The organism is Nocardia sp. NPDC003726 (genome assembly GCF_053586955.1).
The window spans coordinates 1-57,026 of the sequence record NZ_JBSFNF010000032.1; the positions used below are offsets into that span (position 1 = coordinate 1).

At 67.2% G+C, this 57,026-nt stretch carries 50 protein-coding genes, 1 tRNA gene and 1 pseudogene (1 of these 52 running past the window's edge); 26 read left to right on the top strand and 26 right to left on the bottom strand.

Annotated features, from left to right (window positions below):
• From ACWDMM_RS29755 to ACWDMM_RS29765, 3 genes are all read right to left on the bottom strand, one after another.
• Positions 1-1,572 (bottom strand): amino acid adenylation domain-containing protein (locus tag ACWDMM_RS29755; RefSeq protein ID WP_357111668.1); only part of this gene is annotated, 1,572 nt, incomplete at its 3' end.
• A gap of 293 nt (positions 1,573-1,865) precedes the next feature.
• The gene (locus ACWDMM_RS29760; RefSeq protein WP_195083196.1) at positions 1,866-2,849 is read right to left on the bottom strand and encodes a LuxR C-terminal-related transcriptional regulator; all 984 of its coding nucleotides are present in this window, start codon (positions 2,847-2,849) and stop codon (positions 1,866-1,868) included.
• 142 nt (positions 2,850-2,991) lie between these two features.
• Positions 2,992-3,867, bottom strand: coding sequence for a M23 family metallopeptidase (locus ACWDMM_RS29765; RefSeq protein WP_195083197.1), 876 nt, complete (start codon positions 3,865-3,867; stop codon positions 2,992-2,994).
• 196 nt (positions 3,868-4,063) lie between these two features.
• Between ACWDMM_RS29765 and ACWDMM_RS29770 the strand changes: the two genes are divergently transcribed.
• From ACWDMM_RS29770 to ACWDMM_RS29780, 3 genes are all read left to right on the top strand, one after another.
• Entirely contained in the window at positions 4,064-5,128 is a 1,065-nt protein-coding gene (locus ACWDMM_RS29770; RefSeq protein ID WP_449940608.1) for a nitronate monooxygenase, read from the top strand.
• 62 nt (positions 5,129-5,190) lie between these two features.
• Positions 5,191-5,583, top strand: a complete 393-nt coding sequence (locus tag ACWDMM_RS29775; protein ID WP_195083199.1) for an SCO5389 family protein — start codon at positions 5,191-5,193, stop codon at positions 5,581-5,583.
• Between the two features lie 124 nt (positions 5,584-5,707).
• Positions 5,708-6,256, top strand: coding sequence for an HD domain-containing protein (locus ACWDMM_RS29780; protein WP_449940612.1), 549 nt, complete (start codon positions 5,708-5,710; stop codon positions 6,254-6,256).
• A 15-nt stretch (positions 6,257-6,271) separates the two neighbouring features.
• Here the strand turns inward: ACWDMM_RS29780 and ACWDMM_RS29785 are convergent, their stop codons facing one another.
• From ACWDMM_RS29785 to ACWDMM_RS29795, 3 genes are all read right to left on the bottom strand, one after another.
• Complete coding sequence (locus ACWDMM_RS29785) at positions 6,272-7,909, bottom strand: long-chain fatty acid--CoA ligase (protein ID WP_357111663.1); 1,638 nt, start codon at positions 7,907-7,909, stop codon at positions 6,272-6,274.
• Between the two features lie 499 nt (positions 7,910-8,408).
• Positions 8,409-9,422: a cation diffusion facilitator family transporter gene (locus ACWDMM_RS29790; protein WP_195083202.1), complete on the bottom strand. Its 1,014-nt coding sequence runs from the start codon at positions 9,420-9,422 to the stop codon at positions 8,409-8,411.
• The gene (locus ACWDMM_RS29795) at positions 9,419-9,811 is read right to left on the bottom strand and encodes an ArsR/SmtB family transcription factor (protein ID WP_449940615.1); all 393 of its coding nucleotides are present in this window, start codon (positions 9,809-9,811) and stop codon (positions 9,419-9,421) included. The genes ACWDMM_RS29790 and ACWDMM_RS29795 overlap by 4 nt, the downstream gene beginning before the upstream one ends.
• 510 nt (positions 9,812-10,321) lie before the next feature.
• Between ACWDMM_RS29795 and ACWDMM_RS29800 the strand changes: the two genes are divergently transcribed.
• The 4 genes from ACWDMM_RS29800 (at position 10,322) to ACWDMM_RS29815 (ending at position 14,077) form a co-directional block, all read left to right on the top strand.
• A complete protein-coding gene (locus tag ACWDMM_RS29800) occupies positions 10,322-11,464 on the top strand; it encodes an acyl-CoA dehydrogenase family protein (protein ID WP_195083204.1) in 1,143 nt (380 codons plus the stop codon).
• A gap of 80 nt (positions 11,465-11,544) precedes the next feature.
• The gene (locus ACWDMM_RS29805; protein WP_195083205.1) at positions 11,545-13,014 is read left to right on the top strand and encodes a flavin-containing monooxygenase; all 1,470 of its coding nucleotides are present in this window, start codon (positions 11,545-11,547) and stop codon (positions 13,012-13,014) included.
• Positions 13,015-13,087: 73 nt separating this feature from the next.
• Positions 13,088-13,906 (top strand): DUF1542 domain-containing protein, encoded by an 819-nt coding sequence (locus ACWDMM_RS29810; RefSeq protein ID WP_449940618.1) that lies wholly within the window; start codon positions 13,088-13,090, stop codon positions 13,904-13,906.
• 95 nt (positions 13,907-14,001) lie between these two features.
• Positions 14,002-14,077, top strand: a tRNA-Arg gene (locus ACWDMM_RS29815).
• Positions 14,078-14,955: 878 nt separating this feature from the next.
• Here the strand turns inward: ACWDMM_RS29815 and ACWDMM_RS29820 are convergent.
• The 4 genes from ACWDMM_RS29820 to ACWDMM_RS29835 all read right to left on the bottom strand — a co-directional run bounded on the left by ACWDMM_RS29820 (position 14,956) and on the right by ACWDMM_RS29835 (position 17,375).
• Positions 14,956-15,309, bottom strand: coding sequence for a DUF6086 family protein (locus ACWDMM_RS29820; protein WP_357111649.1), 354 nt, complete (start codon positions 15,307-15,309; stop codon positions 14,956-14,958).
• Positions 15,309-16,730: a polymorphic toxin type 37 domain-containing protein gene (locus tag ACWDMM_RS29825; RefSeq protein WP_449940621.1), complete on the bottom strand. Its 1,422-nt coding sequence runs from the start codon at positions 16,728-16,730 to the stop codon at positions 15,309-15,311. The genes ACWDMM_RS29820 and ACWDMM_RS29825 overlap by 1 nt, the downstream gene beginning before the upstream one ends.
• 5 nt (positions 16,731-16,735) lie before the next feature.
• Entirely contained in the window at positions 16,736-16,963 is a 228-nt protein-coding gene (locus ACWDMM_RS29830; protein WP_357111672.1) for a WXG100 family type VII secretion target, read from the bottom strand.
• A gap of 73 nt (positions 16,964-17,036) precedes the next feature.
• Positions 17,037-17,375, bottom strand: coding sequence for a WXG100 family type VII secretion target (locus ACWDMM_RS29835; protein WP_195083209.1), 339 nt, complete (start codon positions 17,373-17,375; stop codon positions 17,037-17,039).
• A 668-nt stretch (positions 17,376-18,043) separates the two neighbouring features.
• Here ACWDMM_RS29835 and ACWDMM_RS29840 point away from each other — a divergent pair.
• A complete protein-coding gene (locus ACWDMM_RS29840; protein ID WP_357111642.1) occupies positions 18,044-19,057 on the top strand; it encodes a hypothetical protein in 1,014 nt (337 codons plus the stop codon).
• The gene (locus ACWDMM_RS29845) at positions 19,041-20,510 is read left to right on the top strand and encodes a hypothetical protein (protein WP_449940626.1); all 1,470 of its coding nucleotides are present in this window, start codon (positions 19,041-19,043) and stop codon (positions 20,508-20,510) included. Before ACWDMM_RS29840 ends, ACWDMM_RS29845 begins: the two co-directional genes overlap by 17 nt.
• A gap of 719 nt (positions 20,511-21,229) precedes the next feature.
• On the opposite strand, the gene ACWDMM_RS29850 is transcribed toward ACWDMM_RS29845, so the two are convergent.
• Positions 21,230-22,024 carry a helix-turn-helix transcriptional regulator gene (locus ACWDMM_RS29850; protein ID WP_357111636.1) on the bottom strand — a complete coding sequence of 265 codons (795 nt, stop codon included), beginning with the start codon at positions 22,022-22,024 and terminating at the stop codon, positions 21,230-21,232.
• Positions 22,025-22,145: 121 nt separating this feature from the next.
• Here ACWDMM_RS29850 and ACWDMM_RS29855 point away from each other — a divergent pair, with 121 nt between their 5' ends.
• The 6 genes from ACWDMM_RS29855 to ACWDMM_RS29880 all read left to right on the top strand — a co-directional run bounded on the left by ACWDMM_RS29855 (position 22,146) and on the right by ACWDMM_RS29880 (position 27,986).
• Positions 22,146-22,502, top strand: coding sequence for a VOC family protein (locus ACWDMM_RS29855; protein WP_281916523.1), 357 nt, complete (start codon positions 22,146-22,148; stop codon positions 22,500-22,502).
• Between the two features lie 13 nt (positions 22,503-22,515).
• Entirely contained in the window at positions 22,516-22,935 is a 420-nt protein-coding gene (locus tag ACWDMM_RS29860) for an SRPBCC family protein (protein ID WP_357111633.1), read from the top strand.
• 775 nt (positions 22,936-23,710) lie between these two features.
• Complete coding sequence (locus tag ACWDMM_RS29865) at positions 23,711-23,929, top strand: copper resistance CopC family protein (RefSeq protein ID WP_449940656.1); 219 nt, start codon at positions 23,711-23,713, stop codon at positions 23,927-23,929.
• A 1,209-nt stretch (positions 23,930-25,138) separates the two neighbouring features.
• Positions 25,139-26,080 (top strand): RNA polymerase sigma factor SigJ, encoded by a 942-nt coding sequence (sigJ, locus tag ACWDMM_RS29870; protein WP_357111630.1) that lies wholly within the window; start codon positions 25,139-25,141, stop codon positions 26,078-26,080.
• Positions 26,081-26,162: 82 nt separating this feature from the next.
• Positions 26,163-27,350 carry an NAD(P)/FAD-dependent oxidoreductase gene (locus ACWDMM_RS29875; RefSeq protein WP_357111627.1) on the top strand — a complete coding sequence of 396 codons (1,188 nt, stop codon included), beginning with the start codon at positions 26,163-26,165 and terminating at the stop codon, positions 27,348-27,350.
• A 492-nt stretch (positions 27,351-27,842) separates the two neighbouring features.
• Positions 27,843-27,986, top strand: a complete 144-nt coding sequence (locus ACWDMM_RS29880; RefSeq protein ID WP_357111624.1) for a hypothetical protein — start codon at positions 27,843-27,845, stop codon at positions 27,984-27,986.
• Between the two features lie 61 nt (positions 27,987-28,047).
• Here the strand turns inward: ACWDMM_RS29880 and ACWDMM_RS29885 are convergent, their stop codons facing one another.
• The 4 genes from ACWDMM_RS29885 to ACWDMM_RS29900 all read right to left on the bottom strand — a co-directional run bounded on the left by ACWDMM_RS29885 (position 28,048) and on the right by ACWDMM_RS29900 (position 37,628).
• The gene (locus ACWDMM_RS29885; RefSeq protein WP_357111621.1) at positions 28,048-28,557 is read right to left on the bottom strand and encodes a putative immunity protein; all 510 of its coding nucleotides are present in this window, start codon (positions 28,555-28,557) and stop codon (positions 28,048-28,050) included.
• Complete coding sequence (locus ACWDMM_RS29890) at positions 28,554-29,087, bottom strand: putative immunity protein (RefSeq protein ID WP_195083271.1); 534 nt, start codon at positions 29,085-29,087, stop codon at positions 28,554-28,556. The genes ACWDMM_RS29885 and ACWDMM_RS29890 overlap by 4 nt, the downstream gene beginning before the upstream one ends.
• A gap of 229 nt (positions 29,088-29,316) precedes the next feature.
• The gene (locus ACWDMM_RS29895; RefSeq protein WP_449940632.1) at positions 29,317-31,542 is read right to left on the bottom strand and encodes an MBL fold metallo-hydrolase; all 2,226 of its coding nucleotides are present in this window, start codon (positions 31,540-31,542) and stop codon (positions 29,317-29,319) included.
• A complete protein-coding gene (locus ACWDMM_RS29900; RefSeq protein WP_323124718.1) occupies positions 31,539-37,628 on the bottom strand; it encodes a hypothetical protein in 6,090 nt (2,029 codons plus the stop codon). Before ACWDMM_RS29900 ends, ACWDMM_RS29895 begins: the two co-directional genes overlap by 4 nt.
• 447 nt (positions 37,629-38,075) lie before the next feature.
• On the opposite strand from ACWDMM_RS29900, the gene ACWDMM_RS29905 reads away from it, so the two are divergent.
• Positions 38,076-38,729 carry a hypothetical protein gene (locus ACWDMM_RS29905; RefSeq protein ID WP_357209082.1) on the top strand — a complete coding sequence of 218 codons (654 nt, stop codon included), beginning with the start codon at positions 38,076-38,078 and terminating at the stop codon, positions 38,727-38,729.
• Positions 38,730-38,795: 66 nt separating this feature from the next.
• On the opposite strand, the gene tuf is transcribed toward ACWDMM_RS29905, so the two are convergent.
• The 7 genes from tuf to hppD form a co-directional block, all read right to left on the bottom strand.
• Entirely contained in the window at positions 38,796-39,986 is a 1,191-nt protein-coding gene (gene tuf / locus ACWDMM_RS29910; protein WP_039801922.1) for an elongation factor Tu, read from the bottom strand.
• 98 nt (positions 39,987-40,084) lie between these two features.
• Entirely contained in the window at positions 40,085-42,187 is a 2,103-nt protein-coding gene (gene fusA / locus ACWDMM_RS29915) for an elongation factor G (RefSeq protein ID WP_195083235.1), read from the bottom strand.
• 136 nt (positions 42,188-42,323) lie between these two features.
• Positions 42,324-42,794, bottom strand: a complete 471-nt coding sequence (rpsG, locus tag ACWDMM_RS29920; RefSeq protein ID WP_014353063.1) for a 30S ribosomal protein S7 — start codon at positions 42,792-42,794, stop codon at positions 42,324-42,326.
• Position 42,795: 1 nt separating this feature from the next.
• Complete coding sequence (gene rpsL, locus ACWDMM_RS29925) at positions 42,796-43,170, bottom strand: 30S ribosomal protein S12 (protein ID WP_039801925.1); 375 nt, start codon at positions 43,168-43,170, stop codon at positions 42,796-42,798.
• A gap of 340 nt (positions 43,171-43,510) precedes the next feature.
• Positions 43,511-44,068: a DUF3558 domain-containing protein gene (locus tag ACWDMM_RS29930; protein ID WP_195083236.1), complete on the bottom strand. Its 558-nt coding sequence runs from the start codon at positions 44,066-44,068 to the stop codon at positions 43,511-43,513.
• 10 nt (positions 44,069-44,078) lie between these two features.
• Positions 44,079-44,606: a DUF3558 domain-containing protein gene (locus tag ACWDMM_RS29935; RefSeq protein WP_195083237.1), complete on the bottom strand. Its 528-nt coding sequence runs from the start codon at positions 44,604-44,606 to the stop codon at positions 44,079-44,081.
• 93 nt (positions 44,607-44,699) lie between these two features.
• Positions 44,700-45,902, bottom strand: coding sequence for a 4-hydroxyphenylpyruvate dioxygenase (hppD, locus tag ACWDMM_RS29940; RefSeq protein ID WP_195083238.1), 1,203 nt, complete (start codon positions 45,900-45,902; stop codon positions 44,700-44,702).
• A gap of 159 nt (positions 45,903-46,061) precedes the next feature.
• Here hppD and ACWDMM_RS29945 point away from each other — a divergent pair, with 159 nt between their 5' ends.
• Complete coding sequence (locus ACWDMM_RS29945) at positions 46,062-46,586, top strand: Lrp/AsnC family transcriptional regulator (protein WP_195083239.1); 525 nt, start codon at positions 46,062-46,064, stop codon at positions 46,584-46,586.
• A 4-nt stretch (positions 46,587-46,590) separates the two neighbouring features.
• Here ACWDMM_RS29945 and ACWDMM_RS29950 read toward each other — a convergent pair whose 3' ends face one another.
• Complete coding sequence (locus ACWDMM_RS29950; protein ID WP_195083240.1) at positions 46,591-47,703, bottom strand: winged helix DNA-binding domain-containing protein; 1,113 nt, start codon at positions 47,701-47,703, stop codon at positions 46,591-46,593.
• Between the two features lie 21 nt (positions 47,704-47,724).
• Positions 47,725-48,699: an NADPH:quinone oxidoreductase family protein gene (locus ACWDMM_RS29955; RefSeq protein ID WP_195083241.1), complete on the bottom strand. Its 975-nt coding sequence runs from the start codon at positions 48,697-48,699 to the stop codon at positions 47,725-47,727.
• 145 nt (positions 48,700-48,844) lie between these two features.
• Between ACWDMM_RS29955 and ACWDMM_RS29960 the strand changes: the two genes are divergently transcribed.
• The 3 genes from ACWDMM_RS29960 to ACWDMM_RS29970 all read left to right on the top strand — a co-directional run bounded on the left by ACWDMM_RS29960 (position 48,845) and on the right by ACWDMM_RS29970 (position 51,314).
• Positions 48,845-49,174 carry a type VII secretion target gene (locus ACWDMM_RS29960; RefSeq protein ID WP_195083242.1) on the top strand — a complete coding sequence of 110 codons (330 nt, stop codon included), beginning with the start codon at positions 48,845-48,847 and terminating at the stop codon, positions 49,172-49,174.
• Positions 49,171-50,298 (top strand): transglycosylase SLT domain-containing protein, encoded by a 1,128-nt coding sequence (locus ACWDMM_RS29965; RefSeq protein ID WP_449940637.1) that lies wholly within the window; start codon positions 49,171-49,173, stop codon positions 50,296-50,298. The genes ACWDMM_RS29960 and ACWDMM_RS29965 overlap by 4 nt, the downstream gene beginning before the upstream one ends.
• 212 nt (positions 50,299-50,510) lie before the next feature.
• On the top strand, positions 50,511-51,314 hold the full coding sequence (locus tag ACWDMM_RS29970; RefSeq protein WP_195083244.1) for an acyl-[acyl-carrier-protein] thioesterase: 804 nt from the start codon (positions 50,511-50,513) through the stop codon (positions 51,312-51,314).
• A 314-nt stretch (positions 51,315-51,628) separates the two neighbouring features.
• On the opposite strand, the gene ACWDMM_RS29975 is transcribed toward ACWDMM_RS29970, so the two are convergent.
• On the bottom strand, positions 51,629-53,299 hold the full coding sequence (locus ACWDMM_RS29975; protein WP_357111610.1) for an FAD-dependent oxidoreductase: 1,671 nt from the start codon (positions 53,297-53,299) through the stop codon (positions 51,629-51,631).
• A gap of 181 nt (positions 53,300-53,480) precedes the next feature.
• Here ACWDMM_RS29975 and ACWDMM_RS29980 point away from each other — a divergent pair, with 181 nt between their 5' ends.
• Positions 53,481-53,972 carry a SixA phosphatase family protein gene (locus ACWDMM_RS29980; protein ID WP_195083246.1) on the top strand — a complete coding sequence of 164 codons (492 nt, stop codon included), beginning with the start codon at positions 53,481-53,483 and terminating at the stop codon, positions 53,970-53,972.
• Between the two features lie 12 nt (positions 53,973-53,984).
• On the opposite strand, the gene ACWDMM_RS29985 is transcribed toward ACWDMM_RS29980, so the two are convergent.
• The gene (locus ACWDMM_RS29985; RefSeq protein ID WP_195083247.1) at positions 53,985-54,188 is read right to left on the bottom strand and encodes a hypothetical protein; all 204 of its coding nucleotides are present in this window, start codon (positions 54,186-54,188) and stop codon (positions 53,985-53,987) included.
• 58 nt (positions 54,189-54,246) lie between these two features.
• Here ACWDMM_RS29985 and ACWDMM_RS29990 point away from each other — a divergent pair, with 58 nt between their 5' ends.
• From ACWDMM_RS29990 to ACWDMM_RS30010, 5 genes and pseudogenes are all read left to right on the top strand, one after another.
• Complete coding sequence (locus ACWDMM_RS29990; RefSeq protein ID WP_195083248.1) at positions 54,247-54,618, top strand: glyoxalase superfamily protein; 372 nt, start codon at positions 54,247-54,249, stop codon at positions 54,616-54,618.
• 245 nt (positions 54,619-54,863) lie between these two features.
• Positions 54,864-55,322 (top strand): MerR family transcriptional regulator, encoded by a 459-nt coding sequence (locus ACWDMM_RS29995; protein WP_195083249.1) that lies wholly within the window; start codon positions 54,864-54,866, stop codon positions 55,320-55,322.
• Positions 55,319-56,329: an aldo/keto reductase gene (locus tag ACWDMM_RS30000; protein WP_449940641.1), complete on the top strand. Its 1,011-nt coding sequence runs from the start codon at positions 55,319-55,321 to the stop codon at positions 56,327-56,329. Before ACWDMM_RS29995 ends, ACWDMM_RS30000 begins: the two co-directional genes overlap by 4 nt.
• A gap of 26 nt (positions 56,330-56,355) precedes the next feature.
• Positions 56,356-56,649 carry a putative quinol monooxygenase gene (locus ACWDMM_RS30005; protein WP_195083251.1) on the top strand — a complete coding sequence of 98 codons (294 nt, stop codon included), beginning with the start codon at positions 56,356-56,358 and terminating at the stop codon, positions 56,647-56,649.
• 153 nt (positions 56,650-56,802) lie between these two features.
• A pseudogene (locus ACWDMM_RS30010) lies at positions 56,803-57,026 on the top strand (carboxymuconolactone decarboxylase family protein); its annotated part runs 247 nt beyond the window's last position; the annotation flags it as partial.

Sequence of the window (57,026 nt, forward strand, 5' to 3'; positions counted from 1 at the left end):
CGCCGCCCGATCCAACTTCCCCACCGGCGTCAACGGAATCTCATCCAACACCATGATCGACGCCGGAATCATGTACGCGGGCAACGACTCGGCGAGGTGTTCCGCGAGCGCATCGGTGTCCACGTCGGCGCCGGGTCGCGGCAGCACGTAGGCCACCAGGGCGGTCGCGCCCGACGGCAGCGTCTTGCCCAGGGTGGCCGCGAAGTCGATGTCGGGATGGCTGGTGAGGGCGTTGTCGATCTCGCCCAATTCGATGCGGAAACCGCGGATCTTCACCTGGAAGTCCGAGCGGCCCAGATATTCGATGACGCCGCCGTCGTTGCCCCCGGTCTCGGTGCGTCGTACCAGGTCGCCGGTGCGATACAGGCGCGCGCCCGGGTTGCCGCTGTCGGCGCCGAACGGGCTGGCGACGAATCGCTCCGCGGTCAGGCCCGGACGGTTGAGGTAGCCCTGCGCCAGCGCGGGACCGGACAGATACAGCTCGCCGACCACCCCGGCCGGCACCGGACGCAACCGTGAGTCCAGCACGAACGCGCCGACTCCCGGGATGGCCGTGCCGATCGTGATGGGTTCGCCCGGCGTCATCGGCGGCGTGCTGGTGGCCAGGATCGTCGCCTCGGTGGGGCCGTAGCCGTTGTAGAACTCGCGCTCGGCCGCCCAGCGTCCGACCAGCTCGGGGCCGAACTTGTCACCGGCCACGACCACGGCCTGCAGGTCGTCCAGTCCGTCCGGGTCCACCGATTCCAGCGCGCCAGGCGTGATGAGCATGTGCGTGACGTGCTCGCGGCGCAGCAGATCCGCCAGCTCGAAACCGCCGAACACGGTCGGCGGCGCGATCACCAGCGTCGCGCCGGAGGAGAAGGCCAGCAGCAGTTCCAGCACCGAGACGTCGAAGTTCGGCGAGCAGACGTGCAGGACGCGGGAGTCCTCCGTCACGCCGTAGTGCTCGCGCTCCGCCGCGACCAGCCCGGCCAGGCCGCTGTGGGTGACCACGACGCCCTTCGGCTTGCCCGTGGACCCGGAGGTGTAGATGACATAGGCCGGATGCCGCTCGTCCAGCGGGCGCACCCGGTCGGTGTAGGAGATGGGATGTTCCGGGCGCGCGGCGATGCGCGCCGCCTGCACCGGGTCATCCAGCTCGATCCAGTACACGCCCGTGCCGAGCACGGGGCGGTGCGCCGAGGTGGTCAGGCCCACGGTGGCGCCGGAGTCGGCGACGATGTGGTTGATGCGGTCGGTGGGGTAGGTCGGATCCACCGGCACGTAGGCCGCGCCGGTCTTGGCGATCGCCCAGACGGCGAGCACCGACTCCACGCTGCGCGAGATTCCGATGGCGACCACGTCGCCGGGCCCGACACCGCGCTCGATCAGCTCCCTGGCCAGCCGCGAGGACGCCGCGTCCAGTTCGGCGTAGGTGAGCTCGCGATCGTCGGCCGGGTCCCCCGTCGGGTTGAACCGGATCGCGACTTCGGTGGCGGCGGACTCGACGGCGGCGGTGAGCAGCTGCGCGAAGAGCGGACTGCCCGACCTGCGGCGACGGCTACTGCGAGCAGAGCGACGGGCGGTTTCCATTCGAGTGCATTCACCTCTCGCATCGAGCCAGGACCCGGTGCTCTACCCTGCTCAGGGCTTGTTAACCGGGGCCAGCGCGGACCGAGCAATCATATAAGGGGCTGACCACTGAACCCGCGCGCTGTATTGGATTGCCGCGGGTGCCGTCGCTACGGCCCCGCGCCCCCTGGTTGTGTGCTGTCCTCTCGTCGCACACCATCCGCCCCCCTGGAATCGGTGTCTTGCCTGATTCCTGCCGTTATATCGGTACGGACGCCGTCGTGTTGCAGGACCACCCCGATCGGTGAGCTTGCTCACAGCCATCCGCGCCGCGTGGCCTGCACCCCCGCCTGGAATCTCGTACTCGCCCCGAGCCGCTCCAGCAGCCGTGCGGTCCGGCGGACCACCGTGCGCCGGGACATCCCGAGCCGCCGGGCGATGGTGTCGTCGGTCGCGCCGAGTCCCATCAGGGTCAGGATCGCGCGATCGCGTTCGTCCAGCGCCTCCGCGGTCGGATTCACCGAGATGGGCGCGGCCATCGTCCACAGCACGTCGAAGGTCTTGATCAGCAACTCGAGCGTGGGCGATCCGGTGATGCGCAAACCCATCGGGTCGGGCCTGCGGTCGTCGGCGTGCAGCACCAGGCTGGCCCGTTCGTCGTCGCTGATGATCAGTTTGAACGGCGGCTCTGGCAGGGTTCTGGCCTGCGCGCCGCCCGCGTTGGTGGACAGCGCGTGGCGCAGGCGCTCCGGGTCCTGATAGACGGTGTCCTGGTACAAGGTCTGGTAGCGGATGCCTTCGGCGAGCCTGGTCCGTTTGAGTTCGAACAGCTGGCGCTCGCGCTCGGGATCGCTGAGATAGGGCCCGCGCTCGACCAGCTTGACGCAGCTGCGCGCGCCGGTCTGCATCTCTTCGAAATCCGCCAGCATTTCCAGCCGCTCGTACACCGGCACCACCGCGCCGTTGCCGCGCGGCGAGCGGCGCACCGAGCGGAACGTCTCGCTCAATCGTGCTGCGGCAGCGTGCATCTGGTTGATCTCCTGCTGCCTTCGCCGTGCCTCGGCTTCGGACAGCGATTCCGGCGCGTGCGCGTCCCACAGCGGTTCGCCCTCGGGCGACTCGATGCGGATCGCGGCGTGCAGTTCACACAACACATCCAGCGATTCCGCGGCCAGGTCTTCCGAAACGCCCAGGTACTGCGCGATATCGGCGAGACTCGACCGCGGATGGTGCACCAGCACGGCGTACGCGCGGCCGTGCGGTGACCCAGGCTCGAAGATGTCGCCCAGCTCGATCACGGCCCGAGCCTAGCGACCGACCGGTGCCCATGGGTCAGCTCCGCGAGACCCGCGCGCGAACCGCCTCCCACGTCACCGGGACGCGGGAGGCTACGCGGCGCGCAACCATGCGCTGATCGGAATAGCAAGCCGGACAGGAGAATCAGTGCGCGGACGGGCCCCACTCCAAGGGCACGCCCTTGGCGGCGAGGTAGGGCATCGGGTCGATCTTGGTGCCCGACTGGTCCCAGATCTCCAGGTGCAGGTGCGGACCGGTGGACTGCCCCCGGTTGCCCACGGTGGCGATCACGTCGCCCGCGTTCACCCGCTGGCCCGCGTGCACGAACATCTCGTTCACGTGGCCGTAGACCGCGGTGGTGCCGTCGTCCTGCAGCACGCGCACCCACAGACCGAAACCGGAGGCGGGACCGGCCTCGATGACGGTGCCGTTGCTGACCGAGTGGATCGGCGCGCCCAGCGCGTCGGCGAAGTCGAGGCCGTAATGCATGGCGCCCCAACGGCTTCCGAAGCCGGAGCTGATCTCACCGGCCACCGGGCGCACCGCGGGCGCCGGGGCGACCTGCTGCTGCACGCCTTTGAGGGCCTGCTCGGCCTGCGCCAGGGGGGCGGCGAGTTCCGGAGGAAGATTGGGAATGCCGAACGGCGCGGCGACCGGGGCGGCGATCTGGCCCGCCACCGCGGCGGGCTCCGGCGCGGGCAGCGCCACCGGCTCGGCGGCGGCCTTCGCCTCGGCGACCGGGAGGATGCTCGTGCCCTTCACCGTGGCGGGCGCGGACTGCGCTTCCTCGTCGGTATCGTGCGAACCGGGGAGCAGCGGCGACGCGTAGGCGAGCGCGGGAGCGACCTGGCTGGCGGCGCCGATCAGGGCGCCTGCGGCGACCGCGGCGGTGGCGGCGGCCTTGACTCGCTCGGTGGCGGACGGTTCGGCGCGGTGCCGCGTCGGACGGCCCGTTTCGCCGCCGTCGCCGAGGAGGCTCTGGACGGTAATGGAACTGGGGCCTACACGGTGCTGCGACAAAGCTGAGTCCTCGGTCGTACAACAGGGTCCGGGATGCCGGGGCCCGAGCCGAACCGGTTCGATAACGTTCCGATGAAGCCGGGCAAATAACGGTTTGGCATCCGTTGTGACGGGAACTCTACCGCGTCGTGACCATTCCGCAACCTTCCGGCGGAAAAACGCTGGTGAGGCCTGGGTCACATGTCCAAATGAGCGCATGCGCGACAATCGGACCGTGATCATCGACGAGTTGGACGTTCCGATCGCGCTCGCCCCGATGGCGGGCGGCCCCTCCACCCCCGAGCTGACCGCCGCGGTGACCGAGGCGGGCGGTTTCGCCCAGCTCGCCGCCGGATATCTCAGCGCCGCCGACACCGCGGCGCGGATCGCGGCGACCCGCGCGGCCACCGGCAAGCCGTTCGGCGTGAACCTCTTCGTGCCAGGACCGCCGACTCCGGCCGCCGACCTCGCGGACTACTTGAACGAACTCGGCGCCGAACACGACCTCGGCGATCCGCGCTTCGACACCGACGACTGGGACGCCAAACTCGACCTGCTCGTCGCCGATCCGGTCGCAGCCGTGTCGTTCACCTTCGGCTGCCCGAGCCCAGCGGACATCGGACGGCTGCACGCCGCCGGCTCCGAAGTCTGGGTCACCGTCACCTCGGTGGCCGAGGCGCGCATCGCGGTCGAGGCGGGCGCCGACGTGCTCATCGCCCAGGGTGCGGAGGCGGGCGGCCACCGGGCGACGTTCACGGATCGTCGCGCCGACGACGCCACCGACCCGCTCGGCCTGCTGGCGCTGCTGCAATTGCTCGCCGCCGCCACCGATCGGCCGCTGGTGGCCTCCGGCGGCCTCGCGACGGGCGCGGGCATCGCCGCCGCGCTGGCGGCGGGCGCCGCGGCCGCGCAACTGGGCACGGCGTTCCTGCGCTGCCCCGAGGCGGGCACCAGCCAGGTGCACCGCGCCGCGCTGACCGCCGACACTCCGACGATGCTCACCCGCGCGTTCACCGGGCGCAGGGCACGCGGGTTGCGCAATCGATTCCTGGTGCGCCACACCGCAACAGCGCCGACCGGATACCCGGAGATCCACTACGCCACCGCCCCGCTGCGCGCCGCAGCACGGGCCGCGGGCAACCCCGACGAGGTCAACCTCTGGGCGGGTCAAACCCACGAGCTGGCACCGGAGCTACCCGCGGGCGAATTGGTCGCGACCCTGGCCGCCGACACGAAAGCCGCACTGGAAAAAGCTTTTTCACGCCGAATCCAGCATTATTGACAACGACTTTCGTTTAGACTTCAGTGGCATCGCATCGACGTCCAGCACTGGAGGAGAGCGCCATGTCCCTTGATGTCCCCACCGCACTACTCGAACGCGCCGAACGCGGCGAGGTCGACGACGCCGACTTCGTCGAGGTCGTGCGCAATTCGCTGCCATACGCCTGGGAGGTGGTCAGCCGCGTCGCCGGTGAACTGCGCTCCGGCACGGCCGAATTCGCCGACAACACGATCGCGCCGCCCGACGAGACGGCGCGTGGACAACTGCTGCGCGCCATGGCTTCCGACGCGATTCGCGGCGGACTGGAACGGCACTTCGGCGTGAAGCTCGCCTTCCAGAACTGCCACCGGGTCGCCGCGTTCCCGCTCTCCGCGGTCGGCGGCGATACCTACACCACGTTCATCGGCACCAGGGCCCAGCTGCTCAACCAGAGCCCGGAACTGCGCAACTGCTGATCCACGAACCGAACACCCGGCGCGGCAAACAGTTTCGCCCACGCCGGGTGTTCTCGTGTGTCCGGCGCCGCGCCCGCGCGTCGCCGCCGCCCGCCGCGGCGGTCTGCGCGTAGGGTGAACCGCCATGAGCAGCAACGATCTTCGCGATGAGGTCGAGGTCCGGCTCGCGCCGTGGCGCGAACAGCTCGGGGCGGACCGCGCCGCCTACACCAATCACGTGCTGCGCGTCCTGGCGCTGTGCGACCTCATGGCCGACGACCGGCGAACTCCGCCGAGCACCCGCGAGGAATTCCTGACCGCGGCCGTTCTGCACGACATCGGCATCTGGTCGGCGGGCACCTTCGACTACCTCGCCCCCTCCTGCGATCAGGCGCGCGCCTGGCTGGCGAGCATCGACCGCGACGACCTGACCGCACTGGTGGTGGCGATGATCGACCAGCATCACAAGCTCCGCCCGGCGGGCCGGCCGCACGATCCGGTCGAGATCTTCCGGCGCGCCGACGCGATCGACGTCGAACTCGGTTTGTTCGGCCGGTTCGGCGTCTCCCGCCGGACCTACCGCGAGCTGGCGAAACGCTATCCCGACCACGGCTTCCACCGCAGGCTCGTGACCCTCGCCGCCCGGCGGCTGCGCAGCCACCCCGCGTCACCACTGCCGATGCTGAAGTGGTGACGCGGGGCGGCGATATCAGGCGAGCGTGGTGACGTCCAGCTCACCGTCGGCGTACTGGCTGCGCAGCCGCTTCTTGTCGAACTTGCCCACGCTGGTCTTCGGCACCTCGGCGATGAAGGTCCAGCGTTCCGGCAGCTGCCATTTGGCGAACTTGTCGGCGAGAAAGTCGCGCAACTCCTCCGGCTTGGCCTCGGCTCCCTCGGCCAGCACCACCGCCACCAGCGGGCGCTCGTCCCACTTCTGGTCCGGCACGCCGATCACCGCCGCCTCGGCGACGGCGGGGTGCCCGATCACGGCGTTCTCCAGATCCACCGACGAGATCCACTCGCCACCGGACTTGATCACGTCCTTGGACCGGTCCACCAGGGTGAGATAGCCGTCGGGGCTGATCTTGCCGACATCGCCGGTGCGCAGCCAGCCGTCGTGGAACTTCTCCGGATCGACCGCAGCGCCGTCCGGCGAATAGTACGAGCCGGTGATCCACGGACCGCGCACTTCCAGCTCACCCAGCGACTCACCGTCGTTGGGCACCACGCCGTCGTCGCCGACCAGACGCGCTTGCACGCCGGCGGGGAAGCGGCCCTGGGTCACCCGGTAGGCCCACTTCTGCTCGTCGGTGACCGCCGTGGCGGGCGGATGCGCCACGCTGCCCAGCGGCGAGGTCTCGGTCATGCCCCACGCGTGCAGCACCCGCACGCCGTGGGAGTCCTCGAAGGTGCGCATCATCGACGGCGGGACCGCGGAGCCGCCGACCACCACCGCGCGCAGATGCGTGATGTCCTGCGGATTCGCCGCAAGCGCCGCCAGCACCCCGCCCCAGATGGTCGGCACCGCGGCGGCGAAGGACGGCTGCTGCGCGGCCATCATCTCCAGCAGCGGCCCCGGCTGCAGGAACCGGTCCGGCATCAGCAGATTCGCGCCGGACATCAGCGCCGCGTACGGCAGGCCCCAGGCGTTCGCGTGGAACAGCGGGACGATGGCCAGGATGTTGTCGGTTTCGAACAGGCCCATCCCGTTGTTCGCGGCGACCTGCATGGCGTGCAGCCAATTCGAGCGGTGCGAGTACACCACGCCCTTCGGGTCGCCCGTGGTGCCGGAGGTGTAGCACATCGCCGCGGCGGAGCGCTCGTCGATCACCGGGAAGTCGTAGGTGTCCGGCTGCCCGCCGAGCAACTCGGTGTAGGCGTGCACCTGCACACCCTCCGGCGCGGTGAGCGTGGCCGCGTCGCCGTTGACCACGATGACGTGGCGGACGGTCGTCAGGTGCGGCAGGATCTGGCCGAACAGCGGCACCAGCGTGCCGTCCACCAGCACCACCTGGTCTTCGGCGTGATTGGCCACGTACACGACCTGGTCGGGGAACAACCGGATGTTCAGCGCGTGCAGCACCGCGCCCATTGCGGGCACCGCGATGTAGGCGACCAAGTGCTCGTTGTTGTTCCACATGAACGTGCCGACCCGGTCGCCGACCCCGATGCCCAGCCCGCGCAGCGCGTTCGCCAACCGCGCCGACTCGGCGCCGACCTCGCGATAGGTCATGGTGCGCACGCCGGTGCCGGTCCACGTGGACACGGTGGAATCCCCGGCGAACGTCGATGCGTAGCGCAGCAACGTGGCCAACGACAACGGCTCGTCCTGCATAGTGCTCAACATCGGAACTCCTTTTTCTTCGGTGACTTCCCGTCAGAAAGCCAAGTCGGTTGCGGCCACCTTCGGGGGCTTCGATGCGCTCCCGTGCGGCAACCCCACCCCGCGGGTCACTTCGGGAGACAGAACGCGCGCGTGGCCCGGCGCCCGGTGGACAACGGCTCGCCCACGGGCCCGGAGGGCCGGCTGCGCAGTGATGCGGCGCTGCAATTCGCACTCGGCGTTCTCGCGGACGAAGCCGACAGCGGCCGGATGCGCCTCAGGGCCGATCGAGGCGCGGTCGCGATCTTCCGCGTCGTGACCGCGGAGAACCAGGTCGGGCAGGTCAGGGAAAGTCGGGATACGCGGCGGCATGGTTCAGCACGCATCGACCATGAGCCACATCACACGGGGGATGCTACCCAACGGTAGGCCGCCTCGGGCAGCAGTGGCGAGCCAAGACCCGCGCATCCATCCGAGGGCATACGCCATCAGTTTCCGCTGGTCAGCTCGACGCTCCGATCTCTCAGGTCCGAACGGTCCCGTCGACCACCACTTCGGTGTGCGCCGGGTAGGCGTGCACCACCGCCGTGTCCAGCTCGGGCACCACATGGGTCAGGGCGTGCTGGGCCTCGTGCGCGACGCGATGGGCTTGCGCCAGCGTGATCGTCGGGGCCACGTCGAGTTCCACATCGGCGTGCAACCGGTGACCGATCCAGCGCATCCGCAGGCTGCGCACGCTCTGCACGCCCGGCTCGGCGGCCAGCGCCCGCTCGGCCGCGGTGACCATCCCCGGCTCGACGGCGTCCATCAGACGACGCAGCACGTCGCGTGCCGCGGTTCGCAGCACGGCGAGGATCGCGACGGTGATGAGCAGCCCGACGATCGGGTCGGCGAGCGGGAAGCCGAGTGCCACTCCGCCCGCGCCGAACAGCACGGCCAGCGAGGTGAACCCGTCGGTGCGCGCGTGCAGGCCGTCGGCGACCAGCGCCGCCGAGCCGATCCGCCGGCCGACGCGGATCCGGTACAGCGCGACCGTCTCGTTGCCGATGAACCCGACCAACCCGGCCGCGGCAACCCAGCCAAGATGCTCGAGCGGCTGCGGATCGAGCAGCCTGCGCACCGCCTCGTATCCGGCGATCAACGCCGACAAGGCGATCATCGCGACGACGAAGAGACCGGCCAGGTCCTCCGCGCGGCCGAAGCCGTAGGTGTAGCGACGGGTCGCGGCCTTGCGGCCGAGCGCGAACGCGATCCACAGCGGGACCGCCGTCAGCGCGTCGCCGAAGTTGTGCACGGTGTCGGCGGCAAGGGCCACCGAGCCGGACGCGGCGACGATCACCAGTTGCAGCACCGCGGTGCACCCGAGCACGACCAGGCTGATCTCCACCGCCCTGATGCCGATCGCGCTGGATTCCAGCGCGTCGTCCATGCTGTCGGCGGCGTCATGGCTGTGCGGGACGAAGATCTCCCGCAGAACGCCGAACGGACCGGAACGATGCCGGTGATGTCCGTCGTGGTGGTGGTGCCGATGGGTCATGCGCTCGCCTCGTCTCGGCCGGGGACTTCGCGCAGCGCGCCGGCCCCACGATGATGCGCGGAAACACCGGGCCCCGCGTGCTCGGCGTTGTACACCGCGTCCACCACCAACTGGCGGACGTGCTCGTTCTCCAAGCGGTAGAAGATCGTCGTCCCCGCTCGGCGGGTGTTCACCAACCGCGCCATGCGCAGTTTGGCCAGGTGCTGCGACACCGAAGGCGCCGGCTTGCCGACCTGGCCGGCCAGGTCGTTCACCGACAGTTCGCGGTCGACCAGCGCCCAGAGCACTTGCACCCGAGTGGGATCGGCGAGCATCCGGAACACCTCGACAACCAGTCCGACCTGATCCTCCGCGAGACGCGGACGCAGTTCCTGGTTATCTGCATTCATACGCAGATACTAGAGCAGGACGGGGCACCGTTACCAGCGCTCCGGGCCGATGTGGCGGCGGCACCCCCTGCGTTGCCGCCGACACACCGGTCGACCCCGAAACCCGAACAGGTCTTCTGTCTTAGTCGACGGTCGCGTCGGTGCGCCAGGCGAGCGGACTGATATCACCTGAATGAGACAAACCGATCGGCACGACGTTCCCGCCATGTGGGCATACGTCCGGAGGGGTGGCGGTGACCAGTGTGAATGCCTCAGCGTCGCAGCGACGTTCACGCGCACCTGCGCGCACAGCTGCACGTGCAGTACGGCCGTTCCGGCGCTGCACCGCGCTCCGATCGGAACATTCCGCACCGATCCGTGGTATCCGGCGCGATCCGGCCCGAGCCGTGCGGCCCGGCCGCGACCCGTTCGACGGCCACCCGCCGACATGAACGAGCCGTCGGGCGCCCGACCACTACCCCGTTACTGTGAATCACGAGAGACGCACCGAGCGACCGTGGAGTAGACGACATGCCAGTGGACCGAATGCTGCCCACCCCCGAGGCCAGGGACCTGCTGGAACTGACCCGCGACATCGCCGACAAGGTGCTCGAACCTCGCGTGGCCGAGTGCGAGAAGACCGGGATCTTCCCCGACGGCGTCTTCCCCGCGCTGGGCGCGGCCGGGCTGCTCAGCCTGCCTTATCCCGAGGAATACGGCGGCGGCGCGCAGCCCTACGAGGTGTATCTCCAGGTGCTCGAGGAACTGGCCGCCCGCTGGGCCGCCGTCGCGGTCGCCGTCAGCGTGCACAGCCTGTCGTGCCATCCGCTGTTCACCTTCGGCACCGAGGAGCAGAAGCAACGCTGGCTGGCCGACATGCTCTCCGGCGAGACCATCGGCGCCTACAGCCTGTCCGAGCCGCACGCCGGGTCCGACGCGGCCGCGTTGCGCTGCCGCGCCACCCCGGTGGCGGACGGCTACCGGATCACCGGCGCCAAAGCCTGGATCACCAACGGTGGTCGCGCCGACTTCTACACCCTGTTCGCCCGCACCGGCGAAGGTTCCCGCGGCATCTCCTGCTTCCTGGTCCCCCGCGACACCGAAGGGCTCAGCTTCGGCAAACCGGAGGAGAAGATGGGCCTGCGCGCCGTGCCCACCACCACCGCCGCCTACGACGACGCGTTCCTGCCCGCCGAACGTCGCGTCGGCGCCGAGGGACAGGGACTCTCGATCGCCTTCAGCGCCTTGGACTCCGGCCGCCTCGGCATCGCCGCGGTCGCCACCGGACTGGCGCAGCGCGCCCTCGACGAGGCCGTCGCCTACGCCAAGGAGCGCGAGGCGTTCGGCCGCCACATCATCGACCATCAGGGGCTCGGCTTCGTCCTCGCCGACATGGCCGCCGCGGTGGATTCCGCTCGCGCCACCTACCTCGACGCCGCCCGCCGCCGCGACGCGGGCCTGCCGTACTCGCGCCAGGCCAGCGTGGCCAAGCTCGTCGCCACCGACGCCGCCATGAAGGTCACCACCGACGCGGTCCAAGTCTTCGGCGGCTACGGCTACACCCAGGACTTCCCGGTCGAGCGCTACATGCGCGAAGCCAAAGTGATGCAGATCTTCGAGGGCACCAACCAGATTCAGCGTCTGGTCATCGCGCGCCAGCTCGCCGGGAACTGATGCCACAGGTGGCCGTAAATGCCGATTGAATGACCGCGGATGTCTTCGGACCTGCGGATACCGGCTCGTACCCTGAGAAGATGACGACGCCGTCCATCATCATCATCGGGGCCGGATTCGGTGGGCTCGGCATCGCGCTGGAGCTGCGGCGGGCCGGGCTGGACAACTTCACCATCCTGGAGCGCGCCACCGACCTCGGCGGCGTCTGGCGCGAGAACACCTATCCCGGCGCAGCCTGCGACGTGCCTTCCCCGCTGTACTCCTGGTCCTACGAGCCGAAATCCGATTGGCCGCGGCGTTTCTCCGAACAGCGCGACATCCACGACTACATGCGTGGCGTCGCCGACCGGCACGGCCTGCGGCGCTTCATCCGCTTCGGCACCGAAGTGACCGACGCGGAGTTCGACGAGCGCACCGGCCAGTGGACCGTCCGCACCGCCGACGGGGCGCAACTGACCGCCGACATCCTCGTCCCCGCCGTCGGCCAGCTGTCGCGCCCAGCGCTGCCGAACATTCCCGGCATCGACACCTTCACCGGCCCCGCCTTCCACTCCGCCGAATGGGACCACGACGTCGACCTGACCGGCAAGCGCATCGCCTGCATCGGCACCGGGGCCAGCGCGATCCAGTACATCCCGCGCATCCAGCCGACCGCGGGCCACCTCACGCTGTTCCAGCGCTCCGCCGCCTGGGTGCTGCCGAAGGCCGACGTCGAGTACAGCGCTGTACACCATGCGCTGTTCAAATACTTCCCGCCCAGCCGGCTCGCCGAGCGCTTCGCCATCTGGTCGATCTTCGAATTGCTCGCCCTCGGCCTGACCGACATCCCGTCGATCAAGACTCCCGTGATCGCGTTGGCCGACCGGCACCGGGAAAAGCAGGTCCCCGACCCGGAACTGCGCGCGAAGCTGACCCCTGACTACGCGGCCGGGTGCAAGCGCGGACTGTTCTCCAACGAATATTTTCCCGCGCTGGCGCAGCCGAACGTCACCGTGGAGACCACCGCCATCGAGGCGATCACGCCGACCGGCGTCCGCACCGCCGACGGCGTCGAGCACGAAGTGGACGTCATCATCTTCGGCACCGGCTTCAAGGGCACCGAGTTCCTGGCGCCGATCAACATCTACGGCCTCGGCGGGCGCAAGCTGGCCGATGTCTGGGGCGACGAAGGCGCGCGCGCCTACCTCGGTCTCTCGGTGCCCCAGTTCCCCAACCTGTTCATGATGTACGGCCCGAACACCAACGTCGGCGCCGGCTCCATCATCTACATGCTCGAGTCCCAGGCCCGCTACATCCGCCAGGTCGTGCAGTACCTGGCCGATCGCCCCGGCCGCTACCTCGCCGCCCGCCCGGCCGCGGAGCAGCGCTGGGACGCCTGGTTGCAGAAGCGGTTGAAGGACACACCGTGGAACTTCTGCTCCAGCTGGTACCGCAACGCCTCAGGCCGCATCACCAACAACTGGCCCGGGGCCACCGTGCTCTACCGCTGGAAGACCAGGACTTTCGACCCCGCCGACTACGACGAGGCGCAGGCGCCCGCGAAGCCGTGACCGCACACTCAGCGAGACCTCAGCAAGCCGACAGTAAACTGGCATTGTCCGAGATCCCGCGGAAGAGGTGCCCATGTTGTGGCTGCTTATCGCCCTTGTCCTCGGCGCGCTGATCGTCCTCCTGATATGGCAGTCACAACAGGGCGAACAGCGTAGAGCCACCGAGCTGGCCGACGCGCTCGCCGACGCCAGGCAAGTGAACGAACGGCTGGGCGGCCAGGTCTACAGCCTCTCCGGCAGCAACGACGCCGCCACGCAGGCCCTCGCCGACGCCTCCGAACGGCATCTCGCGGCCGGCGCGCAAATCGACCAGGCCCGCACGCCCACCCAGGCACGGCTGGCGAAACAGACCGCGTTGGAAGGCCTCTACTACATCAGGGCCGCACGCACCGCGATGCACATGGACCCCGGCCCCGCGATCCCCGGCCTCGACGGCCAAGACACCGCCGGGCAGGTGACCGAGAAACGCGTAGTCGAGTACGAGGGCAGGCAGATCGCAGCCGCCCCCGACCCCTCGGCCTCGACCCCGAACTACTACCCCGGCGGCCGAGTGGCCGGACGCCCGGTACCCGCCGGGTGGTACTCCGAACCCTGGTGGAAGCCCGCGATGGTCGCGGGCGCCTGGGGCATCGGCTCCGCCCTCCTGTTCACCTCCCTGTTCTCCGGAATGTCCGGAGTCGGCTACGACGCCCACGGCTTCGAGAGCGGCTACGGCGAAGGCTTCCAAGACGGACTGGCCGCGGACGGCGGCGGGTACGACCAGGGTGGGGATTACTCCGGTGGGTACGACGGAGGCGACTACTCGGGTGGCGACTACTCCGGCGGCTACGACGGAGGCGGCTTCGACGGAGGCGGCGGCTTCGACGGAGGCGGCTTCGACGGCGGCTTCTGACCCCTCCACCAGCCCTCCCGACAGCGATGCGGACTCCGAGCCCGATACCCGGTAGACTGCGAACGTCCCGGGCGGGCCACAAACCCACCCACCCAGCCTTCGTAGCTCAGGGGATAGAGCACCGCTCTCCTAAAGCGGGTGTCGCAGGTTCGAATCCTGCCGAGGGCACCAACATCATGGGCAACTTTTTCAGTTGTTGCCCTACCTGCGACGGGCCGTGTGCTGGTTTGGTTTGATGCTGGCGGCGGTTCGGCGGCGGGTTCCGGGGGTGCGATAGCGGTCAGCGCGGCGGTGGCTTGTGCGGCGGCGGGGAGTGTTTCCGTGGTCAGTGTGGCGTGGATGGTGGCACGTTTGGTGTTGTGGTCGTAGACGATCTCGAGACCGAACGCCTCGTACAGGTCGCGTTGCAGGGCGTCGGGGGCGTTGGTGAGTTGCAGCGCGAGTCGGGGTAGGTCTTCGAGCAGGTCGGGCTCGTTCGGTGGTCGTCGGGCGGCCTGTTCGCGCAGTGCCTCCAGAGCGGTGTTCTGACTGCCCCGGACCGTGCGCGTCGCGGTGTTCGCCGATATCTTCGGCGACCTCAACCAGTTGATCGGCAGCGAGGTAGCGCCCCGAAGTGCAGCCTGGTTCAGAATCCGGGTACCGGATCTCGAAGTGCGGCAACGAGATAGGCGCATCTACTGCTTCGCCACTGCATGCCCTAGCTACCGATGAGAGTCAGAAGTGTTGGCCGAGAACCACTATCGAAAGATGACGATCCGCGAGGTGAGGATACGGTACTGGCGATTCGATAGACGGCGCCTGCTTCCTCCGGCCTGCAAGAGGAAACCGGCAGGGCTTGATCAGTCGTCGATGGATCGTGACCGCCGCTCCACCTCACGCTGTGCCGCACGATCGGCAGCAAGAGCAGCGCTTCCCGAAGTGATGTCGGGTCCTCATCTAGAGGGCCGAGCATCGACTCCCATTCGGCGAGGTGCTCATTGAGAAGCTCGCACCACAGTGGCACGCCCAGCAACTTTTCCGCAACGCGCGGGCGATCTGTGCGACCAGCACTATCTGGGCATACTGAGGCCATTTGCCCAGGAGATAAAAGCGCTTTCTTCATTGGACCTAGGGGTCAGTGGACGCTGGCAGTAGTTGAGGATATTAACCGCTGGGCCCAGCGTTGCGCCCAGCATTGCCTTGAAAGTGGCATTCTGGGACGAGGAGTACTCATTGAAGACTGTCAACGTCGCGCGTTCGAAGACTTCGATATCTATCTCGTACATATCGCTGGCGATCGCTGTCAAGCCGGTTGCAGTACCCAACACCGAGCAAGTGTCGGTATACATGCGTACGAACAGGTCGCCTACCCGCAACGACGGACTCCATACTGTCTGGTCACCAACCTCGAATGCGTAGCTCATCATGCCCACTCTACTAGAATCTGGACGCCAGGATTTTTGATCCGCATCTTCTCCACTGCAGCCTCTACCTGCGCCTGGAAATTGGGATCGGCGCCAGGGGTCGTGAACCGGAGTCCGATGGGAGCCTGCTCATAGCCATCGATATACTGTCGAGCCTCGATGTAGGACCCCAACTTCTTTTCCACCTGTTTCGCAATCCATTTGTCAACATCGGCGGCATCCGTGGCCGACTTCTCCTCCCATAGGACTCCATTCTCGACTTCATCAATATCGGTGATTGTCTTGGACGTATCATTCGGATTGTCGATCTGCACTTCTCGATCCCCGTCCTTCACATGATATTTTCCGTCGCTCCCCAGGTGTGGTCGGCGTGGATCAGTGAACGTGACATCCTTTTTTGGGTCCGATGTAGTGAGGAGTATCGGTAGTCCGACAATAGTGGGCAGCCCGCCCGTCGTCAGAGCAGCCACGGAAAAGGCGAAGCCGCCGAGCGCGGTGAGGAATGTGTTGGCAGGACCAGCCAAAGCTCCGGCAGCCTGGTTCAGGAAATCGATCTCTTCTTGGCGATCGGTGGGTGTTTTTTGCCCATTCGGTGTCTTTTGCTTTGTTGGTGGCTCTTTGACCTGCACCATCGAACGCCCGATCTGAATGGCGGTGACGACAACCACCATGGTGAACTGAGTGTTCATGTCCGAGCGCATCGTGGTCAAAGCAACCTTGTGGGCGTCGACTGCGGCTGCGATGTCGCGGGCAGCGGCTTCGATGTCGCCGACGCTGTCAGCGAGCGTGCGAAGGTGGCCTACGAGGTTCGGGATGTCTTTCGGGACGTTGGATCCGTAGCCACGCTCAAGCCCGGAGGCGACCACTAACAGTCGTCCCTTACCGGTGTACACGGGGTCTGAATGAGCGAAGGTCTTCCATGCGGTTGCGGCGCGCGCCAGCTTGTCGGTGTCCCCGTCAGGGACTTCGCCGCCAGAGACAAGCGCAGTGAGCTTGTCCTGCAGTTCGGTCCAGTCCGTCTCGAGTCCGCGGCTGTAAGTCCCCGATGACGCGACACCGTTAACTATGCCGGGGCCGTAAGGTAGTTCCGAGGGGAAACCGCTGGGCAACGATGGTGGGGCGCCCTTGTTGGGGTCGCGGTTGGCTTTGTACTCCGCGTACTTCCAGTTGTAGCCAGCCGCAGTCAAAACGTCCCCGAAGTGCTGCAATGCCCGCGCGAAGCTGGTCGCCACCAGCGTCACTGCGCCGGCGCGGTCATCATAGGCTTTCGACCACGTCTTGACCGCCTGGTAGCCACCGGCCATCGCGCTGGTTTCCAAAAGGACACGTTGCATCGCGTTGTAGACGGTTTGGAATTTCTCCGACAGGTCGTAGCATTCCTTGGCCGCGCTCTCATAGGACTGTGGGGAAATTGAGCCCACTGAGTTCAGCCGCCACTCATTCTCAAATTTATTTCCGCTGCCGCGCTGTAGGCGTCACGGGCAGTGACGGCGGCGGTGTACATCTCAGTGATTCCTTCAACCATTGCGGCAGCCCCGGTTGCCCATTCTCGGTAGGCTTCCTCCTGGGCGGTGGCAGCGGCTCCCTGCCAGTTTTGTTGGATGGTGGCGATTCGGTGGTTGAGTCTGTCGAGACTTTCGGTAAGGAACCCAATGAATCCAGGGCGCGGGTCACGAGCTGGTCCAACTCATCGATATCGAACGTGAAGTCCCGGAAGTCATCGGCCATCACATATTCAGCTCCGGTAGGTCTAGCGAATTAAAACTCGTTGCATTGGAAATATCGCTGCCAGCAATGGTCTTGCTTGCTACGCCAAGAAGTCCGCCCATGGCCGCGAGCGCATCCAGTACGGTGGCAGCGCCCTCCTTGGCTACCGTCCAGCCTTCACCGAATGCGTCTGCTGCCGACCCCTTCCAATTGTCGAGGACGCTCGAAACCTCGCGGTCGAGCGAATTCAACCCGTTCATCAGAGAACTAGCGACTTGCTCGACGTAGACGCCCGCATCGGTCACCTCGTCCGGAACAATCGCGAAATCTGTTCCGGGCGAACCCTGCTCGGTTGACACACGACCCCCCTCCTCCAGACATCAGGAAGACCTTAGCCACGACCGATCCCAAACGCAATGGCATCAACCCTGCCGGCAGTCAGTTGGACCTCGTGGTCGCGCGGATAGGCAACTCGCGTGCAGCCATGTGCCGAACGGCTTGGATAACGAGCCCGTCTGAACACATTCTCGACCGCCGTCATGGCTTATCCTCCTACGCGAAGTTTCCTGGTCAGCAGAACGCTCGAGACGGCCTCCCAGGAGCGCAGTCCAGCTTCTCGCTAGACGCGAGCGTCGGCACTGCACACCCTCGTCTCCGCGATCCTCTGCCCTGTCTCCGGAGCACAGAGCCTGCACGACGGTGGCTGTGGCTCGGTTCGCTGCTGAAAGTATCGACAGCTCAGAGGTTCGGGCTTGCTGGTGGTGGGGTCGCTGGGATCGTGGCGGGATTGTGGGTTGGGGTTCTGTTGTTGCGGCGGTGGGTATCTCGATTCGATCGTAGGGGCAGCCCGGCGGGGCCCGGCCCTACGAGGGCGAGAGCCGGAGAGCGGGTCGGCAAAGGCACTCGGTGAGTCAACCCGAGGGGCCGCCGCCCTGGGCGGATCGGAGTGTGCAAACCGTCCAATCAGTCACATGTGGTCGATAATCTCCGTAACGTTGTTGAGCCGCAATGGTGTTGGAGGGGTGCGATGGTAGAACAGCTCGACGTAGGCAACGCCAGGCTCAATGTAGGCAACGCCAAGGAGGGCATCGGCAGGACGGTCGACGGTATCGGCAAGGCGGCGCGGACCGCTTCATCGCAGCTCGCCGGGCAGGTCGGCAACGTCAAGGACGCTGCCAGAGGCAGGGTCGAGAAGCTGACTGCGAAAGGGCCGGACCCCTACGAAGTGGCCGTAGCGGAATACAACGTCGCCTTCACGACGATGGCCGACAGGGGCCTGTCTCTGTTGCGTCAGCGCGAACGTTCGACCGACCTGATCGAGCTGGTCGAGCAGTTGGTGAACAGCATCGCCAACACCCCGAAATCATTCGATACCGACTTCGACGAGATCGAGGTACATCGGAAACGGTTCTCGAGCGCGGAGGATTTCGCTCAGAAAGAGCTGGAAGCGGCGCGGTTGTCGGCTGCAGGCGCTGGCGCCGGGTTCGCGGCGGGCACCGCGGTAGCGGGCCTGGCTCCGTCGGCGGCGATGTGGGTCGCCACCACCTTCGGGACAGCGTCGACCGGCACCGCGATCTCGACCCTTTCCGGGGCGGCGGCCAGCCAGGCAGCACTGGCGTGGCTCGGTGGCGGCGCGCTGGCCGCTGGTGGCGGCGGCACTGCGGCAGGCACCACACTGCTCGCGCTTGCCGGCCCGATCGGCTGGACAATCGCGGGCGCAACCCTGCTCGCGTCGATCGCCCTGTTCGCGAAGAAGAAGTTCGAGAATCGAGAGGCGAAGCACGCAGCGCTGACTGCGATAAAGCGCAACACCGCCCTCGTCGAAGGCATGGACGCTCAGATCGAGGACCTCCTCCAGCGGACGACCTCGCTGCGCGAAGGGCTGGTGAAGAGTTACAGCGAAGCCTTGGTGCACTTCCGCGCCGATTTCCACGCGCTCGCCCCTACCGAGCGGTCGACACTCGCCACGTTGGTGAACAACACGAAGTCGTGCGCGAGCATGCTGAGCATGCGCATCGAACAGGATGCCGATAGTGCGTGACGCTGCCGAGTTCGTCACGGGCGCCCAAGAGCAGGCCGTTGCCTCCTGGGTGAGCTATCTCAACCAGCTCCGCATAGACAACCTTCTGAGCGCGCTCAGCCAGCAAGACGAGCACCTTCGGGACGCGCTCACCAGCGTCGATGAAGCCGTCAAGAAGATCGACCTCGAGGTGGTCGCCGCCAACCGCGGCGGACAGCATGGCATGCACGGCTTCATCGCCGAGATCGCCGAGGTCGGGATCGGCAACGCCCGAAACCAGATCCTCGGCCACGAGGCCGTCTACCAGTGGGTCAACGACAACGGGCCCGTCGACCTGATGCGCGGAAGTGTCCAGATCCAACAGAAATTCGTCGCAGCAGGTGGCCGCTTCTCACTGGGCGCGATCGCCGAGCACCTCCAGAAGTATCCCGAATACGTGCGCAACGGTGGGAAATACCAGATCCCCCGTGATCACTTCGAGGTGATCCAGCGGCTACATGCCTTGTCGCCCGAGGAAGCGAGCAAGCTACTGTCACGCAGCGGCGACGGACCTTCCCTCAGAGACTGGCAGCGGGTCCAGGCCTTCTTCCAAACCAGATCGGTCGGCTTCGAATCGCTCGAGCCCTCGACGCTCCAGTACGACGAAGTGCAGCGCGATGTCTACACCTCGACCATGGCGGCCGAAAAGGGCTCGCTCCACGCCACGGACCGGTCCCTGCGCGAGGCTGCCTACCAGCACAGCCGTCCGACGCTGCAACAAGGAGGCACAGCCGCATTCACGGCCGCCGCGACTGCGGGCGCGACCGCGTTCGTACTGGCCGTGGTCGCCAAGCGTCGGGAAGGCAAGCGGCTCAGTGAATTCAGCGAGCGCGACTGGATCGACCTCGCAGGCGAGACCGGCTCGGGTTTCGGCAAGGGCGGCGTCCGAGGACTGAGCATCTACGCGCTCACCAATTTCACGGCGACCTCCGCAGCCGTCGCCAGCTCGATCGTCACCACATCCTTCAGCATCGCAGAACAAGCGAACAAGCTGCGCCGAGGCCAGATCGACGAACTCGAGTTCATCGAGAACTCCGAACTCATCGCCTTGGAGGCCGCAGTACGCGCGCTGGCCTCTTGCGTCGGCCAGGCGACCATCCCCATCCCGGTCCTCGGCGCCGTCATCGGCACCACGGTCGGCACTGTGCTGTACAAGGCCGCCGCATCGTCGTTGACGAAGCGAGAGGCGGCGCTGATCCAGCGCTACCTCGACCAGCAACGCACACTCGACGAACAACTCGCCGCGGAATACCAGGCCACACTGGAAAAGCTGGACCAGAGCATGTCGAACTATCTCGGGCTGCTCGAACGAGCCTTCTCACCCGACGTGCAAGTCGCGCTCACCGGATCGGTCGAACTAGCGACGGAACTCGGCGTGGCTTCGGACGAGATCCTCGATTCCGACGAGAAACTCGACGCCTATTTCCTCGACTAACGAGAGGAAGGCCACAGCCGACACGGCAACCTATCCACCTCTAGACGCAACGAAGCCCCCGCGAGTTCGCGGGGGCTTCGTCATCTCAGTCGCGGTACTCCCCACCCTCCGGGCGCCATCCCGCCGGCATGTGCTGGCGCGCGTATTCGACCATGATGCGGATCGGTTCGGGTCGCCGGTCTTCGTCACCAGCCCTTCGTCGACCGCCTGCTCGTCGAGCGCGGTGATTTCCTCCTCCGTCACGCGGAGTCCGATCATCGGGCGCCGCGGCCCTGCCCTAGGCATGGTTGCGGCACCGGTCGTGGCAGATCAGCAGTGCGGCGGTGATCGACCAGACCGCGAGATAGCCGGCGGCGCGGATGGGGTGCCAGTTGTCGAGGCCAGGAGGACGCCGAGTGTGGCGAGGATCGCGAGTATGGCGGCGGTGGTTACCCGGATTTTCATGTCGGGTTCCTTTGTTCGATGGGGGTCGTTCAACAACTCGCGAGGGTGGGCCACTTGGTGGTTGGCGGACCGGGTAGTTACGAGCTATCCGGTCCGCCTCCCTATCGGCTACTGCTTCCTGTGTCTACCACGCTTTCGGTGTTTGCCCTTGTGGGACTTGGCCGCTCGCCTAGCGTTCCGAGACGTCGAAGGATTCGAATAGCTTCACCGGATCGACCCCCAGTCGCACCGCCCCGATGTACAGGTCGCGCAGGGTCTCGTGACCGGCGGCGTGTTCACCGTCGTCGCCGAGATCGCACATCCGTTCGGAGAAGCCCGTGCAGGGCGGTGGGGGTGTGGCCCAGGTGTTCGCGGACGGCGCGGGTCAGGTGTGCCTGGTCGGCGAAGCCGAGGTGTGCGGCGAGGTCGGCGAGGCCGGTTTCTCCGTCGGTGATCCGGTCGAGAGCCTGCCCGACTCGTATCCGGTTGCGGTAGCGGGTCAGCGACACTCCCATGTGCTGGGAGAACACGCGGCTCAGCCGATACGGCGAGACCTTCAGCAATGCGGCCAGGGGGCGCAGCCCGGCCGACTCCGGTGCCCCGTCGATGATCGCGTCGCGGGCCGCGGTGACCAGCATTCGGTCGGCGGGCCGCGGCCGTGGGATCGGCTGTTCGGCGGCGAGTGCGACGAGCCGGACCAATTCCTCGGTCACCGCGTAGTCGATATCGCCGCCCGCGGCAGCGGTCAGCATGCGGCGGTGCGCGAGCTCGATACGCGCATCGACGTAGATCGCGCGCGGGCTTACCGCTCCTTCCAGAAGGCCGGGCTCGATGGTTACCGCGGTGCAGACGTCACCGCCGGCGGGGTGGGAGAAAGCTTCCTCTTCACCCGGTGCGCCGATGTAGCCGACGGTGCGGTCCAGGTCGGCGAGTTCGCCGTCGGCTTGTCGCCGGAACCGGCCTCGGCGCACGAGCACGAGCCGATGGTCGTCGCGGGCTTCCGGAGCCGAGAAGCGGGTGTGGTCGGAGCGGCAGTTCACGGTGGTGATGGTGAACTCCGGCCGGGCGGCGAGGGTCGTGGCGGACAGCACCCACGGGACCGTACGCCCGGAGTACGACAAGAAACTGCCCGCAAAAATCTTCAAGACCTACGCGGGTTCGGGCACGGATGCTGAGACGGCAACACCGACTACACCAGGGAGATAACGAGATATGACCGTCCACGCGAGCCTGGCCGCAATCATCATCGACTGTGCCGCACCGAAGGTAATGGCGGAGTTCTATCGCGAGGTCACTGGCTGGAAGATCACTCATGTCGACGATGATTCGGCCTACCTCGGTGAGGGCCCGATCCAGCTCGCATTCCAACGAGTCGAGGGATACCAGGGTCCCGGCTGGCCCGATTCCGGTAAGCACGCCCACCTCGACTTCACGGTCGCCGATGTACCGGCCGAGACCGAGCGGCTGCGCACGTTGGGCGCGACGATACCCGATTTCCAGCCGGGGCAGGGACAGTGGACGGTTCTCGCCGATCCCGAAGGCCATCTGTTCTGCCTCGCTGCGGCCTGATCAGGAGGATTCCATGGCATCCATTCACAAAGAACTCGTCGTCGACGCCACCCCGGAGCAGGTCTGGGATGTGCTCGCCGATTTCGGCGCGGTGCATGAGCGTCTCGCCCCGGGCTTCGTCATCGATACTCGCCTCGACGCCGACACTCGCATAGTCACGTTCGCCGACGGCACCATCGTCGCCGAACGACTCGTCGACCTCGATCCGGCGAGCAGACGAGTCGCCTACTCGGTCGTCGGCGGGCATCTTCACCCCGCCCATCACCACGCCTCGATGCAGGCCCTGCCCGCTGAGAACGGCAAAACCCTGTTCGTCTGGCACACCGACGTCCTGCCAGAGGCGCTCGCCACACCGATTGCCGAATTCGTCGACCAGGGATCAACCGTCATACATCGGGCACTGGAGACGGCAGCAACCGCAGACCAGCGATAGCGGCGTCGCCACCGACCGAGACGTGCAGGCGGAAATTCGGGTCAGCTTCCGACCGCTACGGGGTCTATCTTCTCTGCTATCGACAACGAAAGGACCGAGACGCTCGAACAACCCAGTGCAGCACCGGAGGGTTACAACACCGTTTCTCCCTGGGTCGTCACCGAGAACACCGGAGCGTTCCTCATCAAGCGGTGCCTCGGTGCGCCTCGAGGGCTATGCACCCGACGCCCAAGCAATCGTGTCAGCGCTCTTCGAAAATCCGGTCACCGGCAAATCGCCCGGCCTGACCCGACAGGGACGGCAAATCCCGGCGTACGAGCGCCTCCATACGGTGTAAGCGGAAGTACCAACAACGCCCCACAAACAGCTACGCGAGGCACGACTCATGGCATCAACATCTTGACCAGCCAGTTCCTGCCAGAAGGTCGACGTAAGACATCGCTGCCCGATCGTCGACACCAGCTTGTATGTGCTGGTGACCGGATGTGCGTGCGGTTGTTGCCACACGATCTGGCGCGGTCGCAGGCATCGGTGGCCGCGCCGACTCGCAGGCTGTGCCCGCGCACCTATCCGACTTCATCCATGAGAGAACGAGTTCGATGACCCGCGCGATCTGGCGGTTCGACGGCGGTCGGTCCAGGGGCCACTAGGACCACCGCAGAATCCATACCGGCGGTGTTCCAGCCACTGGCCGGGAGCGGCTGGCCAGTGTGGTGGCTGCGCTGGCGACGTTTCCGATCGCCAGTCGGCGGCACGATCACCGGTGAGCGTAAAGGTGCACGGTTGTCCAGAGACCGCACCTCCGCAGGCGAAGCTCACTTTCAGCGAACCGATTCAGCCGAGCTTCGCCGCACTCACTGTCACCCGGCCTGACGGGCAGCGTTGGGAGCGCAGTGAACCGAAGGTGAACAACCGTGATGTCTGTCGATCTCGACGGCCGCGGTCCTGCGGCGCCTTCACCGTCGCATTCCGGGTCATCCGCCGACGTGGCTAGGCGTCGGGTCGTAGCCAGCGGGCCGCCTGACCGTTGCGGGATCAGGCGATCTTTTTTCCCCCGCCCCGCCATTGCCGAAGACTTTCTCCCAGTGCCCTCCGGCCGCTTCGGAGGGGTCGTCTATCCATCTGCGTATTCCTCCTCCCTGCCCGACGAGCCCTGCACCGGGAAACGGGGAGCCGAGGGTTATGACGTCACCGGCGTCCGAAGTTGCGGTTGGAATCTCCTCCTGCGCTGCTCCGAGGCCGAACGCACCGACGTTGGTGTATCCGTTGAGCGTCACCGACTGGGAGGGGGGCAGTTTGACGTCCACGTTTGGGTCCGTGCTCGGTCGGATAGTGATTCGTCCGGCCAGCGCAAGCAGACCGGGCGCGTGGCCCTCGCGCTGACTTGCAGCTGAGGCTGGACTCACATTCGTCGGACCACCCTCAGCACGTACGCCCATACCGGGAGTCGACGCCATCCCGGGTGACTGGACGAACGCGCCACCGATCGAGGAGACGCCCGTGGCAGCGATGCCGCCCTTCGCCTGCACACCGACACCGCTATTGCCGCCGATCGCCTGCACACCGATACCACGGTCGCCACCGCCGGTCGCCTGCACACCGGCGCCCCGGTTGGCACCACCGGTCGCCCGCACACCAGCACCGAGGTCGGCACCGCCGGTGGCCTGCACGCCGGGACCACGCGGCAATCGCCGCTACACCACTCCGCTGGACTTGACCTTGAACATAACCGCAGGTAGAGCGGTCAGAGAGGACCGCTCGTGATCAGGGAGGATCAAGGAAAATCCCAAACCCTCAACAGCGGGTTCGGGGTTCGAGTAGTCACCGACGATGATCACCGCACCCTCAATCCAGGGCGAAATCCGCTTCGATTACCAGTCGACCCGAGCATATTCCCAGGTCACCCGCGTTCCCATCTTCGATGCGCCCCGCCCGGGCACGACGAACTTGGAACGGTGAACCGATCCGTGCGAACGCACCGCAAATTGTCAGACCGGATATGCACCCACTATGACCAGGCGTTTTTCAGTTGCCCATTTTTCGTGTGTCCTGCCGAGGGCACAGCATCGGCGCGGGTCGCATGAGCTGCTTGGCGACGAGTGGGAGTTCCCGGTCGCCACCTGCGCGGAGCGTCCATGAACAGCCAGGTCCGGGAACCGTTACCGCTGGACACACACGGTGCACATGGCTGACGATGGCCAGCATGTTGCTCACGCGCGAGGCCGATCTGTTCGAAAGCTCCAGGGGTCGCCTGGAAGCGATCGCCTACCGCTTGCTGGGCTCGGCCAGCGACGCCGAGGACGTGGTGCAGGAGACCTATCTGCGCTGGCAGGCCGCCGACCGTGCATACGTCGAGTCGCCTGAGGCGTGGCTGACCAAGGTGCTCACCAATCTCTGTCTCAACCAGCTCACCTCGGCCCGCGCGCGCCGGGAGACCTATGTGGGGCAATGGCTTCCGGAGCCGCTGCTGGCCGGCGACCCGATGCTGGGCCCGGCCGACACCGTCGAACAGCGTGAATCGGTGTCGATCGCGATGCTCACGCTCATGGAACGGCTCACCGCCAAGGAACGCGTGGTGTATGTACTCCGCGAGGCCTTCGGCTACGCGCACCACGAGATCGCCGACCTGCTCGACATCACCGAATCCAATTGCCAGCAGGTCTATCGCCGCGCCAAACAGCACCTGGCCGTGGAACGGGCGCGCATCGAGGTGGACGAGGCCGCCGCCCGCCGGATCGTGGAGGAATTCCTGGCCGCCGCGGTCAGCGGCCGGACCGACGAACTGGTGCGGTTACTCACCGATGACGCCACGATCATCGGTGACGGCGGAACCTTCTTCGCCACCTTGAACCGGCCGCTCGTCGGCGCCGAGCGGATCGCGATGTTCGTGCGGCTGGCCATCAAACCTACGGGCGCCAAGTGGGACAAGCTCGGCGGCAAGCCCACGCCCTACGCCGCGATCGTCAATGGCAGGCCCGCGCTGGTCCTGGTTGCCGAGGATCGCATCGTCGGCGTCGTGGTGCTGGAGGTGACCGCCGACGGCATCGCCGCCATGCACGCCCACGTCAACCCCGACAAGCTGGCGTTCGCCAATCGCCAGTGGGCCACCTACGCACCGGGAGCGCCCCTGCCCGATTTGTGGTGACCCACATCACACTCTGCTCCTGTCAGCATTCGTGCGGCTGTCCGGTTCAAGTTCCGAACCCACCGAGACAGGAGGCAACATCATGAAGCACCGCATCGTCGTCCTCGGAGCCGGGTACGCCGGAGCCACCACCGCCGGCCGCCTGGCCAAGCGACTGCGCCGCGACGACGTCCAGATCACCCTGGTGAACGCCGATCCCGACTTCGTCGAACGGGTGCGCCTGCACCAACTCGCAGCCGGGCAGGACCTGCCGGTTCGTCCACTGCGCAAGATGTTCGCCGGCACCGGCGTCGAAGTGCGCATCGCATGGGTGGATTCGCTCGACGTGGACCGCAAGACCGTCGCACTGGTCGGCGATCAAGGGGCCGAGACTCTCGCCTACGACACACTCGTCTACGCCCTCGGCAGCACCGTCGCCGATTACGGCGTGCCCGGCGTGGTCGAGCACGCTCACCATGTGGCGAGCAAGCAGGCCGCGCTTCGGCTGCGGGAACGCCTGAGCCAACTGCGAACGGGCGAGACCGTGCTGATCGTGGGTGGTGGCCTGACCAGTATCGAGGCCGCCACCGAGATCGCCGAGGCGCGCCCGGATCTGAAGGTCGCGATGGCCGCGCGCGGTGGCGTCGGCGACTGGCTCGACGAGAAGGCGCAGAGCCACCTGCGCGGCGCGTTCGAACGGTTGGGCATCACCGTCCACCAGCACGCCGACGTCGTCAGGGTCACCGAAGATGGCGTGACCACCCGATCGGGAGCGGAGATCCCCGCTCAGCTGACGGTCTGGACAGCGGGCTTCGCCGTCCACCCGATCGCGGCCGCCAGCACGCTCACCGTTTCCGAGGCCGGACGGATCGTGGTCGACGCTACCCAGCGCTCGGTCTCGCATCCGGATGTCTACGCCGTCGGCGACGCCGCGCACGCCGCGGGAGTGGGCGGCAAGACGTTGCGCATGGGCTGCGCCACCGCCTCCCCGATGGCCTGGCTCGGCGCCGACGCCATTGCCGCTCGGCTGACCGGACGTGCGGTTCCCGATGCCCCCATCGGCTACAACAGCCAGTGCATCAGTCTCGGCCGCCGCGATGCCATCGTGCAGAAGGTGACCAAGGAGGATCAGCCGACCGCCAAGGTCGACGTGGGTCGCAAGGCCGCGCGCATCAAGGAGCTGATCTGCTCGGGCGCGGCTTGGTCCGTGAGGCACCCGACCCTGCTGGCGCCGAGCCGACGTCGCCGGATCGTCGCGACAGGTGCGGAGGCTCCGGTCGCGACCGTCTGACCGCGGGTGAAATCGGCACAGGTCCGCCCCGGCCGAAGGAGGCCGGGGCGGACCTGGATACGACGATGGTGGGATGGCCCGTTCCGGGCATACACCGCCGTCTGACGGAAGTCGCACGGCCCGTAGATTTTCCGATTGCTATGCCGACCAGTACAGATCCTCGCGGTAGGCGGCATGACCGGACGTAGTCTGCGATGGCCTACCCAGCGTCTCCGTCGACGTTATGTGCCTGCGATTCGGCCGACGAGGTGACCGGCAGTCCGCCCTGGAGTCCAGCACCCTGGGTAGTCGGGTAGCTCGACGCCGTTGATCGCGCGCTCGATCAACTCGGTGATGCGCCGGTGAAATCGGGGCTCGGCTCGGTGTGCGGTCCGGGGACGTCGCGGCTGGAGCAGTCCTACGCGACTGTCTCTACAGGCCGTCGGCTCCGACCCGGACACCGTTGCCGCGGTACTCGCCACTCAGAAGCGCATCGTCGCCGACCTAGGGCGCGTGTCAGCGGCCGCAGACCGTCCTGCCCCCGGCCACAGTTCCGCAGACGTTTTCGACACCGGCACCTTGGATCGGCTGCACAAGCTCGAGCAGGCCCGCGACCCGCAGGGCGTCTTCCGCGCCAGCTTCCCGATTTCCGGCTGAACCTTCGGCTTCGAAATCGAGGTAAGGCCAATCCCCGCACGAGGCGCAGTTGCCGCGAGACTCAGTCGGAGAAGACCGACCAGCAGATGCTGTCGCGCCGGGTCTGGTCTTCGATGACGAGGCTGCGGATGGAGTCTGGAAGCTGGGCGCGCTGCCAGTCGCGCTCGATCCGGCCCGCCTGGGGATTGTCGGGGTGAGCGCTTCGAACGGCTTTGATCGCGTATGCGGCGGCGCCGAGGTCGTGTTCGGCGACATGTCCGACGCATGCGGCTTGTCCGGCGGCGTAGGCGGCGAATCGGGCCGCGCCGGTCAGTGGGCGGGCGGCGCCCATCGCGTGTCCGCCCGCCGCGCGGGCACGCATCATCGGCATGTCGCCTCGCGCCCACGCTCTGGCTGCGGCGATGGCGTCCCGTGGGCGTGGATCGTCGGGCTGTTCGTGCTCGAAATAGCCGAGAACACGCTCGGCGCACGCTGCGGCCCACAGCGCGAGCAACTGATGGTCGGCATCGGTCAGCAAGCCACCTCGACGAATCGTCACCATCCGGGGATCTCGGACCTTCGGCAGGATCATCGCCCCTCCGACTGTCGCATCGGCGGGGTGCACGGCTGGTCCCGCAGACGGTTGTCGAGTTCGTGCACGAGCCGGCTGACCCGGTTCGTGCCCGCGCCGATCCTCGGATAGCGGCGCAGGACGTCGATCAACAGTGGCGTCGCGAGGCCAACGACGCACTCCACCGGGTCGCCATCGTGTTCGTCGCCGGAGCGCAGCTCGAACACCCGGATGGCGTGCGCAGATGCCCTCAGGATGTGGTTGACCTGAGCGGCATCTGCCAGCGGATGCAGGTAGGCCGACGCGGCGGCATCACCCGCGGCCATCGCGGCGTGAAACGGTACGGGCCCCGCCGCTTCTCTCCCAGCACGGTGAGCGGCAGTCGCCGTCACACGCTGAGCGCGAGAGCGGCGGTCTCCGCGGACGAACGCAGCCGCGGCGGCGAGCGCGTCGCGGGGCCTGCTGTCATCGGGGTGACTCGCCTCGAACAGCGGCAGTACCTGCTCCGCCGAGGTCACGGCAAAAGCCGTTACTGCCCTGATCTCATCCATCGTCAACGCGAAGTCCGGAATACGAGGCTTACGCCGGAGGGGAGGCTCTGACTGAACATTCACACCCCCTGATCGTAACTTTGAACATTCGATTGAACGTTGGGGTCGTATAGCCGGTGAATGCGAGCGAAAACCCTCAAAGTGGTCGCATCCGCCGCGGAATGACCGGGCAGTCGGGACGAGCATCCCCCACACTCGAGACGATCCCGGAACACTCCTCTCGGACTTGTCAGCCAGAAAGCCGCCAATGCCGGGTAGGAGCTACCGAGACTCCACGACGGGTCAGGTTGTCCGCGAAGTCCCGTTGCTTGGACGCAACCCCGTGCACCAGCATCACGTCACGAGCGCCGATCTCGGTGATGATCGACGACAGGCCGCGCCGATCGGCGTGCGCCGACAGCCCGAACTTCGCGACCCGCGCGTTCACCGTGAGCTCGTCACGGTCGAGCACGAACGTGGCCTGCCTCTTCGCCTCGGCTAGCTCGAGGAGCTCGAATCCGGGGGACTCCTCGTCCTGATAGCCGGCGATCAGTAGGGCCGCCTCCGGGTCCGGCAGGATCGACCGTGCCCACGTGACCGCAGGACCGGCTGTCAACATTCCCGACGTAGTCACTATGACTCCACGCCGGAAGGTGCGCAGCAGTTGCTGCCGTTCTCCGGCCCGCACCGCGGACACTTGATCGCCATAAATCTTCAGCGGCCGTACGGCCCCGGCGGTCTGCTCCTCGTAGATTTTCGCGATGTCCTTGGCCATCCCGTCGATGAGAACCGGTACGTCCGGCAGGCGGTCGCGCAGCGTCAGCGCGACTTCCTGGGCCCTCCCGAGCGCGAAGGCCGGCACCAGCACCCGCCCGCCGTTCGCCGCCGAGTCGCCGACGGTCTCGGCCACGATGCGCACGAACTTTTCCACTTCGGCGTCGCGATTCGAACTGTGATGCCCGCAGTATGTCGACTCGATCACCAGCAAGTCCGACCCGCGTGCCGCATCGGGCACCACCAGGCCGGGCACACTCATCTGCGCCAAATCGGACACGTCCCCGGTAACGGTGACCCGGTTCGGGCCGGCAGACACGACCACGCCGGCAGCGCCGAGGATGTGGCCTGCCGGGAATAGCGTGATCGTGACACCGTCAGCGACCTCAACGATCCGGCCGCATCGAACCTCACGGATGCGGCGCTGCGCGGCCACGACCTGCGCCTGCCCATACGGCGGCTCCGCCAGCGGTGCGTCATCCTCGACATAGGCGCCGCGGGATCGCTCGAACACCCGCACCGAGTCGTTCCACATCGTCGGCAGGATCGCCGCGGTCTCAGGGGTGCAGATAACCGGCACATTCGGGTATTCCGCGATCAACGCCGGCACGTAACCGGCGTGGTCGTTGTGCGCGTGCGTGATCACGATCGCGTCGAGCGACCCGGCCAGTGCCACGGCGATATGTTCCGGCCCAGCGTGGTCGATGCGCTTTTTGGGGCGCATCCCGGCGTCGATGAGGATCCGGACGTCACCGACGCTCACCAGCATGCAAGAGCCGCCGATGTCGGTGCCGCCGCCCAGCGGCGTCAGAGCGATCTCGCGCGGCTCACCTACCCACACCGGTTCAACCGGTGCCGGAGGCTCGAGCAGAGCGTTCAGGACCGACAGCAGCGAAGCCTGCGTCACACCAGTCTGCTCGAGCGCCGCGGCGATCCGCGAGTCGGCCGGCGTCACCGTCCGGGCATCCACGGCAGCCGCTGCGGCCGCACGCTCACGCGGGTCGATGTCGATGTCGTCGACAACCGAGAGTCCGACCGGCGCCGGGAGGATCGCGGCCTTCAACACCGTTGCCGCGGCCAGCACATCCGTGGCCAGCTCCGCCGCATGGGCACGCGCGGCAGCCAGCTCGGCTCGCAGCGCCTCGATGACAGCCAGCGCCTCGTCCCGATCTTCCTCGGCCATTGCGAGATCGAGACGTAAGCGGTCGGCTTCCCCACGGGCGTAGTCGCGCTGCACCCTCGCCTGGTCTCGGGCCGCACGGGTCTCGCTCAGGCGCCGCTCGAATCTTTCCCGCAGCCGCCGCGCCGCAGCAGGATCGAGCGCGATCGGTCCGCGCCCGTTGTCGACTGCGTGCTGCCCACCGTCGTCTGTGGTCTTCGCGGATGCCTTGGACCGGCCGCGAGGCGTCCGGACCGCACGAGGATTACGCAGCACCTGCGCCGCCGCGGCGCTGTCCGCCGCGTTGTCGCTCAGCAAAGCCACCAATTGCGGGTGGGTGCCGTCCAGCTCGTCGCGGTAGGTGTGCGCAAGCTCGGCCCGCAAGGTAGGCACTCTCGCAATGAGGTCGAGCAGGCCGGCCCGATTCACCCGCGAGAACGCCTGCGGGTCGATCTGTTGTTCGGCATAGAGCTGCGACTTCAAGGCCGCTCGAGCCGCGTCGAAGATCATCGCCTCGAGCAGCTGCGGCGCGGTCCGGCTCATCCGTGCACACGCTTGGTCGCGGCGACCATGACAGGCTCGAGCTTGAACTGTCTATCGTCGGGCAGCCCGACAACGAGACCGAGGACACGCAGCACCTCGAGCACGTCAGCCACGCCGCCGGTGTACCCGGCGGCGGCCACCGCGGTCGGGGTGAGTGCCTCCGAGGCTTCTTCGCCGCTGTCGCCGTGAAGTGCGAGGTAGTCCGCGAGCGTGTCGAGGTCGGCGTGCTCGTCCGCGACATTCCGCACGAGGAAGTCCCATGCCTGGCCGAGCGTGGCGTCACTGCGGACCCCGGACGCCTCGACCAGCTCCCGGCAACGCTCGACATCCATCAGGTGAGCTCGGATCTCGCGCAGCGGGTCGGAACGCAGTCCGGATTCGTGCTCGGTCAAGTCCTCGGCGATCTTGTTCAGCAGTATCGGCCAGCCTCCGGTTACCGCGAGCAACTCGTCGCGAGCCGCGTCGTCCTGGAACGGCAAGGTCGTCTCGGTCAGCCACAGCCGCAGATCGGTCCGGTCGTAACGGCGTAGCTCGGTCAGCCCGGAGGAGGTGTCCGACTCCCGCGCCGCGACCGGCCACATGGGCGCCTGCGCGGGCCAGGACACGAGCACGATTCCGAGAGTGCCACCGGAGTGTTTCGCGATCAGCTCCCGCGCCCGTGTCCACGTCGCCGACGCGACCTCAGGAGTGACGTTCTTCAAGTTCACGATCACGATGACGTGTCGACCGGCAGCCTTGAACGTCCCCCGCTGGCACACATCGGCCAGTGTCGCCGGGGTCGCGTCCCGCATCACGCTCTTCCGGTGCCCTGACACCGCATGCTCGTTCTCGTCCTGCAGTGCCCTCAGACACCGTTCGATCGTCAGGGCATGCGAGCCGATGACCTGGCGGACCTGACTGCGGGGTGCGAGCAGGTCGGCGATCTGTTGCGACGTCAACGGCCCACGCGTCGGGCCCTCCACGAACACCGGCCGCATCATGCTTCCGTCGAAGCTTTCCGGCAGTTCGATCGACTCGGCTTGATCGAGGACTGCCTCGACCTCCTCTTTGGCACCGAGGAGGTCGAGCACATTCGGCGTCCGCAGTCGGTACCCGCGGTTCGTGTAGGACAGCACACCGAGATCGACGCACTCGTCCAGCAGAGCCCGGAACTCGCCGGTGCGGACGTCTTCGGCGGAAAATCCGGTCGGCCACCAGGTCTCGCACTCCGCGCGCAGCTCGCTCGGCGTCATCGTCGCGTCGATGCCTCCAGCGTGAGCGTGGAGCGCGACGCTGTAAGCGATGATCTTGTACCGGGGGTCCAAGTCGAGAGTCCAATCGAAGCGCTTGCGGAACGACGTCCGCAGCCCCGCATCGGCCCACACCCGTTCGACATCATCGGCGTGCACGGTCTGCGGTGGCGCGCCCGCGGGCATCGGCGCGGCCTGCAGATTGCGCAGCAATTGCGCGGCGAACAGTTGGATGAGGGCGGGTTGGTTGTTCGCGAGCGCGAGGACGCGCGCGGCATGGTCGCGGTCGTCGAAGTGATACCCGAGCGCATGCAACGGACGAGTCAGCAGATCGTAGGCGGCCTGAGGAGCCAGTGGACCGACACAGACCGGCTCGCCGAAGTGTGCCAGCGGATGGTTCGCGAGGCGATCGAACCGGGCGGTTTGGTGCAGACCGGCGAAAACCACCTTCACCGCGCGCCCGGTCCGCTCCATCAGCTCCTTGAAATGGGTCACGTGGGTGAACATCCCGTTGACCGCCTCGGCATCGCCGTCGAGGAATTTGTCGGACTCGTCCAGCAAAAGCAGCAGCTGCCGTCCTGGGCGAGCCGAGATCCACTTTGTGACATGCCCTGTGAGCGCCCCGGCGACATCGCCACCCGGAATATCCTGCGGCACGATGTCTCGGGCGGCCAGCAGTGGCCACAGCGTCGTCCACACCGCGTCGACCGACACCGCTCTCCCGATCTTGAAGATCGACTCGTAGATCGCGTGCCGGTTGTGCTTGTCGTCGAACTGGCGAGCCGCTTCCAGCAGCAACGCCGACTTGCCGAGTTGCCTGCCGCCGTACACGATGCACGGGCCCATCATGTCGATGATCTTGGCGCGTTCGTCGTTGCGACCGTAGAACATCTCTTGACGAATACTCGCTCCGGGCACGTCCGGTGTGAACGGCGAGGACGCTGTGAACGGCAGCAGCGCCGCCATGGTGATCTCACGACTCGGTTCCGGCTGGCACGACAGATACGCGAACGCGGCGTCATCGATCACGATCGTTGTCGGCAGCCGCCGGTCGCTACGGAACAGACCCGCCAGCTCGCGGCGCGCACCGGAATCGAGCGTGCCGAAGTACAGCACGACGATGGAACGATCGCTCGGCTCCTCCCGCAGCATCTCTACGAGTTCGCGCGGGGTCGGACCGCGCCAAATGCCCAGCAGCCGCAACGAGTCACCCGACGGACTCATCCCCGACCCGAACGCAGGCAGCAGGGCTTTGCCGGAGGTGGCCCGTACGCCGTGCAAGTCCAGCCACGAACCGCGGCCGCCGGAGTGCCCACGCCGTGCGGGCGGAGTGGTCGACTTGTCGAACACGAACCCGACCTGTTCGAGGATCGACTTCACGTTGCTGATTCGAGCGTCGAACGACCGGGCCTGCGCAAGAAGTGTCCACTGCTCGATCCTGGACGCGGCCGTCGTTCCACGGCCGACCTGCCCGAGCTCGATCGTGGCGGAGGCCAGCGCGTCGGCGAGCGGACCGGCAGGGAGGTCGCCGGTCGATTTGCCCGCCTCCAGCACGCTGCCAAGCTGGGTGAGCATGGGGTGCACGCCCGCGCCGAGACTGCGACGGGCGTTGGCGAAGGTGTCCGGGAACGCCTCGAGAAACAGTGACAGGTGATCGATGGCCGCCCGCGGTCCAGGAAGTTGACCGCCGGAACGGATCGTGACCTCGTATTCCGCCGCGGTGGTCAAGTCACCTTTATCGATACACCGCTGGATCCGTTCGAGGGCGTCGGCAGGCATCCCGGTGGGGTCGAGCGCGTTTCGAGCGGCGGCGATGGACGACTCCACAATCGTGGTCCGATCGAGTTCGATCTTGTCGAGGCCGGCGAGCATGACGTCGAAGTCACTTCGAGTGCCGCGGTGTCTGCGCTGGTAGGCGCGTGCGCGGGTGGTGAGGTCGGTCCAGTCCTCGACGCGCAACCGACCGAACAGCCGGTCGGAATCGATACGAGCCGCGAGCGTGTCCGCGTTCTTGTCGACTTGGGCGATGGAGGCTTCGATGGCCTCGTCCCGCGCCGCCGACAGCCGCTGCGCGAGCTGGGGATTGCGTGGCCGCAACGTTTCGATGAGTAGCTGGGTACCTACCTGGTCGTGCCGCGCGGCGCGCGCGTCGAATGCCGCGATCCAGCCGACGTCTCCGGCGCGCAATGCGTCGAACGCGGTCACGACGTCCGCCACCTCGGGCGTACGGCGTGGCGTGAATGCCGGGTCGAGCTCCACATTCGGGGCGAGCGTCAACAGCCCGCCGAGGACGCGGTCCGACGGGATCTCCTGCCCGGCGACCGACTCGGTGCCCATGAGCAGGTCCAGCGCGTTGTTCAGCAGTTTCAGGCCGGCATCGGTCGCGGCGTCACGGGCCTCGTCCCCACTGTCACGCAGCTGATCCAGCTCGGCCAGCGCCTGCGCACGGACCGCGGCCACCTTCGTCCGCAACTCCGCGATCGGATCGGTCATCCACGTCCCCCCGGACGGCGACAAGTTCTCCGTTGCGATCACCCAGCGGGCGAGCAGCTCGGTGACATCGCCGGTCCACTCCAGCAGCTTGGCCCGTGACCTGGCCTCGATCCGCTTCCCGATTCGCTTGCTGCCGCGTGCGTGCGACACGGACCTGTCCAAGGCCTGCTCGAGACTACGAGGCGTGCGCAGCTCCGCCACACGAGCTCGGACGAATTGCAAGTCGTCCGGCGACATCGACCTGGACGCGACCATGCTGAGGGGTTCGCCGAGATACCCGCCTTCGGGTGCCATCCAGGTCTGCCACAGACCGGTAGCGGGGCCGTACTTGATCGTGCGATTCGGCGCGTTCTTCAGCTTGGTCGCTGCCTCCAAGGCGAGCGCTTCGTGCTCGGACGAGGCTTCGGCCGCTTCGATGACGGCATTGGCGTTGCGCGGAGTCAGGTATACCCCCGCATAGATGGCGGCTTGCAGCATTTCGGTCAGCTCGCCGACGGCGCCGCCGGAGCGGACGATGCTGGTGGTGGCGTCGCGCAGCGGATCGGATGCGCCAGCGATCGGGGACAGCAGGCCCGCGCGCACGGACGCGCCGTATACGAGCATCTGCGTACCAGGATGGTCTTTCAGGTCACTGGGTTCGAGGTCGGCGATGGTAGACGCGAACGCGGCGGCGTTCGACCCGGCGGAGGTCTTCATCGCGTCGGCCAGCGCCGCGAGCCGGTGCGCGGCTCGGATCGACGTGCCGGCATCCTCCGCGGTCTCGAGCCAGTACGCCAGCGACAGCTCACCGGAGCGCAAGAGCTCGCTGTACAGCGCGACCGGGTTGTGCCCATCCGAAGTGTCCGAGGCGGCAGCGGGGGCGGGGGCCGTGCGGGCCTGCGGCGGGCGGTGCGTCGAACGCGGCACCGGGACGGTGAAATTCAACTGTGCGACAACGTCGTCGAGCTCCAGCTCAGGCTGCTGAGGGGCAGACTGCTCAGCGGCCGGCATCGCTTCCCGCTGGTCGGCGACAGCGGCGTCCGCGGTCTCGTCGGTCGCGGTGTCGCCGCCGACCGGGGCCATCTCGGCGTCGGAGACGGGCTGGGGCGCGTCAACGTCGGCTGAACCCACACGCTTGTCATCCGCGGTCTCCGCCGGACCGTCCTGTGCTTGCTCCATGTCCAGGACATCGGGCGAAGCGTCGGCAGACCTCGGCTCGGCCATGTCGCCGATGGCGAATGTGCCCGGGTCGTTGACGAACATGAGCAGCGGAATCGCAGCAGGCACCGTGGCGGTGACCGTCCCGACGAGTTCGACGGCTCGCTGAGGGTCACGGCCCGCGAGCTCGATCAGCTCGAGCAGCGCCAGGAGGGCGCCGACAGTCTCCGCATCGCTGTCGCTGGTCACGTCGCCGGCCAGAGTTCGAACCCGCGCGATGTGGTCGGCAAGGAACAACGGCCCCGTCAACGTCGTGAGGCGCCGAACCCGCTCGATTCGCGCGGCGGCGGCGTCCACCTCGGCCGCGGCGTTCTCTGCCCGCCGCAAGGCCGCGCGCGCGGTCTCCAGGCTTGTGACCGGCTCGCCGCCGTCGACGGCCGCCGCAGCAGTCAACAGCCCGGACAGACTCACGGAAAATCCCGCGACACGGACGATGTCGGAACTCTCAGCCGGAACGCCGTCCGCGACCGTACGAGCCAAGGCAGGCAGGACACTGCTCACGAGCGCTTGCCGCTCCTGCTCCAGCCCCTCACATGCAGCGGTCAGTTCTGCCAGCACAGCTGGCTCTTTCCCGGTACGAAGTTCCCGGGTCGCGTCGGCCGAGAGTCGCTCGGCCAGTCCAGCCACTATGGACTCGAACGCGATTGCCGTAGCCGTCCCGAGCGCCCCGGTTTCCTCCGGTGTGTCGGTTTCGTCGGCGCCGGCATCGAAAGCCGCTAGATCGTCCAGGTCGGATAGGACGTCGACAAGCGTGGCCAACGACGCCGGCGCTTCCGGCAACAGCGGATACCGCTCGCGAACCTTTTGCCACACCTGCTGAGCGGCTTCGATCTGCACCTCGTCCCAAAATGTAGGCGGGTCAGCGAGCAGCCAGGCAAGGGCGGCCGTAGCCCCATCGTGCCCGGTTACCGCCATCGATGACCAGGCCGCTATCCGCGCCACTTGCGTCGATCCGAAGTCGTCTATGTCGAGCGCGTCTGGGTATAGCCAGCTGTCCTGCAGCGATCCGAGTACCTGTGTCAGCTCGTCCGGGTCCGCGCTGAGAATCGCGGCGAGCTGGCGTTCGGTCAGGTCGCTGGTCGGCGCGGTCGCCCGGATCGCTCCGTGGAAGCAGGTGTGGAGAATCCCCGCAGCCCGGTCGTCGTCGGCGCCGGCGAGGTTGGACAAAACAGCAACGGTCACGGCGGTCAGCGGCGCCCCGGCGCGAATCTTGAGGCATTTGTGAAGGAAGTTCATCTCGCGGCGAGTCAGCTTCGGGACCTCTGCGGTGAGGTCGGCCCGGCGGACCGCACTGGCTGCCGACTTCGCGATCCGGGCTCGCCGTAGGCTCCGGCACTCGTCCTCGGTAAGCCCGACGTCGCCCCCGAAAACCTGATCCTCGCTATCGGATGCAGTGCAGTCGCTCAAGACGCCCCCTTAGTTCACTGTAGCGTTGACGTTCCCGCGCTGAGGCGCGCGTCGCGTCCAGCTCGGCCGGGCCGAGTTACGCTCTGCGCCAACCCATCTCGCATAATCGTAGGGCGACTGTCCGGCGTTTCATGTCGCAAAGGAAAAATTGGTGCGGCTGTCTTCGCCTCATCGTTTCGGTTGCGCCGCAACAGTTACTGTGTCGGTATGCGGTGGGTGATCCTGGTGGGCGTAATGCTGGTCGCGAGTGCGTGCTCGCACTCCACCGAGGGAAAGCCGCAGCCGGTGGCGGGTGCGCAATCGTCCCAACCGAGCACGTCGGCAGCGGCGGCGGAGAGTCGATTGCAGGATCGAATCGCCTGGGTGAAGCAGGGATCATCGACCGATCTCGCGCCCTATCACTCCACCGCGCCCGAGGGTGGCCCGGCAACAGATCTGAAAGCCGATATCGCGTTCGTCAGTCCGACCCACAAGATCAGCTGTATCACCGGCACCGAACTCGGTTTCGACGGGTTCGACTGCATGGTGGAGCTGAAGGAACCGATGCCGGCGCCGGGCGAGGGCTACGGCCAATGGTTCGGCGGCTATGTGACGTACTCCGGAGACCGGTTGACAGTGGGCCAATTCCGCGGCGACCCAGGGCTTTTCGTCAACGGTGAGGGCCGGGTGCTGCCATACGACAGCACCATCACCTTCGGCGACTACTCCTGCCGGCTCGCCACGACCGGCCTCACCTGCGTGAACCCCGTCCAGGGCACTGGCGTGCAGCTGAGCAGCGAGGGCGTCGTCCCCCTCGGCTGCCTACGCGAACTCCCGGAAGCGGAACGTGAACCGACCGTCGGCCACGCCTATTCCTGCTGACCACCCCCCGAAACGCGAACGGCGCCGCTCCCGGAGGAGCGGCGCCGTGAGCGGCGATTCAGCGAATCACTTGATGATCTTCGTGACGCGACCGGCGCCGACGGTGCGGCCACCCTCGCGGATCGCGAAGCGCAGACCCTCGTCCATGGCGACCGGCTGGATCAGCTTGACGGACATCTCGGTGTTGTCACCGGGCATGACCATCTCGGTGCCCTCGGGCAGGGTCACAACGCCCGTCACGTCAGTCGTACGGAAGTAGAACTGCGGACGGTAGTTGTTGAAGAACGGGGTGTGGCGGCCGCCCTCGTCCTTCGACAGGATGTACGCCTGGCCCTCGAACTCGGTGTGCGGGGTGGTGGTGCCCGGCTTCACGACGACCTGGCCGCGCTCCACGTCCTCACGCTTGATACCACGGATCAGCAGACCGACGTTGTCACCGGCCTGGCCCTGGTCGAGCAGCTTGCGGAACATCTCGATACCGGTGACCGTGGTCTTGGTGGTCTCCGGACGGATGCCGGTGATCTCGACTTCCTCGTTGACGTTGATCACGCCGCGCTCGACACGACCGGTGACGACGGTGCCACGACCGGTGATGGTGAACACGTCCTCGATCGGCATCAGGAACGGCTTGTCGGTCTCGCGAACCGGGTCCGGGATCGACTCGTCGACCGCGTTCATCAGCTCGAGCACCGACTCGGTCCACTTCGGGTCGCCCTCGAGCGCCTTCAGACCGGAGACCCGCACGACCGGCGCGTCCTCGTCGAACTCCTGCGAGGCCAGCAGCTCGCGGACCTCCATCTCGACGAGCTCGAGGATCTCCTCGTCGTCGACCATGTCGGCCTTGTTCAGCGCGACCAGGATGTAGGGCACGCCGACCTGACGGGCGAGCAGCACGTGCTCACGGGTCTGGGGCATCGGGCCGTCGGTGGCGGCGACCACGAGGATGGCGCCGTCCATCTGCGCCGCACCGGTGATCATGTTCTTGATGTAGTCGGCGTGACCCGGCGCGTCGACGTGCGCGTAGTGGCGCTTCTCCGTCTGGTACTCGACGTGGGAGATGTTGATCGTGATACCACGAGCCTTCTCCTCCGGCGCCTTGTCGATCTGATCGAACGCGAACGCCGCGTTCAGATCCGGGTACTTGTCAGCCAGCACCTTGGTGATCGCTGCGGTCAGCGTGGTCTTGCCGTGGTCGACGTGACCGATGGTGCCGATGTTGACGTGCGGCTTCGTCCGCTCGAACTTCGCCTTCGCCACTGTTTTGTCCTCCTGGACTTGTTGGTGCGTGCAATTGCAGCAGTGCGGGGTCATCCCCGCGGTCAACGGGGAAAGGGTTTACAAACGCCCGGGAGTCATTACTCGCCGGTCGCCTTGGCGATGATCTCCTTCGACACGTTGGCCGGAACCTCCGCGTACGAGTCGAACACCATGGAGTAGTTCGCCCGGCCCTGGGTCTTCGACCGCAGGTCACCGATGTAACCGAACATCTCCGAGAGCGGAACCAGCGCCTTGACGACACGGGCACCACTGCGTTCCTCCATGGCCTGGATCTGACCACGGCGGGAGTTCAGGTCGCCGATCACGTCGCCCATGTAGTCCTCGGGCGTCGTGACCTCGACCGCCATCATCGGCTCGAGGATCACCGGACCGGCCTTGCGGGCCGCTTCCTTGAGCGCTTGCGCGCCCGCGATCTTGAACGCCATTTCCGACGAGTCGACGTCGTGGTAGGCGCCGTCGAGCAGCGTGACCTTCAGGTTCACCAGCGGGTAGCCGGCGAGCACACCGTACTGCATGGCGTCCTGGGCGCCCGCATCCACCGAAGGGATGTACTCCTTCGGCACGCGGCCACCGGTGACCTTGTTCTCGAACTCGTAGTGCGCGCCGTCCTCGCCGACGAACGGCTCCAGCGCGATGATCACCTTCGCGAACTGGCCGGAACCACCGGTCTGCTTCTTGTGCGTGAACTCGAGCTTCTCGACCTTCTTGGTGATCGTCTCGCGGTAGGCCACCTGCGGCTTACCGACGTTCGCCTCGACCTTGAACTCGCGCTTCATGCGGTCGACCAAGATGTCGAGGTGCAGCTCGCCCATACCGCCGATGACGGTCTGGCCGGTCTCGGCGTCCAGCTTGACCGAGAAGGTCGGGTCCTCTTCGGAGAGGCGCTGGATCGCGGTGCCCAGCTTCTCCTGGTCGGACTTGGTCTTCGGCTCGATGGAGACCTCGATGACCGGGTCCGGGAAGGTCATGGACTCGAGCACGATCTGGTTCTGCGGATCGCACAGGGTGTCACCGGTGGTGGTGTCCTTGAGGCCGATGACCGCGTAGATGTGACCGGCCGAAGCCGCGCCGACCGGGTTCTCCTTGTTGGAGTGCATCTGGAACAGCTTGCCCAGACGCTCCTTCTTGCCCTTGGTCGAGTTGATGACCTGGGCGCCGGAGTCGACCTTGCCGGAGTACACGCGGACATAGGTCAGCTTGCCGAAGAACGGGTGCACCGCGATCTTGAACGCCAGGGCCGCGAACGGCTCGTCGGCGCTCGGCTTGCGGGTGAGCAGTTCCTCTTCCTTGCCGGGCACGTGGCCGGTGGTGGCCTCCACGTCCAGCGGCGAGGGCAGGTAGTCGATGACCGCGTCGAGCATGGGCTGCACGCCCTTGTTCTTGAACGCGGAGCCGCACAGCACCGGGTAGAGCTCGGAGGTCACCGTCAGCTTGCGGATGGCGCCCTTGATCTCTTCGACGGTCAGCTCTTCGCCGCCGAAGAACTTCTCCAGCAGCGCCTCGTCCGACTCGGCGACGGTCTCCAGCAGTTCCTGGCGGTACTGCTCGGCCTGCTCCTTCAGGTCGTCCGGGATCTCGACGACCTCGTACTGCTCACCGAGCTTGGTCTCGCCACGCCAGACCTTGGCGTTGTTCTCGACCAGGTCGACGATGCCTTCGAAGGTGTCCTCAGCGCCGATCGGCAGCTGGATGACCAGCGGCTTCGCGCCGAGGCGGTCCTTGATGGTCTGCACGGTGAAGTAGAAGTCGGCACCGAGCTTGTCCATCTTGTTGACGAAGCAGATCCGCGGCACGTCGTACTTGTCCGCCTGACGCCACACCTGCTCGGACTGCGGCTCGACGCCCTCCTTGCCGTCGAACACCGCGACGGCGCCGTCGAGCACGCGCAGCGACCGCTCCACCTCCACGGTGAAGTCGACGTGCCCGGGGGTGTCGATGATGTTGATCTGGTTGTCTTTCCAGAAGCACGTGGTAGCCGCGGAGGTGATGGTGATACCACGCTCCTGCTCCTGCTCCATCCAGTCCATCGTGGCGGCGCCGTCGTGGACCTCACCGATCTTGTAGGTGATGCCGGTGTAGAAGAGGATGCGTTCGGTTGTGGTCGTCTTGCCCGCATCGATGTGGGCCATGATGCCGATGTTGCGGACCTTGTTCAGGTCGGTGAGCACGTCCTGTGCCACGGAAATCTTCCCCGCTCGTAGCTAGTTGGGATTATCGGGGACGACCCTGTGGTCGCCTCTATGTCAACGCAGGAAGCGGCCGGTGAGTGCCGCCTCCTGCTGTGCCTCCCGACCCAGACGACGGGCCGGGCAGACGTCACCAGCGGTAGTGCGCGAAGGCCCGGTTCGACTCGGCCATCTTGTGGGTGTCCTCGCGGCGCTTGACCGAGGCGCCGAGGCCGTTGCTGGCGTCGAGCAGTTCGTTGGCCAGGCGCTCGACCATGGTCTTCTCCCGGCGCGCACGCGAGAAGTTGACCAGCCAGCGCAGGGCCAGGGTGTTGGCGCGGCCCGGACGGACCTCGACCGGAACCTGGTAGGTGGCGCCACCGACGCGGCGGGGCTTCACCTCCAGCGACGGCTTCACGTTGTCCAGCGCGCGCTTGAGGGTGACGACCGGGTCGGTGCCGGTCTTCTCGCGCGCCTGCTCCAGCGCACCGTAGACGATGCGCTCTGCGGTGGACTTCTTGCCGTCCAGCAGGATCTTGTTGACCAGCTGAGTGACCAGCGGCGAACCGTAGACCGGGTCGTTGATCAGCGGACGCTTGGGTGCGGGGCCCTTGCGTGGCATATCAGCTCTTCTCCTTCTTGGCGCCGTAGCGGCTGCGGGCCTGCTTGCGGTTCTTCACACCCTGGGTGTCGAGCGAGCCGCGAATGATCTTGTAACGAACACCGGGGAGGTCCTTCACACGACCGCCGCGCACGAGCACCATGGAGTGCTCCTGCAGGTTGTGCCCCTCGCCCGGGATGTAGGCCGTGACCTCGACCGAGCTGGTCAGGCGAACACGCGCGACCTTGCGCAGCGCGGAGTTCGGCTTCTTCGGGGTCGTGGTGTACACGCGGGTGCACACGCCACGACGCTGCGGGCTCCCCTTCAGGGCCGCGGTCTTCGTCTTGGCGACCTTGTCGCGGCGCCCCTTGCGGACCAGCTGGTTGATGGTTGGCATAGACCGGCTTTCCTTATTAGTTAACGCGGTGTGTGGACTTCATGTCTGTTTTGTTCGCGGCGCTCCCGGGGCCCTTCGCGGAGGCAAGCTTCCACTGCAGGGCCCGTCGTTCACATCGCTGTCATCGAGCTTTCACTCGCACGTCCGGCCACGTTTCTCGCGTCCCGAGGTCGGGCGTGTCGCGCGCGGCGCGGAGCCCTTATTCCGGGCACGCTGGAGTCGTCGGCCGCTCTCGCTGGCCTACGGTCACGCACGAACTTGCCCGCATGCTTCCGGGCACAGCGGTCCACGATACCCGTGGCCGGGACACAGGGTCAAAGCGGGTCGGCTCGACGAGCATTCACCTGGCCAGGTTCAGGGTCAATTCCATCAGCTTCTTCGCCGCGTCGCACGGATCGGGGTGCGCCGAACCGGGGCGGTAGTTGATCCACCAGCCGATCACCCCGTTGTCCGGTGCGCTCGCCGTCACACCGCAGGAATCCGGGTCCTTCGGCCTGCGGATCTGCAGCGCCAGCGAACTCTGGATGGTGATGTTGGTGGTCTCGTAGCCGAGTTTGTTGTTCGTCTGCTTCTCGTTGCTGAGCGTCCCGTTCTCGTACCAGTTGAGTGTCGCCATCCCGTTGCCGCCGGGCGCGCCGACGAGGTCCCACATGCACACCGCGCCGAAGAACGACTCGCTGACCGTGACGCTCTCGCCGATGGCCTTGCCGATCTGATCCTCGGACAGGATCTGGCATTCCCGCAGCAACTTGTCCAGCCTGGTGTTCACGGGCTGGCTTCCGCCGACGGGCTGTGGCGAACCGGGCACCACTTGACCGCACCCGCCCGCGGACAACGCCACCGCCACCGCCGCGGCGGCCACCGCGCCGCGCCCGCGCAGAACTCGTCGCACGTTCATCCCCTGCCCCTCACTGCATCCGCTGCAGAGTCAGCTCGGCGAGAGCGCGGCTACGATCGCACGGATTGCCGGACACGGCGCCGAACTGTCCGATGTTCGTCGACCACTCGAAGAAGTCGTCACCGAGCTGCACCGCCAGATCGCAGATCGCTCCGCTCGGATCCAAGGCGGCGAATCCGTCGCGCCCGCCGATCTTTATCGGGTCCGGCGCCCGCCCGTTCACCGTCACCCAGGCCCGCTCCCGCTCGATCGGACTACCCCGATACGAAGCGAAAGTGATACTGGGAGAACCGATTCCAGCAGATTGCCAGTTGCAGCCGACCGCGTTGCGGAACACCCCCGAGATCCGGCCGAGACCGCCGAGAGTGCGCACCTCGTCATCGGTCACGTGCCCGCACTCCCCGACGAACGGACCCAGCGCAACCACTTTGGGCGCCGGACGCGACGGACCGGAGTCCTCGGCGTCTCCGCCCGAACCGCAACCCGCCAGTGCGAGTACCAAGGCTGTCGCGGTCACGACCGCCGACTTGATCCGCATGGAATGAACTCTACCGATTACGCGCCGGGCGGACGGTCCGACGAACACGGCCCGGCAGCGCGGTGAGCGCCGACCGGGAGACCCGAACGCAGCCTACAGATTGCCGCGAGCTTGCTGTTCGCGCTCGATCGCCTCGAACAGGGCCTTGAAATTGCCCTTGCCGAAACCGAGGGAGCCGTGGCGTTCGATGAGTTCGAAGAAGACCGTGGGGCGGTCGGTGAGGGGTCTGGTGAAGATCTGCAGCAAGTAGCCGTCCTCGTCGCGGTCGACCAGGATGCCGCGGCGCTGGAGTTCTTCGACCGGGACCCGGACCCGGCCGATGCGGGCGCGCAGTTCGGGATCCTCGTAGTAGGCCGCCGGCGTCTCCAGGAACTCGACGCCCTCTTGGCGCAAGGCGTCGACACAGGCGAGGATGTCGCCGGTGGCGAGCGCGATGTGCTGGACTCCCGGACCGCGGTAGAACTCCAGGTACTCATCGATCTGCGAGCGTTTCTTGCCGACGGCGGGCTCGTTGAGCGGGAACTTCACTCGATGGTTGCCGTTGGCCACTACCTTGCTCATCAGCGCGGAGTACTCGGTGGCGATGTCGTCGCCGACGAACTCGGCCATGTTGGTGAAACCCATGACGCGCCGATAGAACTCGACCCACTCGTCCATCCGCCCGAGTTCCACGTTGCCCACGACGTGGTCGATCGCCTGGAACAACCGAGCCGGAGCGCCGTCGCGCCGCCGGTAGTTGGAGCGGCGCGCGACATAGCCGGGCAGGTAGGGCCCGTAGTAGCGGGAACGGTCGACCAGCGTGTGCCTGGTGTCGCCATAGGTGGCCAGGGCGGCCGAGCGAACCGTGCCGAAGTCGTCGGTCTCGTCGTGCGGTTCGACCAGGACGGTGGCGCCGTGGGTGCGCGCCCACGCCACACAGCGGTCGACGTCGGGCACTTCCAGCGCGATGTCGACCACGCCGTCGCCGTGCCGATCGTGGTGGGCGACCAGCGGACTGTCCGGGTCGACCGCTCCGGTGATCACGAAACGCGCCGCGCCGCTGCGCAGGACGAACGCCTTGTGGTCGCGATTGCCGGTCTCCGGACCGGAGTACGCCTCCAGCCGCATGCCGAACGCGGATTCCAGGAAGTGCGCGGTCTGGGTGGCGTTGCCGACCACCCAGACCAGAGCGTCCCATCCGATGACCGGAAACGGATCACCGCTGTTGTCGTGCTCGACCAGCCCCACCAGCGTGCGCAGTTCGCCGTCGCTGGGACCGGCGCCGGACCGGACTTCCCGCAGGTGCTCGATGGTCATGTTCCAAGGAAATCGCCGGGTCCGCCGGATAGGCAACAGCATCGATTCTCGATAGACAGGGTGGCGAATTCGGCTAGCAAACGACGCCTGATGCTGGACAATTTGAATAGCAGGCAGGCCAGGCGGCGAGCCCGGCCCGGTGCCGGAACGGAGGCCGTCATGGCGCGCACATCGGCGAAGCTCGACGAGCTCGATCTCGCCATCCTCACCGCGATGCACGAGTACCAGAAAGCGGGCATCCTCGAACTGTCCCGCCGGACCAGAGTGGCCAGGGCCACCGTGCAGTCCCGGATCGCGCGCATGGAGGAGTCCGGCGTGATCGCCTCCTACGACCCGCAGATCGACGTCACCGCGGCGGGGTTCGACGTGCAGGCGTTCGTCACGCTGGAGATCGCCCAGGGTGCGCTGGACACGGTGGCCTCCGAACTCGACGCCATCCCCGGTGTGCTGGAGGCCTACGCCACGACCGGCACCGGCGACGTGCTGTGCCGGATCGGGGCCGACTCGCACGCGGGGTTGCAGGCCGTGCTGCTGAGCATCGACCGGACGTCCTCGGTGGTGCGTTCACACAGCGTCATCGTGCTCTCGACCGTGGTGGCACGCCGGGCACTGCCCCTGCTGCGCACGCTGAGCCCGACCGGGACCGCCAAAGCGCCCGCCTACCGACCGGCCCGCGAGCCGTAGCAGGTCAGGGGCGCAGGTCGGCGTGGACGTCGAGGATTTCGACGCTTCCCTGCTTGTCGCCCTCCAAGAAGCCGAGCAGAGCGTGCGCCTCCGCCTCGACATCCGCGCGCTCCGCCGCCGTCCACTTGCGGGTCGGACTGATGCGGAGCCGGGCGGCGCTCGCGTTCGTGAAGACCTTGTACATACCCGCGAGGAAGCCGTCGACCAGCACCGGGGACACCTGAGCGGCGAACGCGCGCAGCGGAGGGGCCGCGCCGTCGGGCACGATCCGGGTCCGGTCCCGGTGCGACAGCACGGCGTTGTCGTACCAGCCGAGCAGCCGCACCGGAGCGGGGACGTCCGGATCGGCGAGTTCGCCGTCGGCGACGTCGTAGAGCGTGCGACCGCGCTCGTCGGTGTAGGCGCGGACCCGATCGCCCAGTTCCGCCACGGCCTGCTTCATGCCGAGCAGCTTCGACCAGGTCTGCATGTCCATGGTGCTCGCGGGGCCGAAAGCACGCAGGTACCGGAAGATCAACTCCGCCAATGGATATGCGGGGTCCAGCGGCGTGCCCAACCAAGGCTCCACCCGCGACCAGACCGGTCTGCTGTTGTCCTTCCACTTGCCCCGCGGCGGGGTCTGCAACACCGGCAGCTGGTACAGCCAGGTCTGCACGACCGCGCCCGGGTCGCGGTCGGGGTACAGCTCGGCGGCGCGGGCGCGCAGGTCGGCCGCGGACATCGGCTCGTCGCCGAGCGTCGCTTCGCCGTGCCCGCGCACCTCCTCCGGATCCAGCCCGACCATCGCGCCGTAGTTGAAGCCCTTGCGGAAGGGCACTTTCTCCAGCTCCGGCTGCACGTGGGGAGCGATCCGCACCGCGTCGGGCGGCGTGACCAGGTGAATGGTGCCGCGCATCAAGGTGATCCGGACCAACGACCGGGCCTCCAGCGCCTCGGACACCGTCGCCGGATCGAAGGCCGCGACGCGGCTGAACAATCCGACGAACGGCGGCAGCGAATCCTGCGCCTGCAAACCGACGAGATGCTCGCACATCTCGTGCACCGTCAGTGACGAGCGCTCGAGCAGATGCTGGCGAGCCAGCAGGGTCCGGTTCAGTACCCGGGTGGACAGCTTCACGACGCGGGGCCGGTCTCTACGTCAGCGCAGCGTGACCACGACCTTGCCGGTGGCCGTCCGGTTGTCCAGCGATGCGACCGCCTCTGCGGCCTTGTCCAGCGGGTACAGCACCGGCTCCGGCGGCGCGATCTTGCCGGAGGCCAGCAGCGGTTCCACCTCGGCCCACTGCTCCTGCAGGTAGCCCGGATGCGACATCACCCACTCGCCCCACGCGGCGCCGGTCACCTCGACGTTCTTCAGCAGCAGCCGGTTGACCTTGACCGTCGGGATCTCGCCCGCGGTGAATCCGACGACCAGCAACCGGCCCGCGGAGGCGAGCGAGCGGATGCTGTCGGTGAAGCGGTCGCCGCCGACCGGGTCGAGCACGATGTCGACGCCGCGGCCGCCGGTCAGTTCCTTCACCGCGGCAAGCCAGCCGTCGGTCAGCACGACGTCGGTGGCGCCGTTGGCCCGCGCGACCTCGGCCTTGGCCTCGGTGCTCACCACGGCGATCACCCGGCCCGCTCCGAGCGCGGCCGCCATGCGCAGCGTCGAGGTGCCGATGCCGCCCGCGGCGCCGTGCACGAGCACCGTCTCGCCTTCCGCCAGCCTGCCCCTGGTACGCAGGCAGAAGTGCACGGTCAGGTCGTTGAACAGGATGCCTGCGCCCGCCTCCAGCGAGACGTTGTCGGGCAGGCGGAACACCATCTGGGTCGGCGTCACGGCCGTCTCGGCCATCGCGTTGCCGAGCATGGTCAGCGCGATCACCCGGTCACCCGGGCGCACGTGCGCGTCCTCGGGGGCTTCCCGGACGATGCCCGCGACCTCGCCGCCGACGACGAACGGCAATTCGGGCTTCATCTGGTACAGGCCGCGCGTCATCAGCACGTCGGGAAAGGCCACGCCGGCCGCGTGCACGTCGATCACAACGCCTCCCGGGAATGCCACCGGCTCCGGGATGTCCACGATCTGGACCGCTTCCGGTCCTTCCAGCTTGCTGACCTGGGCTGCGCGCATGTGCCGACCTCTCTGTCCTCGCACCGGCCTGATCCGCGCCGGCGCCACACCGACAACATAACCGGCCCGGTCCGGCGACGCCCGTCCGGACGCCCGATTTTGCTATGCTGGCCGCGACCTCGCGGTCGGGAGGGAAGGGGGATTCATGGTCGAGCAAAACCAGTCACAACCTGCGACGACGATGCAAGTCGATCCGGCGGCGCTGCGCTCGTTCGCGCAGACGCTGCACACGGAGGCCACCTCGGTCGCCGGCCTCGGCGGCGAGGGTTTCGCCGCCGCGGTCGGGGCGCTGCCCGGCACCGATTTCGGCTCGGTGGCCCAGCGCGCGAACGACGCCGCGCACCGCTGCCTGGAGCGAATCGGCTCGCGGCTCACCACGATCGCCGACAACCTGCACAACGCCGCGGGCAAGTACGAGCTGGCCGAGGACGATTTCGCGGCGAAGCTCCGCACCATAGGACTCCAGGTGCCATGACCCTCACCATCCCAGACGTCGAGAACTGGCAGCCGGAGCAGCTCACCGCGGCGGGCGCGCTCGCCGAACGGATGTCGCAGGGCCTGGACACCGCGGTCGGCAAGGGCGCGGACGACACGAAAGCGCTCGCCGACGCCCAGCAGTGGTCCGGCGCCGCGGGCGACGCCGCGAACGCCAGGATGCAGACCGAGAAGACCCGCGCCTCCTCCGTGAGCGCCGCACTGCTCGAACTGAAGACGGCCTTCACCACCCAGGTGCAGAATCTCACCGAGGCGAAAGCCAAGGTGGTGAGCCTGCGCGACGACGCGCTGAATCAGACCCCTCCGTTCGATGTCGCGCCCAACGGCACCGTGGACGCCAAGACGCGCATCGACTACCTGCGCTCGCACGCGGACAAGGCCGACGTCGAAGGCCTCGTCTTCCAGGAAGCGCTGCAGGCGGCCTCGCGGACGTGGGAACTGACCAACGCTCTCAAGACCGCCGAAGACGTGGCGAACCAGGCGAAGACGCAGGTCGAGGGCGCGGTCGGGAAGCTGGAGGCGGCTTTCGCCGGGCTGGGTGAGCCCGCCGCCAACGTGCCCGCGGCTCCCACCGCGCCCGCCGCCACCGCACCCGCCGCCGCGTCGGGAACTCCGGTGGCCTCGTCGCACCAATCGAGCCAGCTCACGTCCGGACACCACAACTCCGGCTCCCCGCACGGCATCTCGTCCGGCACGCCGTACCACGGCAGCCCGAGTTCGTCCGCGCCGTCCGGCCCCATGCCGACCGGCGACGTCGCGCAATGGATCGCCCAAGCGAAGCAGAAGCTCATCGCGATGGGTTACAACCCGGCGGACATCGACGAGCGGGCCATCGCGCTGATCATCGAGCACGAGTCCGCGGGCAATCCGTACGCGGAGAACCGCTGGGACAGCAACTGGGTGGCCGGGCACCCGTCCAAGGGCCTGATGCAGACCATCGACAGCACGTTCAACGCCTACAAGGCGCCCGGCCACGACGACATCTGGAACCCGGTCGACAACATCATCGCCGGCGTGCGGTACTCCATCGACCGCTACGGCTCACTCGGCAACGTACCCGGCGTGGCCGCCGTGAATTCGGGCGGCGCGTACCAGGGTTACTGACCGGCGCGCGGCCATGCCCCACGCCCGTCGAGCCCGGCGACCGTGCGCCGCGTGCGCGCAAGACCCCGTTTTTGCTGGCCCACGTCCCGGCTGACGGACTATTAAGGAGGTACGGACGGCTCGACGCGAGGGTGTGACGTACGCCCCGTAAAGTCGTCACAACAGCACCGCACGAAGAAAACGCGGCACACCGTGCAGCGCGAGGAGCACAAGTGTCACTCGATCAGCCACTCGCCCCGCTTCCCCAGGAGGGCATGGGCTTTGCTTCGGCGTGGCCCGTCCGGGCTGGCGATGTGGATCCCTACGACCGGTTGCGGTTCGACGCCGTCGCCCGCTACCTGCAAGATATCGCCTGGGAAAATCTGCATAGCACCTTCTTCCACCGCACCGACCCGAACTGGATCGTCCGGCGCACCGTCATCGACGTGATCCGGCCGATCCTGTGGCCGGACGAGGTGCACCTGCTGCGGTGGTGCTCGGCGATGTCCACCCGGTGGACCAATATGCGCGTGCGGATCACCAGCGGAAACGGCGGGTTGATCGAGACCGAGGGCTTCTGGATCAACATCAGCGAGTCCACCGGCATGCCCGCCAGGATCAGCGACGAGGGCCTCGCCTACCTCGCCCGCACGTCCACCGAACACCGCCTGCGGTGGCGGCCCTACCTGACCGACGCCACACCGCCGGAGTCGGACACCGACCTGCCGTTCCCCGTGCGCGCCACCGATATCGACCAGTACAACCACGTCAACAACGCCTGTTACTGGCAAGCGGTGGAACAGTTCCTGGTGGAATATCCCAAGCTGCTCGCGGGCCCGCATCGCGCGGTGATCGAATACGTGGCGCCGGTGCTGGCACGTCAGCACGTGAGCGTCCGCAGCCGGTACGAACCGGGCGACCGGACCGGCCAGCCGGTGCTGCGGCTGTGGTTCGTGGTCGGCGGGACCACCACGACCGTGGTCCGCATCATGCCGTTGCCGGGCTCCCCCGGCTCCCCCGCCTCTCCGAGTTTTTAGGCCGTACCAGTCGCGAACCGCGGGAGTCACGTTCAGGTCCTGCGTTGGGTGGCGCTCGGTTTTCGGGCGTACCCGGTGAGTTACCCATGTCCTTGCGAGATCAGTCGACCGGTTCTCGCCGAGATGATTCGCCTTGGTGGCGACCACGGCGAGTGTGCGCAACGGCCCGAAGCCCGCTCGCCCGCGACCACGTCCGCGGAGGCGCGATCGGCGCGTACTCATTTTTCTCTACGGCCGATACTCGGGGCCACATCGGCACCGTCTTGCGAGTGGAGCCGGTCGGGCGCGGGTGGTCCGACCGGCGTCCTGGATCGTCAGCCGCGGGCGGCTTTGAGCAGGTCTTCGCGGGTGGTGAACTTGACCCGGGGTCGGCCCGCGGACTTGCCCGCGGCCTTTTCCGCCTGGTCGATCGCTCGCCAGCCCGCTCGGTCCACCAAGTCGGCCTGACGCTCGGTGAGCAGCGCCTTGAGCGCGGCGCGGTCGGCCTGCGGCGCGGCCAGTTTGCCCGCGGTGAAGTCGGCGAGCAGGTGCTCCACCGTCTCCTCGGCGTCGGTGCGGTTGGAACCGATGACGCCGCGCGGTCCCCGCTTGATCCACCCGCTGACGTACACGCCGCTCAGCAGCGTCCCGTCCGCGCCGACGACCCGGCCGTGCTCGTTCGGCACGACGCCGCGCCGCTCGTCGAACGGCAGTTCGCCGATCCGCTCGCCGCGGTAGCCGATGGAGCGCAGCACCAGCGAGGTCTCGATGCTCTCGGTGCGGTCGGTCGGCCGCGCCACGAGCTGACCGTCCTCTTCGAACAGCTCGTTGTGCACGACCTCGATGGACCCCACCCGATCGGTGCCGGTGAGCGCGGCGGGCGAGGTCAGATAGCGGAACACGATCCGCTTGTTGCCCTCGGCCCTGCGACCGCCCGCGTACTCCTTGGCCAAGGTGTATTTCAGCGCCAGCGACGGCTCCACCTGCGGGTCGTCCACGAGCGCCTGGCTGGCGTGGTCGAGTCGCAGATCACTCTCGTCCACGACGACGTCGACGCCCTTCAGATGCGCGAGCGCGAGGAACTCCGGCGAGGTGTAGGCCGCCTGCAGCGGGCCGCGCCTGCCGAGCACGACCACCTCGCGAATGTTGCTCTGCCGCAGGGCCTCCAGCGCGTGGTCGGCGATGTCGGTCTTGGCGAGTTCGTCCGGATCTACGGTCAGCACCCGCGCCACGTCCAAGGCGACGTTGCCGTTGCCGACGATCACCGCGCGCTCGCCGGACAGATCGAAGCTCCGGTCGGCGTAGTCGGGATGGCCGTTGTACCAGGCGACGAACTCGGTGGCGGAGTGGCTGCCAGGCAGGTCCTCGCCGGGGACGCCCATCCTGCGGTCGCTCGACGCGCCGACGGCGTAGATCACGGCGTGGTGGTGGCGCAGCAGTTCCTCGTGCGAGATGTGCGTGCCCACTTCGACATTGAGGTAGTACTGCAGCGTCTCGCGGCGGAACGCGGACTCGAACATGCCCGAGACCGTCTTGGTGCCGGGATGGTCGGGCGCGACGCCCGCCCGCACCAGACCCCACGGGGTCGGCAGCCGGTCGAACATCTCGATTTCCACGTCGGCCCTGCGCAGCAGCTCGTCGGCCGCGTAGCAGGCCGCGGGCCCTGCGCCGACGATCGCGACGCGCAGGGTGCCCAGCTCCTTCGGCGGACGCGAGGGCGTGACGATCGGATCGAAGTTCGACTCCAGCGGATGCCGTTGGAAATAGGCGGCATTGATGTCGCGGAATCGCGCCAGCGAAGCGGTCAGGTCGTCCTCGGAGAAGATGGCCTCCACCGGGCACGCGTCGACACAGGCGCCGCAGTCGATACAGGTGTCGGGGTCGATGTAGAGCATCTCGGTCGTCGCGAACTCCGGCTGGTCCGGAGTGGGACGGATGCAGTCGACCGGGCACTCGGAGACGCAGCTGGCGTCGTTGCAACAACGCTGCGTGATTACGTAGGCCATATTGTGCTGATCCTCGAAGAAGTACGTGGGCTGTGGCCACCCAGGGGTTGTGGTGGACAGATGAGCGGCGTCCCGCACGTCCGTCGCGAGGGTCGCCCGCGGCAGTTCGTGATGTGATGCCGCTTTCAGTTTGCCTCGAGTGTGGTCCGGACCTCTCCCCCGGAGGGCTTACCGTATCCCCATGGCGCGGACTCTGATCCTCATGCGGCACGGCAAGTCGGCCTATCCGGAGGGCGTCGACGATCACGAGCGACCGCTCGCGCCGCGGGGCAGGCGCGAGGCCGGACTCGCCGGGGAGTGGTTGCGCGCGACCCAGCCTCCGATCGACGCCGTGCGCTGCTCCACCGCTATCCGCACCAGGCAGACGCTGTCCTCGACCGGGATCACCGCGCCGGTGGTCTTCGAAGCGGGGATCTACGAGGCCGCGCCGGAAACGCTCATCGAGCTGGTCCGCCTCAGCGACGACGACGTGGCGACACTGCTGGTGATCGGGCACGCGCCGGGCATGCCGTGGACGGCTTGGGAACTGGCGAGCAATCGCGACAGCGCCCCCGCGGTCGAACTCAGCCGGAAGTTCCCGACCTCAGCGCTCGCGGTGCTGCGCTTCGATCGCGACTGGGCCGACGTCGATCCGGGTACCGGAGAGCTGGTGCAGTTCCACATTCCGCGCTGACCGCACGCGCGGTCAGCGCAGTAATCTGCCGCCGACCACGACGACCCCACCGAGCACGAGCAGCAGCGCGAACGCGGCGAGTCCCCCGAACAACCACCACACCACGCCGAGCGCGAGCGCGAACGGCGCGACCGCTATCGCGGTGATCACCGGGCTTTCCTTGACCGTCGCCCAGGCCGAACGAGCCCTGATCCGGTCGATGTCCTTTCCAGGCATGTGCCCAGGGTAGGCCGGAATCCGGGACTTTGTCGGTGCACGGTGGAATGCTCGCCGGATGGATTGGAAAATCGAGCTCGTCGCCATCCCGGTGACCGACGCCGACCGCGCCAAGGACTTCTACACCAAGATCGGCTTCAACGCCGATCACGACCACCGGGTGAACGAGAACCTGCGCTTCGTTCAGCTGACCCCGCCCGGCTCCGGCTGCTCGATCTGCCTCGGCGAGGGCATCACCGACGCCGAGCCGGGCAGCGTGCGGGGCATGCAGATGGTGGTCGCCAGCGCCGAAGACGCCTACCGTCAGCTGATCGCCGCCGGTGTGGAGGCCACGCCGGTCGAGGACCTCGGCTGGGGGCTGTTCACCTTCTTCGCCGATCCGGACGGCAACAAATGGGCCGTTCAGCAACTGCCCGACTACAGCAGCTGATCGGAGGGGGTGTCCGAGTCAGAAGCAATACCGCCCGTAGCGGCAGCGGGCACAGATGCGCTCGGCTCGGACCACCACTGCGGTCACCGACTTCGTCGACCGGGAGAACACCCGGAGAATTGGTCTTGCATGGAGTGCACTCCAGGTGATTAGCGTCGTCAATGTTCAACGAGAAGGGCGAGTGCAGTGACCGAGCGTCGGCGAGTGAACCGAGGACACAGGACGAGCGCGGGCGAGGCGCGGTCATGAGCGAGACCGCGTCCGCGCTGACCGCGAGCGAGGATCGGGAACTGCCGCGGTATTCGATCGGCGAGGTGTCCGAGCGATCGGGGCTGAGCCGGGATACGTTGCGCTGGTACGAACGGATCGGGCTGATGGACTACATCGGCCGGGACCACTCCGGCAAGCGCCGGTTCAGCGACCGGGATCTGGAATGGCTGGCGCTGATCGGCCGGCTGCGCACGACCGGCATGTCGGTGGCGGACATGGTTCGCTACGCCGAGCTGGTGCGGGCGGGAGACGCCACGATCCCGCAGCGGCTGACGATGTTCCGGGACACTCGCGCCGAGGTACTCGCCAAGATCGATGAACTTCGGCAGACCCTGGCCGTGCTGGACTACAAGATCGCCCTCTACGAGGACAAAGTCGAGGCAGCCCCGCCGGCCGAGGTCATAGCGCACGACAGCGAAGGGATCAAGCTATGACGAGCACGGACACGCTGCCCACCACCACCCTGGGCGCCGGCGGCATCGAGGTGGGGACGCAGGGTCTGGGCTGCATGGGCATGAGCGAGTTCTACGGGCCCAGCGATCTCACCGAATCCAGGGCGACCCTGGATCGAGCGCTGGAACTGGGTGTCACCCTGTTCGACACCGCCGATATCTACGGCTCCGGGCACAACGAGGAATTCCTCAGCGATTTCGTCCGCGGCGAGCGCGACCGGCTGGTGATCGCCACCAAGTTCGGCATCGTCCGCAAGGCCGACGACCCGGCCTACCGTGGCTTCGACAACTCTCCCGCCTACATCCGCGCCGCGGTGGAGGGCAGCCTGCGCAGGCTGGGGATCGACACCATCGATCTGTACTACATGCACCGCAAGGACCCGGCCGTGCCGATCGAGGACACTGTCGCCGCGATGGCGGAACTGGTGCGGGAGGGCAAGGTCCGCGCTCTCGGGCTGTCCGAGGTGACGGGCGCCGAACTGCGCGCCGCGCACGCGGTGCATCCGATCGCGGCCGTGCAGTCGGAATGGTCGCTGTTCTCCCGGGACGTCGAACGCACCGTGGTGCCCGCGGCGGCGGAACTCGGCGTGACCTTCGTGCCGTACTCGCCGCTTGGTCGCGGCTTCCTGACCGGAGCGTTCACCGGCACCAGGGACACGAGCGATTTCCGTTCCTCGATGCCGCGCTTCACCGGCGAGAACGCGGTGCGCAACGCGGAACTGCTCGAGCCGCTGCGCGCCATCGCCGATGCGCGCGGCATCACCCTGGCACAGGTGGCGCTGGCCTGGGTGCACGCACAGGCCGGTGTGCACGACCTCGCCGTGGTGCCGATCCCCGGCACGCGCAGCCGTACCCGGCTCGCCGACAACGTTGCCGCCGCGACCATTTCGCTCACCGCCGACGAACTGGCCGCGTTGGAGCCGATCGCCGGCCGGGTGGCCGGAACCCGGTACGCGGACATGTCGTTCACCTCGGCGGGCCGGGAGTGACCCATTCACCAGATCAGGAGAGGCCCATGTCGACGTTGACGCTCAATGTCCGCTTCACGGCGAAGCCGGGGCGCGAGTCGGAACTGAAGGATCTGCTGCAAGGCATGATCCAACCCACGCTCGCGGAGGAGGGCTGCATCCGCTACGAGCTCTACCTGCATCCCACCGACGAGAGCCGGATGGTGCTGCTGGAGGAGTGGGCCGACGAGGATGCCCTCGCGGCGCACTTCCGGACGCCGCACCTGAAGGCGTTGGCCACGGCGCTGCAGGACGTTCTGGTCGAACCGTTCCAGCTGCGGCGGTTCACCGAGATCGGGTGAGCGCGGCGGTGGTCCTGGGCCGCGCTCCGGCCCTGGACCACCGCGAACTCGCGTGGCCGAGCAGTTTCCGACCGGATCGCGCCCCGGACCGAAGTCCGCTTCTTCGACTGCGCGATCGGCGCCGTTCACCGGCGGGACTAACATCCCACGAATATGAGCCCCGAAGCGCCGCGAGACCGCGTCTGGATCGACAAACGGACGCCGACCGCGTTCCGCGCGCTGAACAGCGTCGCCAGCGAGGTCAGGGCCGCCGCGGCGGCGGCGGGACTGGATCGCCGGATCGTCGAGCTGATCAATCTGCGCGTTTCCCAGATCAACGGCTGCGCGTACTGCCTCGACGTGCACTACCGGGCCGCTTTGGCGGCCGGGGCCACCGA

Excerpts from the sequence above, each read along its gene's own strand:
- ACWDMM_RS29770 (WP_449940608.1), top strand. The coding sequence starts at position 4,064 with ATGCGCGACAATCGGACCGTGATCATCGACGAGTTGGACGTTCCGATC.
- ACWDMM_RS29775 (WP_195083199.1), top strand. The coding sequence starts at position 5,191 with ATGTCCCTTGATGTCCCCACCGCACTACTCGAACGCGCCGAACGCGGC.
- ACWDMM_RS29780 (WP_449940612.1), top strand. The coding sequence starts at position 5,708 with ATGAGCAGCAACGATCTTCGCGATGAGGTCGAGGTCCGGCTCGCGCCG.
- ACWDMM_RS29785 (WP_357111663.1), bottom strand. The coding sequence starts at position 7,909 with ATGTTGAGCACTATGCAGGACGAGCCGTTGTCGTTGGCCACGTTGCTG.
- ACWDMM_RS29790 (WP_195083202.1), bottom strand. The coding sequence starts at position 9,422 with ATGACCCATCGGCACCACCACCACGACGGACATCACCGGCATCGTTCC.
- ACWDMM_RS29795 (WP_449940615.1), bottom strand. The coding sequence starts at position 9,811 with ATGAATGCAGATAACCAGGAACTGCGTCCGCGTCTCGCGGAGGATCAG.
- ACWDMM_RS29800 (WP_195083204.1), top strand. The coding sequence starts at position 10,322 with ATGCCAGTGGACCGAATGCTGCCCACCCCCGAGGCCAGGGACCTGCTG.
- ACWDMM_RS29805 (WP_195083205.1), top strand. The coding sequence starts at position 11,545 with ATGACGACGCCGTCCATCATCATCATCGGGGCCGGATTCGGTGGGCTC.
- ACWDMM_RS29810 (WP_449940618.1), top strand. The coding sequence starts at position 13,088 with ATGTTGTGGCTGCTTATCGCCCTTGTCCTCGGCGCGCTGATCGTCCTC.
- ACWDMM_RS29820 (WP_357111649.1), bottom strand. The coding sequence starts at position 15,309 with ATGAGCTACGCATTCGAGGTTGGTGACCAGACAGTATGGAGTCCGTCG.
- ACWDMM_RS29840 (WP_357111642.1), top strand. The coding sequence starts at position 18,044 with ATGGTAGAACAGCTCGACGTAGGCAACGCCAGGCTCAATGTAGGCAAC.
- ACWDMM_RS29845 (WP_449940626.1), top strand. The coding sequence starts at position 19,041 with ATGCCGATAGTGCGTGACGCTGCCGAGTTCGTCACGGGCGCCCAAGAG.
- ACWDMM_RS29855 (WP_281916523.1), top strand. The coding sequence starts at position 22,146 with ATGACCGTCCACGCGAGCCTGGCCGCAATCATCATCGACTGTGCCGCA.
- ACWDMM_RS29860 (WP_357111633.1), top strand. The coding sequence starts at position 22,516 with ATGGCATCCATTCACAAAGAACTCGTCGTCGACGCCACCCCGGAGCAG.
- sigJ (WP_357111630.1), top strand. The coding sequence starts at position 25,139 with ATGTTGCTCACGCGCGAGGCCGATCTGTTCGAAAGCTCCAGGGGTCGC.
- ACWDMM_RS29875 (WP_357111627.1), top strand. The coding sequence starts at position 26,163 with ATGAAGCACCGCATCGTCGTCCTCGGAGCCGGGTACGCCGGAGCCACC.
- ACWDMM_RS29885 (WP_357111621.1), bottom strand. The coding sequence starts at position 28,557 with ATGATCCTGCCGAAGGTCCGAGATCCCCGGATGGTGACGATTCGTCGA.
- ACWDMM_RS29890 (WP_195083271.1), bottom strand. The coding sequence starts at position 29,087 with ATGGATGAGATCAGGGCAGTAACGGCTTTTGCCGTGACCTCGGCGGAG.
- ACWDMM_RS29895 (WP_449940632.1), bottom strand. The coding sequence starts at position 31,542 with ATGAGCCGGACCGCGCCGCAGCTGCTCGAGGCGATGATCTTCGACGCG.
- ACWDMM_RS29905 (WP_357209082.1), top strand. The coding sequence starts at position 38,076 with ATGCGGTGGGTGATCCTGGTGGGCGTAATGCTGGTCGCGAGTGCGTGC.
- rpsG (WP_014353063.1), bottom strand. The coding sequence starts at position 42,794 with ATGCCACGCAAGGGCCCCGCACCCAAGCGTCCGCTGATCAACGACCCG.
- rpsL (WP_039801925.1), bottom strand. The coding sequence starts at position 43,170 with ATGCCAACCATCAACCAGCTGGTCCGCAAGGGGCGCCGCGACAAGGTC.
- ACWDMM_RS29930 (WP_195083236.1), bottom strand. The coding sequence starts at position 44,068 with ATGAACGTGCGACGAGTTCTGCGCGGGCGCGGCGCGGTGGCCGCCGCG.
- ACWDMM_RS29935 (WP_195083237.1), bottom strand. The coding sequence starts at position 44,606 with ATGCGGATCAAGTCGGCGGTCGTGACCGCGACAGCCTTGGTACTCGCA.
- hppD (WP_195083238.1), bottom strand. The coding sequence starts at position 45,902 with ATGACCATCGAGCACCTGCGGGAAGTCCGGTCCGGCGCCGGTCCCAGC.
- ACWDMM_RS29945 (WP_195083239.1), top strand. The coding sequence starts at position 46,062 with ATGGCGCGCACATCGGCGAAGCTCGACGAGCTCGATCTCGCCATCCTC.
- ACWDMM_RS29955 (WP_195083241.1), bottom strand. The coding sequence starts at position 48,699 with ATGCGCGCAGCCCAGGTCAGCAAGCTGGAAGGACCGGAAGCGGTCCAG.
- ACWDMM_RS29960 (WP_195083242.1), top strand. The coding sequence starts at position 48,845 with ATGGTCGAGCAAAACCAGTCACAACCTGCGACGACGATGCAAGTCGAT.
- ACWDMM_RS29965 (WP_449940637.1), top strand. The coding sequence starts at position 49,171 with ATGACCCTCACCATCCCAGACGTCGAGAACTGGCAGCCGGAGCAGCTC.
- ACWDMM_RS29975 (WP_357111610.1), bottom strand. The coding sequence starts at position 53,299 with ATGGCCTACGTAATCACGCAGCGTTGTTGCAACGACGCCAGCTGCGTC.
- ACWDMM_RS29980 (WP_195083246.1), top strand. The coding sequence starts at position 53,481 with ATGGCGCGGACTCTGATCCTCATGCGGCACGGCAAGTCGGCCTATCCG.
- ACWDMM_RS29985 (WP_195083247.1), bottom strand. The coding sequence starts at position 54,188 with ATGCCTGGAAAGGACATCGACCGGATCAGGGCTCGTTCGGCCTGGGCG.
- ACWDMM_RS29990 (WP_195083248.1), top strand. The coding sequence starts at position 54,247 with ATGGATTGGAAAATCGAGCTCGTCGCCATCCCGGTGACCGACGCCGAC.
- ACWDMM_RS29995 (WP_195083249.1), top strand. The coding sequence starts at position 54,864 with ATGAGCGAGACCGCGTCCGCGCTGACCGCGAGCGAGGATCGGGAACTG.
- ACWDMM_RS30000 (WP_449940641.1), top strand. The coding sequence starts at position 55,319 with ATGACGAGCACGGACACGCTGCCCACCACCACCCTGGGCGCCGGCGGC.
- ACWDMM_RS30005 (WP_195083251.1), top strand. The coding sequence starts at position 56,356 with ATGTCGACGTTGACGCTCAATGTCCGCTTCACGGCGAAGCCGGGGCGC.